The organism is Arthrobacter sp. NPDC093139 (assembly GCF_044754165.1).
Lineage (GTDB): Bacteria > Actinomycetota > Actinomycetes > Actinomycetales > Micrococcaceae > Arthrobacter.
Genome location: NZ_JBIVOO010000003.1, coordinates 342,715 through 399,113 on the forward strand (window position 1 = coordinate 342,715; position 56,399 = coordinate 399,113).

Here is a 56,399-nt window from a genome sequence, read left to right on the forward strand (position 1 = left end):
GTGATTGACGCCTACCTGGGTGCCCACCACGACGTCGACCTTGGTGACACCGAGGGGATCAAGGAACTGGAAGCAGTGCTTGAAGCCGACGAGGAATCCATTGTGGGAACCGAGAACGCAGGCATTATCGCGGTTGAATCAGTGGTCCCGGACGTCCAGAAGGCCGACCTTAAGCAACCAGACCTTAGCCCGGAAGCCCTCCAGAGGCCGGGTGACGATGAGCCCAACTCTCCCCAGTCCGGATTGGCAGAACCTAGCCGCACAGACAAGGATAAAGAATGAGTGCCACGAGCGCAGCCCCATCGGCCCAGGAGGCATCGGCGGATGGCGCCGTCGTTAAGGTCACCAATCTGGTGGCGGGCTACCTCCCCGGCGTGAACATCCTCAATGGCTGCAGCATCGAGGCGCGCAAGGGTGAGCTGATCGGCATCATCGGACCCAACGGTGCCGGCAAGTCCACGCTACTGAAGGCCATGTTCGGCCTGGTTAAAGTCCATTCAGGATCCGTGATTGTGCGCGGGAAGGACATTACAGGGCTTAAGGCGAACAAACTCGTCACCCAGGGCGTGGGCTTCGTGCCGCAGAACAACAACGTGTTCGCCACCCTCACCATCGAAGAGAACATGCAGATGGGCATGTTCCAGCGGCCCAAGGACTTCGCCAAGCGCTTCGACTTTGTCACCAGCCTGTTCCCTGAGCTCGGCAAACGCCGTGCCCAGCGTGCCGGCTCCCTGTCCGGCGGCGAACGCCAGATGGTGGCGATGGGGCGTGCGCTGATGATGGAACCAGCCGTACTGCTGCTGGACGAACCGTCGGCAGGCCTCTCCCCCGTCAAGCAGGATGAAACCTTCCTGCGCGTCCACGAGATCAACCGGGCAGGCGTGTCCGTGATCATGGTGGAACAGAACGCCCGCCGCTGCCTGCAGATCTGTGACCGCGGCTACGTCCTGGACCAGGGCAAGGACGCGTACACGGGAACCGGCCGGGAACTCATGAAGGACCCGAAGGTCATCCAGCTGTACCTGGGAACGCTGGCCGACGAAGTCTAGGCCACACACGCTAGACAAGCAGAAGGGCCGTCACCGATCCGGTGGCGGCCCTTCTGCCTGCCGTTCTGAGTGCGCTGAGTGCGCTGCCGCGCGCTGCCGCGCGCTCTGCTGCGTGCTCTGCGAATCCAGGCTGCGCCCCGATGTGCCGCGGACGCCCGGGGCACTTCCGTGGGCAGCAGAAGGGCCCCCGTCCTGCAGGACGGGGACCCTATCTTTTCCAGCTGGAGAAAGCGGCTTTACAGCTTGCCGAATTCTTCCTTGGACGGCGCATACTTGTTGTCGTCCTGGTACTCGTAGATTCCGATGAAGGCCTCGGTGGGGTCACCCTTGTCCGAGAAGGTCACCGGGCCGGACTGGCCGTCGTAGTCGATGTCCTGGCCGTTGCGGAGAAGCGTGACGCAGGATGCGAAGTTGTTGCACTTCTCGCCGGTTTCCGACACCGCCTTTAGCTGCTTGGCAATCTCCGTGCCCTTGGTGCTCTTGGCAGCCTCTGAAGCCAGCGCGATCAGGTTGACTGCGTCGTAGGACTCACCGGCGTAGCTGTAGTCCTTCAGGGCCGGATCGATGGCGAGGAGCTTCTTCTTGAAGTCTTCCTTCGCGAACGTGCCCGGGATGGTTCCCTGGGCGCCCTTCAGCGTTCCGGGCTTGAAGTCCTTGCTGTAGTCGGACGTGTTGCCGTCCACCATGAACAGCTGCGTGGGCTTGATGCCCTTGCCGGTCAGCAGCGGCACAATGCTCTTGGCCTGGTCAAAGGTAATGAGGGCAATGGCATCCGGCTTGGCGGCAATGACCTTGTCCACCTGGCTGCTGAACTGCGAGTCGCCCTCGTTGAAGAGTTCCTCGGCCACAACCTGGCCACCCGCCGCTTCAAAGGCTTCCTTGACGTTCTTCTGCAGGCCGGTGCCGTACGCATCGTTCAGGACGATCATGCCGACGGTCTGTGCGCCACACGTTGCCATGTAGTTGCCCAGAACCTTGCCCTGCAGCACGTCGGACGGAGCCGTGCGCCAGTAGAGGTTCTTGTCCTCCCATGTGGTGAAGTCCGGCGAGGTGTTGGCGGGCGAGAACTGCACCACGCCGGCACCGGTGATCTGGTTGATCACCGTCTTGGACACACCTGAGGATGCCGCGCCGATAATGGCGCTGACGCCCTGGCCCAGCAGAGCCGTGGTGGACTGCGTTGCAATATCGGTCTTCGTGTCGCCGGAGTCGCGGTGGATCACTTGGACCGGCTTGCCCAGGACGCCGCCGGCGGCGTTGACTTCCTTGATGCCGAGATTCACACCGGCGATCTCGGGCGGGCCCAGGAACGCCAGCGACCCCGTTGTCGGCAGGAGCGATCCAATCTTCAGCGGCGTCGGGGTGGTGGTTGTGGACGGCGGCACGGAACCAATCTCTGTTGCGGTGCTCGTGGCTCCGGCAGTGGCACTCGGTGCGGGGCAGGCGATGCCGCCTGCACCGGCTGTGGTTTCCGTCGAGCCCGGGGTGGGGCTGCCGCCACAGGCCGTAGCCAGAAGGGCGACGCCGATGCTAAGCGCGGTTAGCTTAGCGACTCGGGGCGCCGCCTGGGGGAGTGAAATCATTTGAGAGTCTCCTCGATCGAAAGGTGCGAACGGCCTTTGATGCGATTGGTCAGGTATTCCTGAGTTAGTTTTCAAGCTAGTGCAATTTGAGCGTGAACATAAGTGAGTAAGGTCACATCCTTATAACACTCGTTGCATATGGGACACCCGCGCCAAAACGAGGAGAGGAAAGGGAAAAACAGACAATTCCTGCCAGTCGGCTCGCGGCCGGCTGGTCCGGCCAGTCAACTGTGTACCCCAGGTGGGACTCGAACCCACAACACGCGGATTTTAAGTCCGCTGCCTCTGCCAATTGGGCTACTGGGGCGCCCGGTCAATGCTATCGCTTTCCGCTATCGCTTCCCGCCTTCGGCGTTACTTTCAATTGCGGAGAAGGGCTTGGCGTACCGGAAAGTCCCATGAACGCCGCCCGGCCACAGCGCGAGCGGCAGGAACTGGAAGGCGTCGCCCCAGAGCTTGTCGGGCGCCTCGATGCCCATCGAAGACGCCGGAACAAAGCCGAAGCGGGAATAGTATTCCGTGCTGCCCAGCAGCGCGATGCCCCTCTCCCCCGCCGCGTTGGCCCGGATCACCGTTTCCCGTACCAGTGCCGAGCCAATGCCGTGGCGCTGCAGCCTGGGAGTGACTCCTATGGGGCCAAGGCCGAGCAGCTCAAGTCCGTCCGCCCAAGCGCGTGTGCTGATCGCGTGGCCTACGATTTCACCGTCGATTTCGGCGACGACACTTAGTTCCGGCAGGTATTCGTCGGAGTCAAAGAGGCGGCGCAGGAGGTCCACCTCCACGGGTTCACCCTCCACGGGCAACCCAGTAACCGGTGACACGGAAAACGCCTCCGCCGTCAATCCGAGGATCGCCTCCCGGTCCTCCGCCTTCTCGCTCCGCAGCTTCACCTCACGCGCTGGTTCCTCACCGGCTGTGTGCGCAGCAGAGAGCTCGGTCAACACCTCAAGGGCACGGGCGGAATCACCCACCGGCACCAGCAGGTGGTCATGGTGGAAGCCCGCCAGCACATTGCAGCTGATCCTGGCGTCCGTGAGTGCCCTGCTCACGGCTGCCGTCAGGCCCACGGCCTCCAGCTCCGAGTGAACCTCAAGCGTGATCCAGGAGGCCACAAAGTCGTACTTCAGCCCCAGCGCATCCGCCTCGGCCCTGGGCAGCACGGCCGTCAGCCCTTCGGCCTCGCGCACTGCGGCCTCAATTCCCGGGGCAAGGGGCTTTCCATGCGGCCAGAGCACGTACACATACTCGCCGCTGCGAAGCACCGGGTGCATGGTGGCCAGGAGCGTCTGGAGATTCGTTTCACCGGTCATGCAGCCAGTCTAGACATCCCGGCAGCAGGCAGCCGGGACACCCGGGGCGCAACCGGCGCGGACCAGGGCGGACAGCAGCAGCCCAAACAACGAAGCGGCCGTTCCCGGAAGGGAACGGCCGCCGTCGTCAGTACTGGCTCTTACTTGGCTTTCGCCGCAACAGGATCTTTGGAACTCTTTTCGGCGTCAGCGGGCTTCGCTTCCGCGTCGGCGGGCTTCGCTTCCGGCGGTGCAACCGGAGCGGCAGCCGGCTTGGGCGCCGGGGTGGCAGCCGCAATGAAGGCTCCACGGGGGTTGTCGAGATCTTCCAGCTGCGTGGTGTCGCGGCCCATGAAGAAGCTCAGGATCCAGCCGAAGATCACGCGGATCTTGCGCTCAACGGTAGGGATGGCCATGCCGTGGTAGCCACGGTGTGCCAGCCACGCGAGGCCGCCCTTGAGTCCGATGCGGCCCAGGAGGTTGATGTTGGCAACACCCTTCCACTCGCCGAAGCCAGCCACTGCACCAAGGTTCTTGTGCTTGTAGTCGGTCAGCGGCTTTTCCCACCGGGAAGCCCACAGGTTCTTGGCAAGGCGCTTGGCCTGGCGCAGCGCGTGCTGGGCGTTGGGGACGCAGGTGCCGTCCGGAAGGCCGCCACCGGTGAGGTCGGGAACGGCGGCGATGTCGCCGGCTGCCCAGGCGTTCTCGATGATGCCTTCGTCGCCGGCGATGCGCAGGTCGGGAAGGACGCGGACACGACCGCGCGGCTCGAGCGGGAAGTCGGTGGAGCGGATCATCGGGTTTGCCTGCACGCCGGCAGTCCACACCAGCGTGTCCGACTCGAATTCCTGGGCCAGGGACTTGTCCGGCAGATTGATGAGCTTGAGCGAGCCCTCGGCGCTTTCAAGGGAGGTGTTCAGCAGCACCTCAATGCCGCGGCTGCGGAGGTGCTCCACAACCCAGACCGCCTGCTTCTCGGTGACCTCGGGCATGATGCGGCCCATGGCCTCGACGAGGACGAAGCGGACTTCCTCCTGCTTGACGCGCGGGTTGTTCTTGACGGCGGCGCGGGCGAGGTCTTCCATTTCAGTTATGCACTCGATGCCGGCGAAGCCGCCGCCGACAACCACGAAGGTCAGGGCGCGGGCGCGGGCAACGGGGTCCGTCATGGTGGAGCCGACCTCGATGCGCTCGAGGACCTTGTTGCGCAGCGCAACGGCCTCCTCGATGGTCTTCAGGCCGATGCCCTTGTCCGCCAGGCCCTTGATGGGGAATGTGCGGGTGATGGCACCTGCGGCCACCACGACGTCGAAGTAGGGCACCTCGAAGTTTTCGCCGCCGTCGGCCGGGGCAACCACGGCCGTGCGGTTGGCGTGGTCGATCGACGTGACGCGGCCCTGGATGAGTTCGGTCTGCTTGAGGTGCTGGCGGTGGGAGACCACGGCGTGGCGCGCCTCGATGTTGCCGCCGGCAACTTCGGGCAGGAAGGGCTGGTAGGTCATGTAAGGCAGCGGATCGACGACGGTGACGATGCCACCGGCGTTCGCGATCTTCTTCTGCAGTTTGAGTGCTACGTACAGGCCGACGTACCCGCCGCCGACGACGAGTACCCGGGGACGGTCCTGGAGCTGAGGGGTGGTTGCCATGCATCCAGAATACAGTAGTTTGTGAAAATCTTCACTAACTACCGGGACCCCCGGAATCCACCTTGTTGAGCACCCCGGTTTCGGGGTCCTCGGCGCTGTCGCCGGAGGCCCGGTACGCGCGGCCCAGCTGTACGGCGCCGGCCGCGATGATGGCAATGAAGAGGGCGCCAAAACCAATGACGACGGCGGCAGGAAGCGCGCTGTCCAGCCGCGACGGCGGCTCCGCAACCGGTACCGTGGCCCGGGGCAGGGTGGGCTGCGCCGCCGCGGACTCGGCAGGCGCAGCTGGCGGGGGCGTGGGGGTGGCGAAGTTGCCGCGGCGGTGGACACGGATCCAGTCCGAGATCGACCCGAGCGGGTTGATCTTGGTCTCCGCGACATCGTCCTTCAGCGCGGCCTCGGCGTCCAGCACGCCAAAACCGTACAGCGGATCCTTACCGGGTGCCCCGGCGTCCTTGGCCGTGGAAACGATCCTGTTGATGACCTGCTCTGCGCTCATCTCCGGCCATCTGGACCGAATGAGGGCTGCCACGCCGGAGACGATCGGTGTGGCTCCCGACGTGCCGGCCCATTCCGCGTAGCTTCCGCCGGGTAGCCCGCCAGCGAGCTTTTCAGCCGGTGCTGCCACGCCGATGCTGATGCCCTGCGATGAGGAGTCAACGCTGGCCTGCCCTTTGAGGTCCAGTCCGGCAACGGTGAGCACACCGGGGATGGTGGCGGGTGCGCCCACCTGGACGTTGCCGCCGAGCCGGTTGCCGGCCGCGGCCACGATCACCACGTCTTTTTGCTCTGCGTACAGGAATGCCGCGTCCCAGGTCTGCGGCCACTCCGGGGACGTGCTGCCCAACGAAATGTTGATCACTTTGGCCCCGTTGTCCACCGCCCAGCGGACAGCCTCGGGAATCTGGTCCTGGTCGGTCTTGCCGCCGGGGTTCTCGGAGCCGAGCCAGGTGGAGACCGCGAGGATCTGGGCTTCGGGGGCAACGCCGATGATGCCGTCGGACCGGGTCTTCGAAGCTGACGGTATCGGCGACGGCTTGGCGCTGGCCGTGGACTTCTTGGGCGGCGCATCGTGGCCCCGTCCCGCCAGCATTGTGGCCACCAGCGTTCCGTGCTCCGGCTTGGCGCCGATGCTTTTCTGCCCGTCCGGTGTTCCCGCCCCCGAGACGTCATGGCCGCCGGCAATGGCGCCCTTGAGGTCCGGGTGGTTGCCGTCCACGCCGCTGTCGATGACAGCAACCTTCACGTCGGCGCCCTTTGAGATCTCCCAGGCTTTGGTGATGCCGGCTTCCTTGAGCCAGTATTCCTTGTCTCGCCAGGTGTCGGCCTGCGCTGCGGGGGCTGTAGCGATTGCTGCTGCAGCGACGCCGCCGGCCAGCACCGCCGACAGCAGAGCCGAGACCGTCCGGCGGAACCGGGCTGTTGCTCTGGTCATTCACGATCCAATACTCGGTGGGCTGGTGCCTCGTTAGCTGACACTCAGGGCAATTCCGTCAAGAATATCGTGTTCGCTGGCGGTGGCCGTAATGACCTCTCCTGCTGTAAGCTCGCGCATCCTGGTGAGGATGCGCCGCCAGACCAGGGCCCCGGCGCCGATTACATCGACGCGGCCGGGGTGCATGTAGGGCAGCGCTGTCCGCTGGGCCCGGGTCATGGCGAGCAGGCTGCTGGCTGCCTCCTCGATGGCTCCAATGGACAGCTCGGCCCCGTGGATGGCGGCCGGCAGGTACTCCGGCAGCTTCAGCGCATGCGCCGTAATGGTGGTAACAGAGCCGGCAACGCCGACGACGGCGGTGCTGCGTTCCAAGGGAACGTCCAGTCCCGCTTCGGCGATCGCCGCGTCGACGTCGGCCTCCGCGGCGGCAATCTGCTCAGCGGTGGGGGGATCGCTTGTGAGGTGGCGTTCGGTCAGCCTGACGCAGCCGATGTCCACTGACTTCGCGGCGATCACGCCGTTCTGGTCTCCCAGGACGAATTCCGTGCTCCCGCCGCCCAGGTCCACCACGAGTACGCGGTCAGCACCGGACATCGGCAGCACGCTGCTGGCCCCGGCGAATGAGAGTGCCGCTTCCTCGTCGCCTGAAATCACTTCCGGCTCCACGCCGAGGAGGCCGCGGATGCCGTCCACGAAGACCTGGCGGTTGCGGGCATCACGGGTGGCGGACGTTGCCACGAAGCGGACTTTCTCAGCCCGGTACTCGCGGATCGTCTCGGCGTAGTCGGCGGCGGCCGCAAAGGTACGCTCCAGGGCTTCGGGGGCCAGCTCGCCCGTGGCGTCCACACCTTGGCCCAGCCGCACCACGCGCATTTCCCGCACGATGTCGGTGAGTTTTGTCGGGCCGTTGCCGCGGTCGATGTCGGCAATCAGCAGGCGGATGGAATTGGTCCCGCAGTCAATGGCTGCAACCCTGGTCATTCGCTGGTCTCCTTCCTGGACTTCCGGACCGGAGCCGGCCGGCCCACGATGGCCGGCAGGCCTTGGGGCCCGTGCCGGCTAAGATCCCTGGACGGGGGTTCGCCCTCGGTGTCCCATGCGCCGTCGCAGTAGCAGCGGTCGTCGGTCCACCACTCGCCGATGGCCGCGATGGCTTCGTCGCCGAGAGGATTCACTCCGTGGCCGGCAGCGAGCGAGTGCCCCACGAGCACATGAAGGCACTTGACCCGGGTGGGCATCCCACCGGCTGAGACGCCGTCGATTTCGGGGACTTCGCCGATGCCGGACCGGCTCCCTATCTCGGCGCGGGCCAGCAGGTATGCCTCATGGGCGGAACGGTACGCCGCAGCCAGCGATTCGTCCGCGGCGAGGCGGTCGTTCATCTCATTCATGAGACCGGCTGCCTCAAGCCGCGACACGGCGGAGGTGATTACCGGATGCGTCAGGTAGAACGTGGTGGGGAACGGCGTCCCGTTGCTCAGCCGCGGAGCTGTGGCCGCCACGAGGGGGTTGCCGCACACGCAGCGCGCCGGGATCTCCACGACGTCACGGACCGGCCTGCCCAGCTGGCGGCTCAGCACCTCCAGGTCGCGTGCCGAGGGTCGTCGGGATTCCTCCGGCGCAGGTGCCGTGTTGTCGTCCACTGGCGCGGCCGTCCTTCCTGCCCGGATGTGGCTGTTCCAAAGATGTCTGGGACAGTCCTGCGGCGGGCGCCGCTTAGTCTGTTGCCGAACGCCGGATGGACTCCCACAGGGAATCCACCCACGGCAGGTTGGTGGGGTCTTGTGCTGCTGCACCGGGCGGGCCGGCTGACGCGCCGGCCGGCAGGTCACTGCCGAACACCCAGTAGCCGGTCTCACCCGGCATAACCATGTTAATGCGGTCGCGGGCCTGCTGCTTGACGTAGTTCGGATCCTGCCAGCGTGAGACCTGCCTCTTGAGGTCGTCCTGGTCTGCCTTGCTGGCGGCGATGTCTGCTTCGAGGGCAGCGATTTCGGCGCGCTTGTCAATGAAGATCTTCACGGTGGGAGCCAGCATGATGGTGATGGCAATCATGACGACGGCCAGCGCCAGCATGCGTCCCGAAAATGCTTTGGCGGGGATGGGGTCGAGGTTTTCATCGGCTCCCGCATCAGCCGACGCCGCGGATTTGCTGCCGTTCTTCCCTGTTTCCTTCGGGGAGCCGCTGCCGGGCGCCGCTGCCTTCCCCACGGTAGCTGCGCTGGCCGCCGTTGCTGCTTTACCCGCTGTTGCCGTGCTGGCCGCACCCTTTTCCCCGGCCGCGGTGTTCCTGGTGCCCGCATCCCTGAGCGCCCCGGCCGGCCGGTGGCCGCCGAAGTCCGCCTGGATGACATCTCCCCCGGCGGCATCTGTCTCGGGCTGCCGGGTCGCTGGGGTCACCCGGGGAACTTTGGGACGGCGGGTAGCCATGGCACTCCTGGATTTTGGGCTGTGCCACCGTGCGGCCTTAAACAAAACCGGTGGCTACGGTCTTTCCACCATAGCCACCGGTCAGTTGTTATTCCGGCTATTAGGCCTTGAAACGCGGGAAGGCGCTGCGGCCGGCGTAGCGTGCGGCGTCGTCGAGTTCCTCTTCGATGCGCAGCAGCTGGTTGTACTTGGCAACGCGCTCAGACCGGGCCGGGGCACCGGTCTTGATCTGGCCGGCGTTGGTGGCGACGGAAATGTCGGCGATGGTGGTGTCCTCGGTCTCGCCGGAGCGGTGCGAGGTGATGGTGGTGTAGCCGGAGCGCTGTGCCAAGGACACGGCGTCCAGGGTTTCGGTCAGCGAGCCGATCTGGTTGACCTTGACCAGCAGGGAGTTGGCCGTGGCGGCGTCGATGCCCTGCTGCAGGCGCTCGGGGTTGGTGACGAACAGGTCGTCGCCCACGAGCTGGACCTTGTCACCGATGGTGTCGGTGAGGATCTTCCAGCCCTCCCAGTCGTTCTCGTCCAGCGGGTCCTCGATGGACACCAGCGGGTAGTCGGCAACAAGCTCGGCGTAGTAAGCGCTCATCTCGGCGGAGCTAAGGGCCTTGCCTTCGAACTGGTAGGCGCCTTCCTTGTAGAACTCGGAGGAGGCGACGTCCAGGGCCAGGGCGATGTCCTTGCCCGGGGTGTAGCCGGCGTTGGTGATGGCTTCCTGGATGAGGTCCAGCGCAGCGCGGTTGGACGGCAGGTTAGGAGCGAAGCCACCCTCATCGCCAAGACCCGTGGAGAGGCCCTTGGCCTGCAGTACGGACTTGAGGTTGTGGTAGACCTCAACGCCCCAGCGCAGGCCTTCGGAGAAGGTCTCGGCGCCGATCGGGGCGATCATGAATTCCTGGATATCGACGTCGGAGTCGGCGTGCGAGCCGCCGTTGAGGATGTTCATGAGCGGTACCGGCAGGACGTGGGCGTTCGGGCCGCCCAGGTACTTGTACAGCGGCAGGTCAGCGGAGGCCGCGGCTGCGTTGGCGACGGCCAGGGAAACACCCAGGATGGCGTTCGCGCCGAGCTTGCCCTTGTTGGGGGTGCCGTCCAGGTCGATCATGGCCTGGTCGATGCTGCGCTGGTCAGTGGCGTCGAAGCCGGTCAGGGCCGGAGCGATCTGGTCGATGACGGCGTCAACGGCCTTCTGGACACCCTTGCCGAGGTAGCGTCCCTTGTCTCCGTCGCGGAGTTCGACGGCTTCGTGTTCGCCGGTGGAAGCACCGGAGGGAACTGCCGCGCGGCCGATCTGGCCGTCGGACAGCAGAACTTCAACTTCTACGGTCGGGTTGCCACGGGAATCGAGGATCTCGCGGGCGTGGATGGCATCGATAAGCGCCATGAATATGCTCCTTATGGTGAAGCGATTTACTGGGAAACTAGCGGAAAGACTCGACGTCCTCGTCAGGGACTAGCGTAGTCGAGAGTGGTGAACGTTACGGAAACCTATCCAGCACACGGACGTCATGATCCCGGCGGAACCTGGTCCTGGTACTGGCGGACGGCACCTCGGAGGGCCCGTTCGGCGTCGAAACCCTTACGGTGCGCAACCCCCGCGAGGGCGAGGAGGAGCTCGCCGAGCTCCGCTTCGGTGGTGAAGGTTCCGGCAAGCTCAACCGGCAGACGGGCCGGCCCAACCGGCGCCTTGCCGTGCGCCGCGTGGGCTAGCCCTGCCCGCTCAGCCCGGTCCAGGGTCTTCTGCGCCCGGGCAAGGGCAGGCAGGGCTTCAGGGATGCCCTCAAAGTGGTTGGCCCGATCGGGTTTTTCGGCCTTCTTGACGGCGTCCCACTTGAGCACAATCTCCTCGACGGTGGCCGGGAACATGTCCTGCAGGGAGCCGTCCGGCCGAAACACGTGCGGATTGCGGCGGATCATCTTGGCGGTGATGCCCCTGACGACGTCTGTGAACGCGAAGGTGCCGCGCTCTTCGGCCAGCCGGGAGTGCAGCACGACCTGGAGCAGCACGTCCCCCAGCTCGCCTTTCAGTTCCGCTTCATCCGCACCCGTCTCGATCGTCTCGGCGACCTCATAGGCCTCCTCGAGGAGGTACTCCACGAGCGAGGCGTGGGTGAGGGCGCCCATCCAGGGACAGTGCTCACGGAGAGCGGCGATCACCCGCAGCAGCTCCCCCACCCCGTCGGGCGTGTCCTTAGCCAAGGTTCGCGTAGGCGTCGTTGATGTACTCCACCAGGGCTTCCCTTTCCTCGAGCGGGAGGAAGGAGGCCTCTGCGGCGTTAAGTGTGAGTTCCAGCAAGTCATCGAGGTCGTAGTCGAACGTCTCCACCAGCAGCTCGAACTCGTCCGTGAGGGTCACTCCGCTCATGAGGCGGTTGTCCGTGTTGATGGTCACGTTGAAGCCCAGCTGGTAGAGCATGTCCAGCGGGTGGCTCTCGATGCCTTCGCCGAACCCGGCCACAGCACCGGTCTGCAGGTTGGAGGAGGGGCAGATTTCGAGCGGGATGCCGCGGTCGCGGACCCAGCTGGAGAGATTGCCGAGGGTCACCAGGCCGATGTTGTCATCGTCTTCACCGGTGTCGTCGCTCTCGTCGAACTCCACCATGATGTCCTCGGCGATGCGGACGCCGTGGCCCAGGCGCAGGGCGCGGCCGTCCACCAGGGCGGACTGGATGCTGTCCAGGCCGGCTGCCTCTCCCGCATGGACGGTGGCGGGGAAGTTGTTTTCAGCCAGGTAGGTGAAGGCGTCGCGGAAGCGCGAGGGCAGGAAGCCATCTTCGGCTCCTGCAATGTCAAAGCCGACGGCGCCCTTGTCGCGGTGGCGGACGGCGAGTTCCGCAATCTCGCGGCCACGGTCGGCGTGCCGCATGGCGGTGATGAGCTGGCCCACCTGAATTTCGCGGCCGCTCTCGGACACTGCGTCCACGCCCGCTTCGAGGCCTTCCTGGACGGCCTCCACCGCTTCATCCAGGGTCAGGCCCTTCTGGAGGTGCTGTTCCGGTGCCCAGCGGACCTCTCCGTAGACCACGCCGTCATCGGCGAGGTCTTCGACGAACTCCTTGGCCACACGGAACAGGCCTTCCTTCGTCTGCATCACAGCGACCGTGTGGTCGAAGGTCTCGAGGTAGCGCACGAGGGAGCCGGAGTTCGCGGACTCCCGGAACCACTCCCCCAGCGCGGCAGGGTCCGTTGAGGGAAGGGTGTGGCCAGCGGCCTCCGCCAATTCAATGATGGTGGCGGGGCGCAGGCCCCCGTCCAGATGGTCGTGAAGGGATACCTTGGGAAGGCTCTTCAGGTCGAAGTCAAGGGCAGGGGCGGCGTCAACGATTGGCTCAGTCACATGCCAACTCTAGGGTTGGAGGGCCTGCAACGCCAACGGCCCGGCCGGGCCCTAAGTGGGGCTGTCTCAGCGGCCCGGTTCCGCATCGGCGGTAAGGGCAACAGGCAGCGCGGCGGTGAGGCGATCGGCGTCGGCAGCTTCGGAGACATTCCGGAGCGCCTCGTCGGCTTCGGCGCCGGCGCCCTGCGGCTCCGGGACAACGTCGTTGCGTCCGAGCCGCTTGTGCCACCAGCGCAGCAGGTGGTCAATGACTATTCCCAGGATGACGGCGAAGACCACGGCGATGCCGGCTCCGAGCAGCGGATTGTGGTGCAGCAGTGGAAATGAGCTGGCCACAATGCCGATGCCGACGGAATATCCCACCCAGGTCACACACGCGAAGGCGTCCAGCAGGAAGAACCGGCGGTGCGGGAAGCCCGTGGTTCCGGCGACGTAATTGACCGCCACGCGACCCCATGGGATGTAGCGTGCCGTGAAAATCAGCACAGCCCCGCGTTTCTCCAGTTCATAGCGGGCCCAGGCAAAGGCCTTCTGGACCTTCGGGCGGCGCATCCATTTCCAGCGGTTCAGGCCGATCTTCCGGCCCAGAAGGTACGCCATATTGTCGCCGGCGATCGCACCCGTAAGTGCAGTCAGCCCCAGGATCCAGAGATTGGGCTCGCCGCTGTGCCGGGAGAAGGCCGCCAAAGCGACGATGAGCGTCTCGCTGGGCACGACCATGGCGAAGCCGTCAACGAAGAAAAACAAAAGCAAAACGGGATAAATCCACCATTGACCCGCTGCATGGAGCACGGCCTCATTTATAAACTCCACGCGGGTGTTGCTCCTCGACAATGACAAGAACTGAGAGTGACGTAAATCGCTCTTCAGTGTCGCATGGCGTGAGCATATCCGCTATGCCCCTTTCAGGAAAATCACTCTTCCGCTAATGGCTCGGGAATTCTTCCGCGCAGCTTGGTGATAACGATGTCCACAATGATGCCGAGCACGATCGCGCAGACAATCGCGATTGCGGCCCCGAGCAGGTGGTTTTCCTCGAACCACTGGCCGAAAAACAACCCAATGGCCACCGAGTAGCTGGCCCACAATGAGGCGGACAGGACCGTCAGTCCGATGAAGCGGGTGCGGGAGTAGTGCGTGGCCCCGGCTGTCAGGTTGACCGCCACGCGGCCGATCGGTACGAACCGCGCCACGAGGATCAGCGATGCAGGGCGCTTCCGGAGTTCGCGCCCGGCCCACCGGAATGCCCGCTGCATGCGCGGTCCCCGCATCCAGTGCCAGCGCTGGATTCCCACGCCCCGGCCGATGAGGTAGGCGGTATTGTCCCCAGTGAAGGCGCCCAGCGCCGCGATCGCCATGAGGAGCCATGGATTGGGGACGTCGGCCGTCGCCGCGACGGCGGCCAGCCCCACCACCACGGATTCGCTCGGGATGGGCGGGAAGAACCCGTCAATGAAACAGCAAGCCAGGACAATGAACAGGACCCAAGGCTGCCCCGCGGCCGCGAGGATGAAGTCGTTGATGGCCTGCACGGCGCTATGCGATGCGGTCGATGATGAGCTGCTGTGCCGGGCGCGACCCCTCCGGAGCAATCGTGAATGCTTCCTCGAGTGATTCTTTGGCGCGGGCAAACTTCTCCGGGGTGTCCGTCAGCAGGGTCACGAGCGGCTCCCCCGCCCGCACAACCGCCCCCGGCTTTGCATGCAGACGGACGCCGGCCCCTGCCTGCACCGTGTCTTCCTTCCGTGCGCGGCCTGCCCCGAGGCGCCAGGCCGCCACGCCCACAGCCAAAGCGTCCAGCTCCACGAGGACACCGTCCGCCGGGGCGTAGATGGTCTCCGACTCCTTCGCCACGGGAAGCTTCGCCCGCGGATCCCCGCCCTGGGCTGCAATCATCCGGTTCCACACGTCCATCGCGCGGCCATCCTTGAGCGCGGCGGCAGGGTCGGCGCCGTTGACCCCGGCACACGCCAGCATCTCCTCCGCAAGCCTGACGGTCAGTTCGACGACGTCTTCCGGCCCGCCGCCGGCCAGCACCTCCACAGACTCCTCCACCTCGATGGCGTTGCCCGCGGTCAGGCCAAGGGGCGTGTTCATGTTGGTCAGGAGGGCAACCGTGTTCACACCCGCGTCCTTGCCCAGGGCCACCATGGTCTCTGCCAGTTCGCGGGCGCGGGCTTCGTCCTTCATGAAGGCACCACTGCCCACTTTGACGTCGAGCACCAGGGAGCCCGTGCCTTCGGCGATCTTCTTGCTCATGATGGACGAAGCGATCAGCGGGATGGCTTCAACGGTTCCGGTGACGTCCCGGAGTGCATACAGCTTCTTGTCGGCGGGGGCCAGGCCCGCTCCGGCGGCGCAAATGACTGCGCCGACGTCCTGGAGCTGGGCCAGCATTTCCTCGTTGCTCAATGCGGCTCGCCAGCCAGGTATCGACTCCAGCTTGTCCAGCGTTCCGCCCGTGTGCCCGAGCCCGCGGCCGGAGAGCTGGGGCACGGCCACTCCGAACACCGCCACAAGGGGCGCCAACGGAAGGGTGATCTTGTCCCCCACACCGCCGGTGGAGTGTTTGTCGCTCGTGGCCTTCACCCCGCCGTCGGGGCGCCGGAGGCTGGAGAAGTCCATCCGCTCACCCGAGGCAATCATGGCGGCGGTCCAGCGGGAAATCTCGGACCGGTCCATGCCGTTGAGCAGGATGGCCATGTTCAGCGCGGCCATCTGCTCGTCCGCGATGACACCCCGTGTGTAGGCGTCGATGGTCCAGTCGATCTGTTCGGGGCTCAGGACACCCTTGTCACGTTTAGTTCGAATGACGTCGACGGCGTCGAACGGCTCGCTCTTCTGGGTCACCGGGTTTCCTCCAGGTGTTGGGGGCCAAATGCGTCAGGCAGCACCTGGTCCATGGTTTTGATTCCGTGCGTGGTCATGAGTTCCATGCCGGGTGCCCGGAATTCGTACAGCAGTTGGCGGCAGCGCCCGCACGGCATGAGTACGTTGCCGCCCCCGTCGACGCAGTAGAACGCCCGCAGGAGTCCGCCGCCTGTCATCCGGAGGTTGCCCACCAGCACGCACTCCGCGCACAGCGTCAGGCCATAGCTGGCGTTCTCCACGTTACAGCCGCTCACGATCCGTCCGTCCGCGGTGAGCGCAGCCGCCCCCACCGGGAACTTCGAGTAGGGGGCGTAGGCGTTCTTCATGGCACTGACGGCAGACGCCTTCAGTGCCGGCCAGTCGACGTCGGACTGGCCGGCCGTCGCTCGCGGGGGCGCAGGAATTTCCTCCATGGCCGTCAGCCCTTGACGTAAGGAATGCCGCTGGCGGCCGGCGGCCGCGACCTGCCCACGAGGCCTGCCACCGCCAGGACCGTCACAAGATACGGCAGCATGGCCATGAACTGGCTGGGCACCGGGGTTCCGATGATGGTCACGATGCTTTGCAGGTTGTCCGCGAAACCGAACAGCAGCGCGGCGAAGAACGCACCGATGGGGTTCCAGCGTCCGAAGATCAGGGCAGCCAGTGCGATGAAGCCGCGCCCGCCGGAGATCTCCTTTGTGAAACTGTCGATCGCCACCAGCGTAAAGAAGGAGCCGCCGATCCCGGCAACGGCGCCGCCAAGCGTGACATTCCAGAAGCGTGTGGCGTTCACCTTGATGCCCATCGTGTCCGCGGCCTGCGGGTGCTCACCGACTGCGCGGACCCGCAGGCCCCATCTGGTCTTGTACAGCCCGATCCACACCACGATCACCGCGATGTACATGAGGTAGCCGACCGCGGACTGTTTGAACAGGATGGGCCCGAGCACCGGGATGCTGGACAGCACGGGGATGTCGATGATGGGCAACCTGCCGGGGGAATTGAACGCTGCCTTGTCGGCCTGCATCACCGTGCTGAACAGGAAGCCCGTCAGGCCCGAGACCAGCACGTTCAGGACCACGCCCACAATGATCTGGTTGACAAGGTATTTGATGCTGAACAGTGCCAGGACCATGGAGACCACGGCGCCCGCCACCGCAGCCGCCAGCAGCCCGACGAAAGGATTCCTGGTCATCGTGGCCACCATGGCCGCCGTAAAGGCGCCTCCCAGCAGCTGGCCCTCAATGGCGATGTTGATAACACCCACCCGTTCGCACAGCACGCCCGAGAGCGAGCCGAACACGAGCGGCACCGCCAGTGTCACCGAACCGGCGATCAGACCGGCCAGGGAGATGCTCGGCGTTCGGGCACCGCCAACCACCCAGATGAGGAAGGCTGCCACGAAGAGCACGATGAACGTGACGGGCAACCAGCGGGGCGCGGCCTGGTCCTTGGTCTTGAGGTAGACGGCGTACGCTGCCAGGCCCAGCATCAGGACCGAGAGGACGATGCCGCCCAGGAACCCCGGGACTTCCAGTGCCGGCAGCTGGAAGAAGTCCCCGCTGGAGGAGAGACCGAAACGCGCGGTCTGGTTGGGCCCCATGATGCCGAAGAAGATCAGGGACAGGACTCCGAAAACGGTGAGCAGGACGGGGGTCTTCCAGGTGACCGGCTTGGCCGATCTTGCCGTTTGGCGCCGCCCGTCAGCGGGCTGCGGAGTTCCCGGCTCCCTTTTTCCCGGTCGGGGCGACGTTGCTGTTGTGCTCATGCTGCACCTCCGGTGGTTGCCGCCGCCTTGGACTTCGCTGCGGTTGGCTGCTTCTTGCGCCGCGGGTTCAGCCCGAAGACCGCCCGCACCAGCGGCGGAGCCGCTATGAACAGCACAATCAGCGACTGGACCACAAGCACGATGTCGATCGGGGTTCCGGTCTGGATCTGCATCTGCACGGCTCCGGCGCGGAAGGCGCCGAACAGCAGGCCGGCGGCAAAGGTTCCCCACGGCGTCGAACGTCCCAGCAGTGCCACGGTGATGGCGTCAAAACCGTAGGTGGCCGCGACGCCGTCCGTAAGGACCTTCTCCGTACCGGCAACCTGCGCCACGCCGGACAGGCCGGCGAGGCCGCCGGCGATGGCCATGGCCAGGACAGTGGAGCGGGACACGTTGATGCCTGCGGTCTGTGCCGCCTTCGGGTTGGCCCCGACAGCCCGGAACTCAAAGCCCACAGTGGATCGGTTGAGGAGCCACCATACGAAAACCGTGCTGGCGATGGCCAGCAGGAAGCCGAGGTGGAGCCGGTACTGGCTTCCGAGGATCTGCGGGTACACGGCGCTGGGGTCCAGGATCGGGGAAATCGGGTTGGACTCCCCCGGCCGCTGGAACGCCGGCGTGTTGAGCAGATACCTCAGCAGGTACAGGGCGATGTAGTTGAACATGATGGTGAGGATGACCTCGTGGGCTCCCGTCCGGGCCTTAAGGTAACCCGCCAGGCCGCCCCAGAAGGCCCCGCCGATGATTCCGGCCACGAGGACCAGCAGCAGGTGCAGGCCCACGGGGAGGTGCAGGGCGAACCCCGCCCACGCCGCAAGAATGCCGGCCATGATGATCTGGCCCTGTGCACCGATGTTGAACAGTCCGGCCCGGAAGGCCAGGGCAACACCAAGGCCGGCGGTGATCAGCGGCGTTGCGATGGTGAGCGTTTCCAGCAGCGGGGCGAACTGCCCGCCGATTCCCGCACCCCGGGGGTTGAACACCGAACCCTGGAACAGCGCCACGTAGGACCGGGTGGCCGCATTCCAGACCGCGGACAGGAAGTCGGTGGGGCGGGCCAGCAGGTATGTGGCCGTGGTGCCCACCTGCTTGTCCGTGAACGCGATCAATAGTCCGCCGAGAATCAACGCAAGCAACACGGCAAGGACGGACACCATGCCGCTTCCGGTGAAGATCCTGCGCGCCAGGGTCTCCGGGCCGCCCGGGATCTTGCCGCTCTGGGCCGTTGCCGGCACCGCCGAGGGTTCCATGGTTCCGCCGGCCGTGTCCAGCGACACCACTGCTGCGGTTTCCTCGTCAGCGGGTTTCGGCACGTGGTGCTGGTCGGGGTGCTTGCCGTGGTGCTTTCCGCCACCGGGGCCTGCGGGGTTGCTGCCGGGGTCTTGTGGCTGGTTCTGGTCAGTCAAGGTCGCCTCCTTCGGCGTGGGAGGGGGACACCGGTTCCTGCCTGCTGTGCGGTTCCTGCCTGCTCGGCGGGGCGGCGGGGTGATGGGCGGCATCAGCGTGAGCCTCGTCGGGTGAAAGCCCTGCCATCATGAGGCCCAGGACGTCGCGGCCCGTTCCGGCCGGCACGATGCCCACGAGTTTGCCCTTGTAGAGCACGGCGATGCGGTCGGCGAGTTCCATTACTTCGTCCAGTTCCGTGGAGACGATCATCACCGGGGTACCCGCGTCCCGTTCCGCCACGATGCGGCGGTGCAGGAACTCGATGGAGCCGACGTCGACACCGCGGGTGGGCTGCGAGGCAATGAACAGCCGCAGCGGCCGCGAGAGCTCCCGGGCCATCACCACTTTCTGCTGGTTGCCGCCCGAAAGCGTTCCGGCCGCCGCGGCCGCCGAGGGCGCGCGGACGTCGAATTCGCCGATTCTCGAGTTGGCGTTCTCCAGGACCTTGGCCGGGCTCATGCTGATGCCCTTGGCGAACGGAGCCTTGTCGTAGAGGTCGAGCACCAGGTTTTCGGCTACCGAGAAGGTTCCCACCAGGCCGTCTACCTTGCGGTCTTCCGGGACGAAGCCGACGCCGGCGTGCAGCACTTCCTTGACGCTGCGGCCGAGGAGTTCCTTTCCGTCGAGCAGGATGGAGCCATGGACCCGCTCCTGCAGGCCCAGGATCGCCTCCGTGAGTTCGGTCTGGCCGTTGCCCTGGACGCCGGCGACGGCGAGGATCTCGCCCCGGGCGATGCTGAAGCTGATGCCGTCAACAGTGTGGTGGCCGTTCGGCGCGATGACGGTCAGGTCTTTGACCTCGAACGTGGTTTCCTGCGGCTTGGCCGGCGCCTTGTCCAGGGTGAGGCTTACCGCGCGACCCACCATCATCGAAGCCAGCTCCGTGGTGGCGGTGCCGGGCTCGGCGGTGCCCACCACCTTGCCGCGGCGGATCACCGTAATGGTGTCCGAAATGGCTTTGACCTCGCGGAGCTTGTGGGAAATGAAGACGATGGACGTGCCGCTCTCCTTGAGCTGGCGCATGATGTCCAGCAGTTCGTCGGTTTCCTGGGGCGTCAGCACCGCCGTCGGCTCATCCAGGATCAGTACTCTGGCGTCGCGCACGAGCGCCTTGATGATTTCCACGCGCTGCTGGACGCCCACCGGGAGGTCCTCCACGAGGGCGTCGGGGTCGACGTCGAATCCGTAACGGTCCGAGATCTCCCGGATCTTGCGGCGGGTGTCGTCAAGGTTCAGGAGCCCGCCGGCTTTGGTGGACTCGGCGCCGAGCGCTACGTTTTCAGCCACCGTGAACACTGGCACCAGCATGAAATGCTGGTGCACCATGCCGATGCCGGCCGCCATGGCATCTCCGGGGCCGCGGAAGCTCACTGGTTTGTCGTCGATGAGGATTTCACCGTCGCTGGGCTCGTACAGCCCGTACAGGACATTCATCAGGGTGGATTTGCCGGCCCCGTTTTCGCCCAGCAGACTGTGGATCTGTCCGGGTTCAACAACCACGTCTATGTGATCATTGGCGAGCAGGGAGCCGAAACGTTTGGTGATCCCCTTGAGTTCAAGTTTCAAAACTCTGACCAATCTCGTTGCGTCCGGAAGTGCAGGCCGGACGGGATATGTGGCTGCAGGACCAGCCTAGTGCCTGCAGTCATGGGTGGGCCGGACATCGCGCCATCAAAAACGGCCCAACGAAAAGCGCCACCTCCCGTGCAGTCAGTGACCATCCGGGCGGTGGCGCTTAGCGGAGGAAGTTACGCCTTGGGGCTGGCGGCGGACTCAACCTTCAGCTTGCCGTCGACGATGTCCTTTTTGATCTGGTCCAGCTCGGTCTTGATGTCGGCGGGAACAGCCGAATCAAGGTCGTGGAAGGGGGCCAGCTGGACACCCTCATTCGCGAGCGTGCCGACGTAGGGCTCATTGCTGAATTTGCCCTCCTTGTCTTCCTTGACGACAGTCTCCACGGCAGAGCCCATCTGCTTCATGACAGACGTAAGCATGATGTCCTTGTACTCCGGGGCGGTAAGGAAGCCGTCCGAGTCGACCCAGATGAGCTTGACGTCCTTGCCTGCGGCCTTGGCTTCCTTCAGCGCCGCACCGGCGCCCTTGCCCACCGGCCCGGCAACGGGCATGACGATGTCCGCCCCCTGGTCCAGGAAGTTCTGGGTGAGCTGCTTACCCTTGTCCTGCTTTTCGAAGTCGCCGGTGAAGCTGCCGTCCTGCTTGGCCTTGTCCCAGCCGAGGAGCTTGACGTCCTTGCCCTTCTTCTCGTTGTAGTACTTCACGCCGTCCGCGTAGCCATCCATGAAGATGGTGACGGTGGGGATCTTGACGCCGCCGAACGTGGCAACAGTTCCGGTTTTCGAGGTGGCCGCGGCCAGGTAGCCGGCCATGAACGCAGCCTGCGCCGTGTCGTAGATGATGGGCTTGACGTTGGCAATCGGCTTTGGGTAGCCGAAGTCGATGATGGCGAAGTGGCTGTCCGGGTTGGCTTCGGCCTGCTTCTTGGTGGCGTCGCCGAGGAGGAAGCCCACAGTCACCGTGAGGTCGCAGCCCGCGGACACCATGGCGCGCAGATTCGGATCGTAGTCGTTGTTGGTCTTGGACTCGACCTGGCGGACCTGGATGCCAAGATCCTTCTCAGCCTTCTTGAGTCCCTCGTAGGACGACTGGTTGAACGACTGGTCGTCGAATCCGCCGGAGTCGGACACGATGCAGCCGCTGTAGTCACTGGCCGTGGCCGTGGGGCTGCCTGCTTCTGGTGCAGGGCCACATCCGGTCAGCAGCAGGGCCGCCGCTCCAACGGATGCGACGCCCGCCACTGAACCGCGCTTAAGTGAACCGCGCTTGATGTTTGCAAGCATTGAGTTCTTCAAATTTCCTCCAGGAAGAAAGAGAGGGGCGCCACGACGGAGAGTCAATGAGTGTCCGTTTCTAATGCTCCACACTGAAATTCTGTTTTCACTGATGGTTTCGCAGCACTGCGCTAAAGCGCCTTATGCAAGCCACTGTAGTGGCCTGCACCACGCCCGGATAACACTTCCATGGCGGAAACTGAAGATTGTTGAGAACTTGTTACCTACGAGTAGGCTAGATGCGGACCAGCATCTTTCCGGTGTTCGCACCGTCCAGCAGATCCATGAAAGCCTGCGGCGCGTTTCCGAGACCGTCCACCACGGTTTCGTCGTAGGAGACGGTGCCGTCGGCCAGCCAGCCGGCCATGAGCTCTGCAAACTCGCCGGCGTACTGCCGGTAGCTGCTGACGAGGAATCCCCTCAGCGTAAGCTGCTTGCCGATCGCCAGGGCAAGGTTCCGCGGAGCGGCCGGCGGCTCCGTCGAATTGTACTGCGCGATGGCGCCGCACATGGCCACGCGCCCGCCGACATTCAGCACGGATAACGCCGCCTCCAGATGCTCCCCGCCCACGTTGTCGAAGTAGACATCGATCCCGCGGTCACCCGCGGCAGCCTTGAGCTGGTCCCGGACAGGAGCGTCGCGGTAGTTGAAGGCAGCGTCAAAGCCGAGCTCCAGGAGGCGTGCCACCTTCTCCGGTGATCCGGCGCTGCCGATCACCCGGGATGCGCCCATGGCCTTGGCGATCTGCCCCACCAGGGACCCGACGGCCCCGGCAGCGCCGGAGACAAACACCGCGTCGCCGCCTTTGAATCCTGCCACCTTCAACAGGCCGGCGTAGGCGGTGAGCCCGGTCATGCCCAGCGCGCCGAGGAAGGCGGACGCAGGTGCAAGGTCAGTTCGCGCGGGGGTGGATGCGCTGGCGTCTACCACCGCATACTCCCGCCAGCCGAGATGATGAACGACGACGTCCCCCACGTTGCGGTCGGCGGCCCGCGACGCGATCACCTCACCCACCGCCCCGCCGTCGAGCGCTTTATCCAGCGCAAACGGCGCTGAATAGGATTTGACGTCGTTCATCCGGCCGCGCATGTACGGATCGACCGAGATGAAGAGGTTTCGGACCAGCACCTGCCCGTCCCGAAGTTCCGGAAGCGGGCTTTCGGCGAGCCGGAAGTTCTCCGGGACCGGGCGGCCCACAGGACGCGATGCCAGCTGGATTTCGCGGGTTGCTGCGGGCAACGCCAGGGACTGGTTGCCGCTCACGCTGCGAACTCCACGAGGGTCAGCGCCACATCCATGTTGCCGCGGGTCACGTTTGAGTAGGGGCAGATCTTGTGCGCCTTGGCCATGAGCGCCTCAGCGTCAGTCCGGTCCAGTGCCGGCAGGGCGATCTCAAGTTCGGCCGCCAGACCGTAGCCTTCACCGCCGTCAAGGGCGCCGAAATGGATCTTCGCCGCCACGGCCGAGTCGGTGAGGTCGGCGCGCTCCTTGCGGCCCACCACGCGGAGGGCGGAATGGAAGCAGGCGGCGTAGCCGGCGGCGAACAGCTGTTCCGGGTTGGTGCCCTGGCCGCTTCCGCCGAATTCCACAGGGCTGGCCAGGGTCACGTCCAGCTTCCCGTCCTTCGTGCGTGCGGAGCCGTCGCGGCCTTCGCCGGAAGCGAGGGCTTCGGCAGTGTAGAGGGTCTTCAAGATTGGTTCCGTTCTGATGGGTTCGGCAGTCCACAGTCTGGTGCGGTGTCGATGTCGATGGGGTCTGGATTAAGGCCCGACTGGGGCGTCAATGCGAATCGTGCAGGGCGGCAGTCAGCTTGCTCAGGGTTTCACGGAGCTGGTCAAGCTCCCGGGGGCTCAGCCCGGCGGCGTCGGCGAGGCGCTGGGGAATGCCGGAAGACTTGCTGCTGAGGGCTTTTCCCTCCGCTGTCAGATGCACGGCAACCCGGCGCTCATCCTCTGCAGAGCGGCGGCGTTCCACCAGGCCCATGGCTTCGAGCCGCTTGAGCAGGGGCGACAGGGTGCCGGAGTCGAGCCCCAGCTCCTCCCCCAGTTCCCGCACGCCGCGCGGTTCGTTTTCCCACAGCACCAGCATCACGAGGTACTGGGGGTAGGTCAGGCCCAGGTCATCCAGCAGCGGCCGATACACGGCGGTTGCCGCCCGGGACGCCGCATAGAGCGCAAAGCACACCTGGCGGTCAAGGCGGGGAGCATCGGTCATGACTGCAACGGTAGCCCACAATTCAATTGTGCACAACTTACCGAAGGCAAAAAATAAGCGCGAACTGGCAGCTGATGCCCTCAAACCGGGGATTTGAGGGCATCAGCTGCCAGTTGGCGCCGGGTGGGCCCGGACCTAGGTGTCCGTTTGCGCGGCCGGGTCGAGGTCGCGGATCGTGCGGAGGGCGGCGGCGGTGAGCACCTGGATGCCGTAGCCGAGGGCGCGTTCGTCGACGATGTAGTCGCCGCGGTGGAGGTCGTACTCTTCTCCGCCCGGTGTCTTCGTGCCCAGGCGCATCATGGCGCCAGGCAGCTCGGCGAGGAACCAGGCGAAGTCCTCTCCGCCCATCGACTGCGGGGTCAGGACCACGGCGCCTTCGCCGATCTCGGCCCGGGCCGCAGCCTCGATGAGGGCAGTCTCGTGCTCCGAGTTCACTACCGGGGGGACGCCGCGGGTGTGTTCCAGGTGCACGTCCACGCCGTAGTGCTCGGCCACCTGATGGACCACTTCGTCCAGGAGTTCGCCGGCACTGTGCCAGGCGTCGCGGTCCAGGCAGCGCATGGTCCCGGACATGTAGCCGGTTCCCGGAATCGCATTGGGCGCCGAACCGGCGTTGATCTGGCCCCAGACAACGGATACGCCGCTGCGGACGTCCACGCGGCGGGAAAGCACTGCGGGCACATTCACCGCGATCTGGGCAAGGGCGAAGACGAGGTCCTCGGTGAGGTGCGGGCGCGAGGTGTGGCCGCCGCGTCCACTGAGTTCGATCTTGATGGTGTCCGAGGCGGACGTGATGGCGCCGATGCGGGTACCGATCTTTCCGACGTTGATCCGCGGGTCGCAGTGCAGCGCCAGGATGCGCGGCACGCCCTCCAGGACGCCCTGCTCGATGCACGAGTGCGCGCCGCCGGGCATCGTCTCCTCAGCGGGCTGGAAGATAATCCGGACCGTGGCACCCAGCGGCGATTCCAGGTGCATGCGGTGCAGCACCAAGGCGATGCCCAGCATGGTGGTGGTGTGGACGTCGTGCCCGCAGGCGTGTGTCACACCGTGGTTCTTTGATGCGAAGGGCAGGCCCGTTTCTTCAATGATCGGCAGGGCGTCGATGTCGCCGCGCAGCGCAGTGGCGATGGGGCCCTCTCCGACGTCCACGGTGAGGCCCGTGCCGTCGAGGCGACGTGGTTCCAGTCCGGCCTCGAGCAGGCGCTCCACGAGTTTGTCCGTGGTCCGGAACTCCTTGAAGGACAGTTCGGGGTGCGCATGCAGGTCCCGGCGGAAATCGATCAGTTCCGGCAGGAGCGGCTCGAGCCACGGCCCCACCAGCGCGGTGGGCTCAGCTTCAGTAGTGTAATTGCGCACAGCACAACTCTAGCGAGGCGCGAAAGAATAACGGCATCGCCTTCGCCGCGTTACGGATTACTAGAGAACGTCGGTGTCGCCTTTTGCCTTGAGGGCGTCCACGGCCTGCTTCACCCGCTGGGAGTGCTGCTTCGTTGTGACTAGCAGCGCGTCCGGGGTGTCCACGATGACCACGTCCTTGATCCCGATCAGCGCGATAACACGCTTGGTGTCAGAAACCACCACGCCGCTGGCGTTCTCGGTAAAGACGCGTGCGCCCTCCCCGAGGACGGTGACCTCGTCCACCTCTTTGGCGCTGTTGAGCCGCCCGACGGAGGCAAAGTCACCGACGTCGTCCCAGCGGAAGGTTCCAGGCACGACGGCGACGTCCCCGGCTGCCGCTGCAGGCTCTGCGACCGCATAGTCGATGGCGATCTTGGGCAGCGTGGGCCAAATCCTGGCCGTGACTTCGTCCCGGTGAGGCGTGTCCCACGCCTCGGCGATTTCCTGCAGGCCGGAGTACAACTCCGGCTGGTTGGCCTCAAGGTGCTTGAGCATGAGGGAAACGGGCGCCACGAACATGCCGGCATTCCAGACATATTCGCCGCTGTCCACGTACTGCTGGGCGACTTCCTCGTCAGGCTTTTCCACGAACTCCACCACAGCCTGAGCGCTGGGCGCGCCGGGGATGTGCAGGGAAGCCCCAGAGCGGATGTAGCCGAACCCCGTGGAGGGGTGCGTGGGCTTGATGCCGATGGTGACGATCTTGCCGGCTGCGGCAGTGTGGATGGCTTCCCGGACCGCCGCCTGGAAGAGATCGTCCGGGCTGATGACGTGGTCGGCTGCGAAGGATCCCATGATGGTGTCCGGATCCCGCTGGTGCAGGATGGCCGCCGCCAGGCCGATGGCGGCGCCGGAATCCTTCGGCTCGCTTTCGAGCACGAGGTCGCCATCCTGCACTTCGGGCAGCTGGCGGCAGACAGCCGCACGGTGCGCATTTCCGGTGACAACGAGGACCCGGTTGCCCGCCAGGGGCTCAAGCCGGTCATAGGTGGCGCGCAGAAGCGTGCTCCCCGAGCCGGTGAGGTCGTGAAGGAATTTGGGAGCTGCTGCACGTGACAGAGGCCAGAGGCGGGTCCCCACCCCGCCGGCAGGAATCACAGCGATAAAACGGCTGAGAGGTGAATCCTGGCGTGTCACTTTGTCTTTACTCATCACGGGCTACTTTAGCTGACGACCCTCAAGGTGCGACCACGAAGGGCCCGCAGGACACAAATACAGGACTCTAAATGTGGCCTTCGTCTCAAAAAAAGGGCTGGAAAGCCTAAATTGAATAAGCTGTGAGCGAAGCCTAGATTTAGGCCTGAGCTACAAGTGCTCTCACAGCAGGCGTTCCCCCCGCATGGATCCCGTGCCAGCGCCGCTGTGTTGCAGGGAGGTTTATTCAGTGCCGACGAAACCAGCTGGCACCTTGTACCGCGGCCGTGAAGGCATGTGGTCCTGGGTAGGACACCGCATCACCGGTGTTGTGATCTTTTTCTTCTTGTTGGTCCACGTGCTGGACACCTCCCTCGTGCGGGTGTCGCCGGAGGCCTACACCGCGGTGATCGGTGCCTACAAGAACCCGCTGATGGCCCTGGGTGAAACGGGCCTTGTCGCAGCGATCGTCTTCCACGCCTTCAACGGCCTGCGGATCATCGCCGTCGATTTCTGGAAGAAGGGTGCCAAGTACCATCGTCAGATGCTCTGGGTTGTGCTCGGCCTCTGGATCGTCACGATGGTGGCCTTCTCCATCCGCCACCTGTCCCTCGCACTCGGAGGTCACTAAGCCATGACTGCAACACAGATTCAGTCCCCGCGCAGCGGCAAGATTTCCCCGCAGTACCGCCGGACCGGCAGTTCCCGTGGCAACTTCGAAATGCTGGCCTGGCTGTTCATGCGCCTCTCCGGCGTGGTGCTGGTTGTCCTGATCTTCGGCCACCTCTTCGTTAACCTCCTCGTGGGCGAAGGCATTCACGCCATCGACTTCGGATTCGTTGCCGGCAAGTGGGCTGACCCGTTCTGGCAGTTCTGGGACCTCGCCATGCTCTGGCTGGCCATGCTGCACGGCACCAACGGCGTCCGCACCATCATCAACGACTACGCCGAGAAGGACTCCACGCGCTTCTGGCTCAAGATGGTCCTCTACGCCGCCACGGCCGTCATCATCATCCTGGGCACCCTGGTGATCTTCACCTTCAACCCGTGCCCGGTCGTCGACGGCGTCCAGCTCCCCGGCGGCTTCTGCCCCGCGTAGCGGACCGCGGCCGCCCGCCCCCAACAGGCGGTCTTCTGTTTGCGGAGCAGGCCACAGCCCGCCCGTTGTTTATTGCGAATTTTGAGAGAAAGAGCGTCTGGTATGCAGGTCCATAAGTACGACGTCGTCATCGTCGGTGCCGGTGGCGCCGGGATGCGCGCCGCGATCGAATCCGGTCAGCGTGCGCGAACAGCAGTACTGACCAAGCTCTACCCCACCCGCTCCCACACGGGTGCGGCCCAGGGCGGGATGTGTGCAGCCCTGGCCAACGTCGAAGAGGACAACTGGGAATGGCACACCTTCGACACCATCAAGGGCGGCGACTACCTGGTTGACCAGGACGCCGCCGAAGTCATGGCCAAAGAAGCCATCGACGCCGTGCTGGACCTCGAGAAGATGGGTCTGCCGTTCAACCGCACGCCCGAGGGCCGGATCGACCAGCGCCGCTTCGGCGGCCACACCCGCGACCACGGTAAGGCTCCGGTCCGCCGGGCCTGCTACGCGGCCGACCGCACGGGCCACATGATCCTGCAGACGCTGTACCAAAACTGCGTCAAACACAATGTCGAGTTCTACAACGAGTACTACGTCCTGGACCTGCTCACCGTCGAAGAGGACGCAGTGCGCGAGGACGGCACGCCGTACAAGCAGAAGCGCGTGGCCGGCGTCGTCTCCTACGACCTCGCCTCCGGCGAGCTGCATGTTTTCCAGGCCAAGTCCGTGGTGTTCGCCTCCGGCGGCGCCGGCAAGGTCTTCAAGACCACGTCCAACGCCCACACCCTCACGGGCGACGGCATGGGTATCGCCTTCCGCCGCGGCATTCCGCTGGAGGACATGGAGTTCTTCCAGTTCCACCCGACCGGCCTTGCCGGGCTGGGCATCCTGCTTTCCGAGGCCGCACGAGGCGAGGGCGCCATCCTGCGAAACTCCGAAGGCGAGCGCTTCATGGAGCGCTATGCCCCGACCATCAAGGACCTTGCCCCCCGCGACATCGTGGCCCGCTCCATGGCCAACGAAGTCCGCGAAGGCCGCGGCTGCGGGCCGAACAAGGACTACGTCCTCCTCGACCTGACGCACCTTGAGCCTGCCCACATCGACGCCAAGCTGCCGGACATCACCGAGTTCGCCCGCACCTACCTCGGCGTGGAGCCCTACACGGAGCCGGTTCCGGTCTTCCCGACAGCCCACTACGCCATGGGCGGCATCCCCACGAACATCAACACCGAGGTGCTCCAGGACAACGACACCGTGGTTCCGGGCCTCTACGCCGCCGGTGAGGTGGCCTGCGTTTCGGTCCACGGCTCCAACCGCCTTGGCACCAACTCGCTGCTGGACATCAACGTCTTCGGCAAGCGTGCCGGCATCGCCGCGGCAGAGTACGCCAAGACGGCCGACTTCGTGGAACTCCCGGAGGATCCGGAGGCCTACACAATTGAGCTCCTCAACATCGCCCGCAACGGCACAGGTGACGAAAAGGTGGCCCAGATCCGCAAGGAACTGCAGGACACCATGGACGCCAACATGCAGGTGTTCCGCACGGCTGACACGCTCAACCAGGTCCTCAAGGACATCGAGTCCTTCGAGGAGCGGTACAAGCGCATCAATGTTCAGGACAAGGGCAAGCGCTTCAACCTTGACCTGCTGGAGGCCGTCGAGCTCGGGTTCCTGCTGGAACTGGCACGGGTCATGACGGTCGCGGCCCTGCACCGCGAGGAATCCCGCGGCGGCCACTTCCGCGAGGACTTCCCGGACCGCGACGACGAAAAATTCATGAAGCATTCCATGGCGTACAAAGAAGACCACGCACCGGCCGACGGTTCCGCGGAGGAGGCAATCGCCGGTGTTCGGCTTGCCACCAAGCCGGTTGTCTTTACGCGCTACGAGCCGATGGTGAGGAAGTACTAAAATGTCCGCTGAACTTGCTGAGCCAGCCTCCAAGATCGAACTGCCCGCGGGCGTCGGCGGCGGCGGGGAAATCCCCACGTTCGACATCACGCTCCGTGTGCGCCGCTACGACCCCGAGGTTTCCGCAGAAGCCCGCTGGGACGACTTCAAGCTGACCATGTACGGCACGGACCGCGTGCTGGATGCCCTGCACAAGATCAAGTGGGAAGTGGACGGCAGCGTCTCCTTCCGCCGGTCCTGCGCGCACGGTGTCTGCGGCTCCGACGCCATGCGCATCAACGGCCGGAACCGCCTTGCCTGCAAGACGCTGCTGAAGGACCTCGACACGTCCAAGCCCATCACTGTTGAACCCATCAAGGGCCTGCCGGTGGAGAAGGACCTGATCGTGGACATGGAGCCGTTCTTCCAGTCCTTCCGCGAAGTCATGCCGTTCCTGATCAACAAGGGCCACGAGCCCACCAAGGAACGTCTGCAGTCCGCGGAAGACCGTGAGCGTTTCGATGACACCACCAAGTGCATCCTGTGCGCTGCGTGCACTTCGTCCTGCCCGGTGTTCTGGACCGACGGCCAGTACTTCGGCCCGGCCGCCATCGTGAATGCCCACCGCTTCATCTTCGACTCCCGTGATGATGCCGGCGACATGCGACTGGAAATCCTGAACGACAAGGAGGGCGTGTGGCGCTGCCGCACCACCTTCAACTGCTCCGAAGCCTGCCCGCGCGGCATCCAGGTCACGCAGGCGATTGCCGAAGTCAAACAGGCAATTCTCTCCCGCAAGATCTAATGCCCGCTTACCAGCGGATGTAACAGGCAACGAATGTAACAGCCGACGGCGTCACTCACCGCGTACGGGAACGTACAGTGAGCGGCGCCGTCGTCGTATTTCCAGCAAGCCACCGGCCCTAACGAAAGGGGACGCCGTGTCCCGCTCCGAAAAAGTCAGTTTCGAAGGTTCCACCGGCGAATTGCTCTCCGGCATCATCGACATGCCGGAAGGCCCGGTGAAGGGCTGGGGTGTGTTCTCGCACGGGTTCACCCTGGGCAAGGACAGCCCGTCCGCGTCCCGGATGTGCAAAGCGCTGGCGGATAACGGCGTGGGCATGCTGCGTTTCGACAACCTGGGGCTCGGCGATTCCGCCGGGTTTTGGTCCGAGGGCTCGTTCAGCCACAAGGTGGCGGACACGGTCAAGGCGGCCGAGTTCATGCGCGCCGAGGGGAAGCCGATTTCCCTGCTGGTGGGGCACTCCTTCGGCGGCGCCGCCGTGCTCGCTGCAGCCTCAGAGATTCCGGAGCTCGACGCCGTTGCCACCGTCGCCGCCCCATTTTCACCCAAGCACGTGGCGCATGTCTTCGACGCCGCCCTGGATAAGATCCTGAGCGAAGGCAGCGCGGAGGTTGACCTCGGCGGCAAGCGCGTGGAGATTCGACGGCACTTCGTCGAAGATCTCGAGAACGCCGACCTCACCGACTGCATCAAGCGGCTGCACAAGCCCCTGATGGTGCTGCACTCCCCCACCGATAACACCGTCGGCATCGAGAATGCCAGCAGCATCTTCCAGACCGCCCGCCACCCGCGGAACTTCGTGTCCCTCGAAGGCAGCGACCACCTGCTGACCGGCAAGGGCCAAGCGGCCAGGGCCGCGAAGATTATCGCGGCGTGGGCCGATCAGTACCTCGACGCCGGGCGATGACCCCAGCCGGGCGGGGACGTTCGACAGTGTGGTGATTCTCGACCGGCGTTTTCCCGGGCTGCACCTGCCGTGGTCCCCAGCCGGTGGTTTTCGCTGCCGGAGCCGCAGTCTTCAGGTCCTCCTCGCGGATGGCAGACCAGGCCGCGGCTACGAGATATACCTGGCTCACCAGGTAAAACCAGATGAGCAGCCCGATGATGATGGCGAACGGGGCCAGGATGGGGTTGCGTCCCGCGCCGGCCAACAGTTCGGTGCTGAACACCTGCAGGACTGTCGTGCCCATGCCAGCCAGGATGGTTCCCTCGAGCAACGCCCGGCGGGACAGTTTCAGTTCCGCTGCCAGGCGGAACATAATCAGCGCTGTGACCCAGTTGAGGAGCAGCGGCACGGCAATCTTGACCACGCCTGCCACGGGACTGGCAACAGCCGGGTCGAGCCTGAGGAGCCCGATGAGCCAATTGGCGGCCGTTCCGAATACAAGGGACGCTCCGGAACTGATCACCAGGGCAACGCCAAGCAGCAGCAAAGTACCGGCGTCGTGCAGTTTCAGAACCACGGGGTTGAGCTGCAGCGGAGCCAGCATCATGACGCCGCGCAGGCCGTCGCGAATACCGTTGATCCAGCGCAATGAGGTGATGACGGTGATGATGGCGGCGATTACCGCCGTCCACCCCAGCCCCTCGGGGTTCAGGAGGTCCCTGGGGTCAACCAGGCCCCGGCCGCCGTTAACCTTGAGCAGACCGGGCGCGCTTTCTGCCACGGTCGCGATGATGCGGTCGAGGAGTGCGGGCTGGCCGCGGAGCACGAGGCCTGCGATGGAGAACCCTGTTGCCAGCAGGCCAGTAATGGAAAAGAACATGTTGAAGCCGATGCCGGCGCTCATCAGCGGGCCGTGTTGGAGGTTGTAGTGCTGCCATGCGCGCATGGGCCGCAAGGCGTTCAGCCGGGCGAGCAACCACTGGAACATGGCCATGAGTTGGGGCACCGGGCCCTTGCCGGATCTGCGGGCCTTGCCCCACTCCACTTTCTTGCGGATGACCTCCAGCTTCAGGCGGGCATGCTCAGTGGGAAGTGGTGGCCCCGCCAGCTTCGGCTGCTCGGAGCTGCTCCCGTTCGTCGTCAGGTTCGGTACCAAAGTCAAGCTCTTCCCGTAGCTGCCAAATGCCGTCAGCATCGTGCTCGTAAAGTCCCATGCTAACCACGGGGAAGGTTGCTCTGTAGTCTTTCAGGACCGTTTCGGCCTCATCCAGGCTTTCCGGGGCAACGTCGTGCGCTACGGTCACGTGGGGGTGGTAGGCGAACGGCAGCTCGCGTTCCAAGGGGCCGGTCTGCAGTTTTTCGTGCAGCTCGACGCACTCCTCGAACCCTTCCTCCACGTTGATGAAGACCACCGGGGAAACCGGCCGGAACGAGCCGGTCCCGGCGATGGTGACCATGAAGGGTGATTGCGTGCGCGCCACTTCACGCACGTGGTTCCGTGCGGCCTCCCAGTCCTGGGTGGGTGTGGTGGTGACGAGGGTAATGTGCGCGGGAATGACCGTGGCCATGGGGTCCCCAAAGGACGCCCTCCACCGCTGCAGTTCCTCTGCGATTCCAGGCGGGAAGCCCAGAATGACCCCAAGGCTCATCCCGTCGCTGGCGTCGCTGTTGGCAGGCTTCGGAACGGGCATCGGCTTAGCGGGCCCCAGCGTATGGAAGGAAGCCGGTCTTGGCGTAGACGTCCTTGAGGGTGGCCGAGGCAATTTCGCGGGCCTTGTCCGCCCCGTGTGCCAGGAGTCGGTCCAGCTCTGCCGGGTCTGCGAGCAGTTCGTTGGCGCGGTTGCGGATAGGCGTCAGGCGCTCTGTCACGACTTCGGCCAAGTCCACTTTAAGGTGGCCGTACATTTTCCCTTCATAGGCCGCCACGAGCTGCTCCACGCTCTGGCCGGTGATGACCGAGTAGATGGTCAGCAGGTTGGAAACGCCCGGCTTGGTTTCGCGGTCGAAACGGATCTCGGTTTCGGCATCGGTCACGGCGGACTTGATCCGCTTCGCCGTGACCTTGGGCTCGTCGAGCAGGTTGATCAGGCCGGCCGGCGATTCAGCGGACTTGGACATCTTGGAGGTGGGCTGCTGTAGATCGTAGATCTTGGCAGACTCCTTCTGGATGAAGGGCTTGGGTACCGTGAAGGTCTGGCCGAAGCGGGTGTTGAAGCGGGTTGCGAGATCGCGGCTGAGTTCCACGTGCTGGCGCTGGTCCTCGCCGACGGGGACACCGTGCGGCTGGTACAGCAGGATGTCCGCGGCCTGCAGGATGGGGTAGGTAAACAGACCGACGCTGGCGTGGTCCGAGCCCTGCCTCAGTGCCTTGTCCTTGAACTGCGTCATGCGGGAGGCCTCGCCGAAGCCCGTGATGCAGTTCAGGATCCATGCCAGCTGCGCGTGCTCGGGCACCTGGGACTGGACGAACAGGGTGCACTTGTCCACGTCCACTCCGCCGGCGATGTACTGGGCGGCCGTGACGCGGGTGCGGTGCGCCAGTTCGGCCGGGTCCTGCGGAACGGTGATGGCGTGCAGATCCGGGATGAAGAAGATGGCGTCGTACTCTTCCTGCATCCTCACCCAGTTGACGAGGGCGCCCAGATAGTTGCCGAGGTGCAGCGAGTCCGCGGAAGGCTGCATCCCCGACAGGATGCGGTGGCGGATTCCGCTGTCCTGCCCGGTCCCGGTCTCCTGTTGGAGACTGGCAGCGGTATCAGGCTCTTCGGAGGCTGCGGAATCGGTCACGATGGGGGTGGAGGTCATTCTGTCGGAGGCCTTAAGACTAGAGCCGGTAGTCCACTACCAGCGGTGCATGGTCAGAGAAACGGGTGTCCCACGAGGGCGCCCGGTCCACGACCGCCGAAACAGCTGCGGCGGCGAGGGCGGGGGTGGCCAGGTGGTAATCGATGCGCCAGCCAGAGTCGTTGTCAAAGGCCTGGCCGCGCTGGGACCACCAGGTGTAGGGGCCGTTGACGTTGCCCGCCAGGCCCCTGTGGACATCCTTCCAGCCGATTTCCTCGCCGAAGAAGCGGTCGAAGTAGGCGCGCTCCTCGGGCAGGAAGCCGGCACGTTTGACGTTGCCCTTCCAGTTCTTGATGTCCAGCTCGGTGTGGCCGACATTCAGGTCACCGGTGACCAGGGCATGGTCACTGTGCTTGGACAGTTCGGGCAGGCGCGTGGTCATGACGTCCAGGAAACGGTACTTGTCCACCTGCTTGGGTGTCCCGACGTCACCGGAGTGCACGTAGGCGCTCACCACGGTGAGCTGTGAGGCATTGCCCGCAGCGTCCCGGAGCCGGAAGTCCGCCTCAACCCAACGGCCCGCGGTGGCGAAGTAGTCGTCACCGATGTGGGCGCGGGTCACGAGGGGCTCCTCGCGGGATGCGATGGCGACGCCGGCGCGGCCCTTGGCCTCCGCCTCGGCGTGCAGGATGTGCCACCCGTCGCCCAGCAGCTTCCGGACAATCGCGTCCGGGGCACGGACTTCCTGCAGGGTGAGGATGTCCACCTCACGGTCCGCCAGCCACTCCGCCATGCCCTTCTTGTAGGCAGCCCGAAGGCCGTTGACGTTGACTGTTGCGATGCGAAGGTGGTCCTTCTTCAATGCCGAGCTCACCCGCTCCACTCTAGTCGATGATGGTTCCGGTCACCGGCTCACCCGAGCCGCCGGAGGACTTGATCATGTCCCTGGCGTTGGTAGCCGTAATTTCGATGGTCTCCAGGGCACGGCGGATCGTGTCCTGGTCCGCGGCGGCACCCTTGGCCCGCTCCTGCTCCACGACCCGGACCTGCACCTGAACGATCTTGAAGGAATGGTCGAGCTTCATGTCGCGGATTTCCTCGGCTTCGCCGCGTTCCCGCACGAGGCGCGTTCCGCCCTGGTCGGCTGAACCGCGGGAAGGCGCACGGCCGGCTGCCGCGTTGAAGGCATTCTGCGCTTCGTTCAGCTTCGCTCCGGCCTTCTTGGCTGCCTTCTGAATGCTGAACACCACGAACGATGCCAGCAGGAGCCAGAACAGTGCGATGACGGCCACGACCCAGCCCACGACGTCGTTCTGGTTGGCCGCGAAGATGACGGCCACCAGGAAGGCCGTGATCAGGACGAGGAGGCCGGGACCGCTGATGCGGAACATGGAGAATCCGCCCCTGCCCGGCTGTGAGGAAGATTTGGAGCTGCCCAGAGATTGCATGGTGCCATTGTCTCAAACCTGCGGGCGTGGTCAGGAATGCGTCCCCCAGAGGCGAACAGCTATTTCAGGAACAGGCTCCGGAGCCGGCCGGTGGTGAGCATTAGCCCCAGCACGATCATCACCAGGTAATAGCCGATGTGGATGGCTGTCGCCGGGGTGAAGGCTCCCGCGCTGATCTGGCGCAGCAGCTCCACGCCGTGCCACAGCGGCATCGCCTGGATCAGCCACTGGATGTACTCCGGGTAGACGCTCAGCGGATAGAACGTGGCGCTGAACAGGAACATGGGCAGCATGATGAAGTTGATCCAGTCCATCTGCTGGAAGGTCTTCATGAAGCTGGTGATGCCCATGCCGAAGCTAGCGAAGCCGAAGGCGATGAGGACCGAGGCCGGGATCGTGAGCAACGCCCACGGCGTCGTTATGAGTCCCAGGAGGCCCATTACGGCCGTGAAGCCGGTGGCATACAGGAGTCCGCGCAGGAGGGCGAGGAAGATCTCCCCCGCCGCCACGTCCAGCGGGCCCAGTGACGTGTAGAGCATCCCCTGGTAGAGCTTGGCGAAGTTCATCTTGAAGAAGACGTTCCAGGTGGAGTCGTATACGGCGCCGTTCATGGCCGACACCGCCAGCAGTGCCGGCGCGATGTAGGCGGCATAGGTGATTTCCTGGCCGCCCGGCCCCTGGACTGTGCCCACCACCGCGCCCATTCCGATGCCCATAGACAGCAGGAACAACACGGGCTCGAAGAACCCGGAAAGCATGACCAGCCAGTTGCTGCTCTTGGTGGCCATCAGCCCCCGGCCGATCACAGCCCTGGCGTTGCGCGAGTACAGCGGTCCGAAGCGCCTGTTGCGTGCCTCCTCGGTGACACTGTGGCCCTGGGTCAGGACTGTCATTGCCCCATCCTGCTCACGAATTGGCGCTTGGTGAGCACCCAGCCAAACCAGGCGAGCCCCAGCAGGAAAGCGACGTGGATGATGGTCAGCACGGGGGATTCGTCGTAGCCGTAGCTCAGGACCCGGCCGAGTTCCGTCCCGTGCCAGATGGGCGAAATCCAGCCAACCCAGCGAACCACCAACGGCAGCGTGTCCAGCGGGAAGAACGTCCCGGAAAAGAGGAACAGCGGCATCACGATGAACCGCATGACCATGGCGAACTGGCCTTTGTCGTCCTTGATGGTGGCGGCGTATGCCATCAGCGGGAGCCCGAAGGACAGTCCCGCCAAGGTGGCCACCAGGATGGAGATCCACCCCCAGCCGCTGGGCGAGGCACCGAACAGCGCCACGATCGCAAAGTAGATAACGGACTGCGCGAAGAAGCGCACCGTTACGGCAATGATCTGGCCGGCAGCGATCTGCTCGGGCGTCAGCGGTGAGGCATGGGGCCCGTAGTAGACCCGGCGCCATTTGAAGCCGTCCATCACCGGGAAGGTAAATTCGGTGGCCGCCGTCATGACGGCGGCCGAGATGAGCAGCGCCGGAGCGATGTACACGAGGTAGCTGACCCCGCCAAAGGCTCCCGCCGCGTTGGCTTCCACGAGGGTGGCCAGGCCAACGCCCATCGCGAACAGGTAGGCAGCCGGCTGGCCCACGCTGTATAGGAAGATGGACCAGCCGTAGCCCTTCATCACGCGCAGGACCTGCTCGGCGAAATAGAAGGCGCCCCACCGCCGCGCCCTGGCGGCAGAGACCTCCGGGGAGTGGGCACGCAAAGTTGGCCTCGCCGTCGGACGCCCCGTGGCGACTTCCATGGCGGGGTCCTTTCGTGAAAGCGGCTCAGTCAACGAGGCTCCTGCCCGTGAGCCGGAGGAAGACATCCTCGAGAGAGGACCGGCGCACCAGCGAGGTAAGCGGGCGCAGGCCGCGGGCGGAGACTTCCTCCAGGGCCGCCTCGCCGTCCTGCGTGTAGATGAGGACACGGTCCGGAAGGGTCTCCAGCCGCTCGCCGATTCCTTCGAGCTCCGCGCCGATGCTGGCATTCCGCTCCGAGCCGAAGCGCAGTTCCAGGACCTCCCGGGTGGAATGGCTGCGGATCAGGCTGGCCGGCGAGCCCTCTGCCATGATCCGGCCCTTGTCCACCACGATGAGGCGGTCGCAGAGCTGCTCGGCCTCGTCCATGTAGTGCGTGGTGAGGATCAGCGTGACGCCCTGTTCCTTGAGCCGGAACAGGCGGTCCCAGAGGATGTGCCGTGCCTGCGGGTCAAGGCCCGTGGTGGGCTCATCGAGGAGCAGGATACGGGGCTCGTTGATAAGAGACCGCGCGATGGTGAGGCGCCGCTTCATGCCGCCAGACAACGCGTCGACCTTGGATTTGGCCTTGTCCGTGAGCTGTGCGAATTCGAGCAGCTCGTCCGCCTTGGGCCGCAGGTAGCTCATCGGCAGCCCAAAGTAGCGCCCGTACACCAGCAGGTTGTCACGGACCCTGAGTTCTTCGTCCAGGTTGTCCTGCTGCGGTACGACGCCCAGGTGCGCACGGACTTCCGGACCGTGCTGTTCCGGGTCAAGGCCCATGATGGTCAGGCTGCCGGAGGTACGCTGGGCCACGCCGCCGATCATCTTCATTGTCGTGGACTTGCCGGCGCCGTTGGGGCCCAGCAGCCCGAAGGACTCCCCCGCAGGAACGCTGAAGGAAATGCCGTCGACGGCGGTGACGTCGCCATAGGTTTTGGTCAGGTTCTCAGCCGCGATGACGAATGGGCGCGGGACAGACCCGGATTCCTCGCTGGACACAGGATTTTCGGACGTTTCTTCAGAAGAGTGGAGTTCGGGCACCCCATCACGCTAATACCCGCCCGGGGCCAAAGGAATAGCTCGGTCTCAAAAAATCCATTCGTTTTCCGAGTTCGCGGCTGAAGTCCGTGAGCAGGCGCTATTGACCCTCGCCGCGCAGGACCTGTAGCCGCTCGCGGTACTCTGACTCGTCAATCTCGCCCCGGGCGTAGCGCTCCCGCAGGACGCTTTCTCCGCCCCGGGCGGTTGCCCACTCGTGGTTCCGGCGCCAGGTGCAGGCGCCAACCACGGTCCAGGTCTGCCAGCGTTTGCCGGCAGCAGCCGAGAACACGATGGCGAGCGCCAGGGACAGGAACACCGTGCCCCACGATCGTCGTCTGCTTAACGGCGTAGGGCACCTACTCCAGCAGGAGTAGGCACCCTACGGTGGTGCTGTTAGGCGAGGCCCGAAAGGCTAGGCCAGGCCTGCCTGGCGTTCGGCGCTTTCCACCACATTGGCCAGCAGCATGGCCCTGGTCATCGGGCCCACGCCGCCGGGGTTCGGGGACAGCCAGGCCGCGACGTCGGCAGCGTCGGGGTGCACGTCTCCGGTGACCACCGCCTTGCCGGTACCGTCGTCCACGCGGCTGACGCCGACGTCGAGCACTATGGCGCCAGGCTTCAGGTCCTCCGCCTTGATCATGTGCGGCGAGCCCGCCGCGGCGATCACGACGTCGGCCCGCCGGAGTTCGGCGGGCAGGTCAACGGTTCCGGTGTGGGCCAGGACCACGGTGGCGTTGACGTCCTTGCGGGTGAGCAGGAGGCCCACCGGACGGCCGATGGTGACTCCGCGGCCCACCACGAGGACGCGCTTGCCCTTGAGGTCGATGCCGTGGCGTGTCAGCAGCTCCACGCAGCCCTTCGGTGTGCAGGGCAGCGGGGATTTCATGGGTCCGCTGATGTTGGCCACGAGCCGGCCCAGGTTCATCGGGTGCAGGCCGTCGGCGTCCTTGTCGGGATCCATGGCCTCCAGGATGACGTCCTGGTCAATGTGCTTGGGCAGCGGCAGCTGGACGATGTAGCCGGTGCACTCCGGGTTCCCGTTCAGCTCGCGGACCACGGCCAGGAGCTCGTCCTGGGTGGTTTCCTCGGGCAGGTCTCGGCGGATGGAGTTGATGCCCACCTCGGCGCAGTCCTTGTGCTTGCCGCCCACGTACCAGACACTGCCTGGATCGGAGCCGACGAGGATGGTGCCCAGTCCCGGTGTGACGCCCTTGGCCTTGAGTGCGGCCACGCGTTCGGTCAGCTCGGCCTTGATGGCAGCGGCGGTGGCCCTGCCGTCAAGGACCTGTGCGGTTTTCGTGGTGTCAGCGGTCATGGGTTACCACTGCTCGTGCTGCGGGTACAGCGGGAAGTCGGCGGCGAGCTTGTCCACGCGTGCCTGCAGGGCCTCCACATCGGTGCCGGAGCCGGCCTTCAGCGCGGTGGCGATGATCTCGGCAACTTCGGTGAATTCCTGGGCACCAAAGCCGCGGGTTGCCAGCGCCGGGGTGCCGATGCGCAAGCCCGACGTGACCATCGGCGGGCGGGGGTCGAACGGCACGGCGTTGCGGTTGACGGTAATGCCCACGGAGTGCAGGAGGTCTTCGGCCTGCTGGCCGTCCAGCTGGGAGTTGCGCAGATCCACCAGGACCAGGTGCACGTCGGTGCCGCCGGTCAGGACCGAGACGCCGGCCTCGGCGACGTCGGACTGGTTAAGGCGGTCGGCGATGATCTTGGCGCCCTCGAGGACGCGCTCCTGGCGCTCCTTGAACTCGGCGCTGCCGGCGATCTTGAAGGCCACGGCCTTTGCTGCAATGACGTGCATGAGCGGCCCGCCCTGCTGGCCGGGGAAGACGTTGGAGTTGAGCTTCTTGGCCCACTCCTGCTTGGCCAGGATCACACCGGAGCGCGGGCCGGCGAGGGTCTTGTGCACGGTGGAGGTGACGACGTCGGAGTGCGGCACCGGGCTCGGGTGCAGTCCTGCGGCCACGAGGCCGGCGAAGTGCGCCATGTCCGTCCACAGCAGCGCACCGACTTCGTCGGCAATGGAGCGGAAGGCGGCGAAGTCCAGGTGGCGCGGGTACGCGGACCAGCCGGCGATGATGACCTGCGGCTTTTCGGCGATGGCCTGCTCGCGCAGCTTGTCCATGTCGATGCGGAAGTTGTTCTCTTCAACCTGGTAGGCAGCCACGTTGTAGAGCTTGCCGGAGAAGTTCAGCTTCATGCCGTGCGTCAGGTGGCCGCCGTGCGCCAAGGACAGGCCCAGGATCTTGTCGCCCGGGGTGATCATGGCGGAGAGTGCTGCAGCGTTGGCCTGCGCGCCGGAGTGCGGCTGGACGTTGGCGTATTCGGCGCCGAACAGGTTCTTCACGCGGTCGATCGCCAGCTGCTCGGCAACATCGACGTATTCGCAGCCGCCGTAGTAGCGGCGTCCCGGGTAGCCCTCGGCGTACTTGTTGGTCAGGACGGAGCCCTGGGCTTCCATCACGGCGCGCGGCGCGAAGTTTTCGGAGGCGATCATTTCCAGGGTGCCGCGCTGGCGGCCCAGCTCCTGGTCCAGAACTGCGGCGATCTCGGGGTCGAGTTCAGCCAGCGGCTGGTTGCTAACGGTGGCGGAAGTGCTGACGGAAGTCGGTGAAGTAGTCACGAAGAACTCCTGGCTAGGGATGGGCACTGCTAAGGTCAGGCTACCGGCTGGGGCGCAGCTCCGCCCCTGGATGACAGTTCCGGGCAGTCCCAGAACTCCTCCGTGCGGGGCGCACAGTGCACCCGGGAGACGGCGCATCTCAGGAAGTGCAGTGCTCAACCGGCAAAACATGACCCTCGGCCCAGGCGTACGATCCGTGGTCTTCGTGATTGCCGCTCCCTGGTGGTTAGCCACCCAACGCCAGTTGCGACCCCACCAGACTACCAAAAGCCGGCCCTCGGCGCGGGTAGGCTGTTCTTCGTGATTGAAGACCAGCCCGTCAAAGCGTACGTAATTACCCTGTCCTGCCCGGACCGCCCCGGAATTGTCCATGCCGTGGCCGGCGCCCTGCTCGTAGCGGGCTGCAATATTACGGATTCCCAGCAGTACGGCAGCCAGTCCACCGGAACCTTTTTCATGCGTGTTGAGGCGACCACGTCCGCCGCCCGGGCCGAGGTCCAGGCTGCCCTGGAGCCCGTCGCTGAGGCCTTCGGCATGCAGTGGAGCCTGCATCCGGTGGGCCAGAAGGTCCGCACCCTGCTCATGGCCAGCAAATCCGCGCACTGCCTGAACGACCTGCTGTTCCTGCAGCGCTCCGGCACCCTGCCCATCGAGGTTCCGGCCATCGTCTCCAACCACAATGACCTGGCCGGGCTAGCAGAGTTCTACGGGATCCCGTTCCACTACATTCCCGTGACGCCCGAGACCAAGGCCCAGGCCGAGGACCAACTGCGGAAGATCATCGCGGAGGAAGGCATTGAGCTGACCGTCCTGGCCCGATACATGCAGATCATTTCGGACGATCTGTGCAGGGAGCTGACCGGCAAGGCCATCAACATCCACCACTCCTTCCTGCCGTCCTTCAAGGGCGCCAAGCCCTACCACCAGGCCCATGCCCGCGGTGTGAAGCTGATCGGCGCCACGGCGCACTACGTCACCGCAGCGCTGGATGAGGGGCCCATCATTGAGCAGGAAGTGATCCGCGTGGACCACGCCCGCACCCCGGAGCAGTTCGTGCAGATGGGCCGCGACGTTGAAGGCAGGACGCTCGCCCAGGCGGTGCAGTGGCACGCCGAGCACAGGGTGCTCCTGGACGGCAACCGGACCGTGGTTTTCAACTAGAGTCCGCATAACCAGGATCCGGGGAACAGGACGTGGCGCCGGCCGGGGACGACCCCGCTCCGCAGGACAGCGGCGAGGACAGGCTGGCCGCGTTCTACAACCAGCGCGCGGTCCTGCACCCCGAGCATCCGCTAACGCCACAACGTGCTGAGCATCGGGAGCGATTCATCGCCCGGCTGAAGGCTGAGGGCCGGCACGCCCTGCTGGAAATCGGCACGGGTTCAGGGCTCGACGGGCTGAGGTTCGTCCAGGCGGGTATCCGGTACACCGGCGTTGACCTGTCCGAAGAGCACGTGCGGATCGCCACAGCCAGGGGCCTGGACGTCTCGGTTGCCAGCGCCCGGAACCTTCCCTTCGCCGACGGCGTGTTCCCTGCACTGTGGAGCATGAGCACGCTGCTGCACATCCCCAACCGGGACATCGACGACGTCGTCCGTGAACTCCTGCGGGTGGCCGCGCCCGGTGCGCCGATCGCCGTCGGCGTTTGGTCCGGGGAGGACGAAGAGGTGTTGAACCCTGAAGACCAGATCCGGCCGCCGCGCTTTTTCAGCCGCCGAAGCGACGCCGCGCTGCGGCAGATCTTCGGCCGGCACGGCGAGATTGAGGAATTTGTGACGTGGCCGGAAGGCGCCGGCGCCGAGTCCGGCCCTGGCGCCGGCCACTGGACGCAGCATTACCAGTTCCTGATCCTCCGGGCTCCGCGGCCCAGCTAGGTTGTTGCGGGCGCGGACTGACAGCAGCGGCCTGCGGTTCCCAGCGGCAGAGTTTTAACTGAGACTGGTTAACACGATGCCTCTGCTCACCGATACTGCGCTGGAGCCCTTCATCGCCCTGCTCAAGTCCCAGGGGCGGCACGCCGTCCTGGATGTGTGCTGCGGCCCTGGCGACGACGGCCTCAGGTTTGTCCAGGCCGGGATCCACTACACGGGCGTTGACCCCTACGACGGGAACGTCCGCTATGCCGTCGCCCGCCGCCTCAGCGTTTCGGTGGCGGAGCCCGCACGCCTGCCCTTCGCGGACAACACCTTCCCGGCTGTCTGGGCCGTCGAGTCACTGGCTGGCCTCACGGCGGAGCAGGCGGACGACGTCGTGCGGGAGCTTGAGCGGGTGGCGGAACCGGGCGCGCCGATCGCCGTCGCGCTCCCCTGAGATCGGCCGTCACCGCTGTGTCTTAGGCTGGGGGCATGGCTCCCATCTTCCCTTTCGCCGGCGACACGCCGGACATCCACCCCTCCGTCTTCGTTGCGCCGACGGCGTCCATCATCGGCCGCGCCACGCTCGCCGAGGACGCCAGCGCATTCTACGGCGTCTCCGTGCGGGCGGATACGGCCGCTATCAGTGTCGGCACTGGCAGCAACCTGCAGGACAACGTGGTGCTGCACGCCGACCCGGGATTTCCCTGCAGCGTCGGGGCGCGGGTCAGCGTCGGGCACAGTGCGGTGGTTCACGGCTGCACCGTTGAGGACGACTGCCTCATCGGAATGAGCGCCACGATCCTCAACGGTGCGGTGATCGGCGCCGGCTCGCTCGTGGCGGCCGGCGCCGTGGTGCTGGAAGGCACCGTGGTTCCGCCGCGCTCCCTCGTGGCCGGGGTCCCCGCCAAGGTGCGCCGGGAACTCACTGATGAGGAGTTCGACGGCGTGAAGCGCAACGCGGCACACTACCGTGACCTCGCGCAGGCGCACCGCGAGGTCCACGCGGGCTGACCGCTGACGGCTAGTCGAGGCTGATCGGCCCGAGTGTGTCCAGGACGTCACCCGGGCCCGGGTTCGCGGCGGACGATGAACCGCCGAGGTGGTTCACGACGCCCCAGACGGCGTTGAGTCCGGTGGTCACGGCACCCTCGGCCCAGCCCGCGGTGAACGAGATGTCGTCGCCGGCCAGGAAGATTCCGCGCTGCGCTTCCGGCAGTTTGTCCTGCTTGAAGTGGGTGAAAAGCCGCTGCTGGTAGCGGTAGTGCCCGGGCAGGTTCGCCTTGAACGCGCCCATGAAGTTGGGATCCGCTTCCCACGAAACGGTGATGGGCTGTCCCACGATGTGGCTGGCAATGTCGACGGTGGGATAAATCTGTTCCAGCGAGTGCAGCATCAGTTCAACCCGCTGGTCCGCGTCGAGGGCCAGCCACTTCAGCGCGTCGTCGTTCCAGGTGTAGGACAGCAGGATCACGGCGGGCTTGTCCGGGCCGTTGTCCAGCAGGTAGGTGGCGCGGTTCAGCCGGTCCGTCAGTGTCATGGACATGGTTTCGCGGCCGGTGGCGGGATCGATGTCCTTCCAGAACGGCCGGTCCACCATCACGAACGTCTTGGACGACTGCATGTAGTGCGAGCGCTCGATCGCCGTCCACAGTTCGGCGGGGAACAGCGCCTCTTCGGTGTGGATGCGCGTGGACAGCAGCCACGACTGGCACGTGGTCACTACGGCCGGGTAAGCCGATTCGCGCCCCCACCGCTCGCGGATGCGCAGATCGCCGTTCGCGTCGCGGCTGATCCGCTCCACGGCTCCACGCGGGGAGCCGGCGTGCAGTGACGCCAGGGACGTCCCTTCCGGCCAGTGGGCCATGCCCGACGGCGCATGGTGCCAGAGTGCCTCGGGAAGCCTTTGCGCTCCCCCGGCAATGAGGCGGTGCTGGTCGTCGGCGTCGGTATAGACGACGCGCAGGATTTCCAGGATGGAGTTGGGGAAGTCCGTGTCCCAGCCGCCTGTGCCGAAGCCCACCTGGCCGAAGGCCTCGCGGTGGGCGAAGCCCGCTTTCCGGAACGACTCGCTCGCGGCGATGAAGCCGTAGAAGGTCTGCTCGTCCAGCAGCGGCAGGAGCTCGTTCCAGAGTTCCTTGATCCGGGCCGTGTCGCGCGCCCGGATGGCGTCCTGCATCTCCCTGAACGCGGCGCCGTCGTTGACGGCCGCTTTCCAGGCCTCGGCCACCTCCCGGAAGAACGGCGGCAGGTCCGCCGCGGTGCTTGCGTAGTGCTTCTGCCCGGCAAGTTCGATCACGGTGCTGGAAGTGACAGGTGCCAATGGGTTGGGGAAGTCTTGGGTTTCGAGGCCCAGCAGGTCCACGTAGTGGTAAAACGCCTTGCCGGAGACAGGGAAGCGCATGCCGCCAAGGTCCGCCACGACGCCGGGAGCGGAGGGGAAGCCGGCAGTGCGCAGGCGGCCACCGATCTGGTCGGCCTCGTAGACCACGGGGCGCAGCCCCAGCTTCATGAGTTCGTAGGCGGTGACCAGTCCGGAGAGCCCGGCGCCGACAACAGCCACTTCAGTGCCGTAGAGCTCAGGCGGTACAGACCCCAGGCCGTCCGGGTGGGCCAGGTAATGGTCGTAGCTGAACGGGAAGTCCGGGTTCAGCATGGTGATGGGTGCCGCGTCCAGCCTCTCGGCGGTGGCCGTCGCGGCGCCGGACGGGGCGAAGGTTGCCGTGCTCGAGGGATCGGAAGCCGGCAGCTCGGTGGCGGTTGTCATGGAAGCTCTGCCTTCATGGATTCAGGGTTTGACGGGGTGCTCGAAAGTTCGCGGCTGGACAATTCACGGTATTCCTCGTGAGTCAGGGAAGCCACCCTTGAATTGCGGCGGCCATAGCCGAAGTATGCCGCGAGCCCAACCAACATCCAGATGCCGAAGGTCACCCAGGTGTCCGCCCCGAGGTTCGCCATCAGGTAGGCACACATGAGCGCCCCGAGGATGGGGGTGAGCGGAAATAGCGGGACTGTGAAGGTCCGCTTGAGTTCGGGATGCACGCGGCGGAGGTAGATGACGGCAACGTTCACCAGCGCGAAGGCGAAAAGGGTGCCGATGCTCGTGGCGTCAGCCAGGGCGCCGAGCGGCACCATGCCGGCGGTGACTGCCACGAGGATGCCCACGATCAGGGTGCCGGCAACCGGGGTGCCGGTCCTCGCGGATACCCGGCCGAAGATCCTGGGAATGAGCCCGTCGCGGGCCATGGAGAGAAGGATGCGGGTCTGCCCGTAAAGGACAGTCAGCACGATGCTGGCGATGGCAAGGACTGCGCCGACGGCGAAGACCAGGGCGATCCACGGCTGCCCGGTGGTTTCCTCGAGGATCTTGACCAGTGCTGCTTCATTGCCGTCGAACCAGCCCCAGGGGCGGGCGCCGACCGCGGCCACGGCAACCAGGACGTAGATGGTGGTGACGATCAGCATGGAGAGCATGATGGCCCGAGGCAGGTCCCGCTTGGGGTTGCGTGCTTCCTCACCGGCTGTAGATGCCGCATCGAAGCCGATGTAGGAAAAGAAGACGCTGGAAGCGGCGGCTGAGACACCGGCTGCGCCCATGGGCAGGAGCGGCTCAAAGTTGCCGGCGCTGAAGGCGGTGAAGGCCACTGCGCAGAAGAAGACCAGGATTCCCACCTTGACCACGACGATGGCGGTATTAATCCAGGCGCTTTCCTTGGCGCCGCGCACCAGCAGGATCATGGCGAAGAGCACGATGATCATGGCCGGGATGTTCACGACGCCGCCGTCTCCCGGCGGCTGGGTGATGGCATCGGGCAGGATCTGGCCGAAGACCGCCAGGGACTCGTTCACGTACTGGCCGGCGCCAACTGCCACGGCAGCGACTGACACGGCGTATTCGAGCACGAGGCACCAGCCACAGATCCAGGCCATGCCCTCGCCCAAAGTGGCGTAGCTGTAGGAATAGCTGGAGCCGGCAACGGGAACCAGGCCGGCCATTTCGGCGTACGACACTGCGGACAGCAGTGCGGCGAGTCCAGCGATGGCGAAGGAGATCCAGATGGCCGGCCCGGCCACCGGAACCGATTCCCCGAGGATCACCAGGATGCCGGTTCCCAGTGTCGCACCGACGCTGATCATAGTTAGCTGGAAAACGCCGAAGCTACGGATCAGGCGGGTTCCGCCATGGCCTGTCTCGGCTTCATTGACCATCTGTCCGATCGGCTTGCGGCGCAGCAGCTGCGCGGCCAGGCCGGGCCTTTCGGGCGGCGCGGCTGGCCGCTGTTCTGTGTAGGTTGGCGCAGTCATCGTTGACGTCCGTTCGTGAGTAGTTGTCCATTGCCCTCACCCCACCCTAAGGGTGTGAGCGGCCTCTCACCGTTGTGCAAAATGCCCTATAGTGTGCTGGCATGAGACGCAATGCACAACAGGGAACGGCGTCGGGAGCCGACCGGCTGAGCGCCGTCACTTTGGAGGAGTTCCTGGACAAGTTGCCGCCGGAGTTGACCGTTCTTCACGACGGCGGCAACGGTTCCGGCCTGCTGCGCTGGGTGGAGCCCAGCGAGTTGGAGGACCCCACGCCGTACCTGCTCGACGGCGAGTTCCTCCTCACGGCGGGGCTGCCGTTCGTGGGTGAGGCAGGCAATGAGGCCCGGGTTGACGCCTACGTACGGCGCCTGGTGGGAGCCCGCGTGGGAGCCCTGGGCTTCGGGGTGGAACCCTACTTCGATGCGGTGCCGGAAGCACTGGTCAAGGCCTGCGTCCGGCATAACCTGACACTGGTTGAGGTGCCAGGCACTGTGCCGTTCGCTGCCATCGGGCTGGAGTTTTCGCAACTGCTCGAATCGGATAACGCCAAAGTCTTCCGGCAGCTGGCGGACACCAACCGGCAGCTGATGCGCGCGGTCCTTTCGGCGCGGCCCGAGCATGAGCTCCTGGCCGCCCTGGTCCAGCGTGTCCCGGTGTGGGCGGTGCTGGTCGGCGCGGACGGCAGGGTCCGCGCCCGGGCGGGCACCGGCGTCGAGCTTTCCGCCCTGCAGCAGATCCTCGAGCGACTGCTCGGCGGCAGCGGCCCCCGCGTGGAAATGGATTCCTTCGACGTTCCCGGCTCTGCCCTGGTGTTCGGGCACCCGCTGCGCAGCACACGCGACGCCAACCTCGGCGCCCTGATTCTCGGAACGGACCAGCCGCTGACCCCGTCGCAAAACAGCGTGGTCTCATCCGCCGTCGGGCTGCTGGAGCTGCTGGTCCGGCAGCGGACCAGCGGATCCCTTGCGCCAAGCCAGCTGGCCACAGCACTGCTGCTGCATCCGGACAGCTTGGTCAGCGGCGGAGCCCGGCACGTCAATGGGCTCAGGGACCTGCTGGCCCAGAGCACCTCCTCCACCCGGTCAGCCCCGCTGCGGGTGGTGCAGGGAATCAAGGCGGAGCAGGGCACGTGGCCCGCGGGCGACAGCCCCGTCCGGGAGTTGCTGCAGTGGCGGCGGCTGTTCGACACCAAACTCGTAGAGATCACGGACTACGGCTTCGCGGCAGTGACCCGGCTGAAGGTCGATGATGCACTCGTCAGCGAAGTCGAGAAGCTCGGCTGGCGCCTCGTAATCGGGGAGGCCACCGAACTGGCGGGCCTGGCCGCAGCGTATCAGCGGGTGACGTCCGTGCGGTCGCGGGTCCGGAACACCGGCAAGAGCGCGAGGGTTGATGACGTGTCATGGAGCGTGGCCGGTCTCCTCGGACGCGAGGCCGGCACCATGCTGGCGGGCAGGCTGCTGGAGCCGCTGCTGAACCAGGAACCGGAGCGCCGGGACGCGCAGCTGGCTGTCCTGCGCTCGTGGCTGGGCGAAAACGGGAGCTGGGACGCCACGGCCAAGGTACTGGGGCTGCACCGCAACAGCGTCCGGCGCCAGATCAAAGCCGTGGCGGAGCTGCTGGACGCCGATCTCAACCAGGCGCAGGTGCGGGCGGAGCTGTGGATCGCCCTGCAGTACGTGGACGAGCTGTTGTCGGCCGGCGGCACTGCGGGCTGATGCCCGTCCTCCTGGAGCGGCTAATCCCGGCGCAGGCTGTCTTCCCAGGAACGGTAGACAGCGGGACGGCGCTCGGCAAGGTACGGCACGGCGTTCCTCGCGTCCCGGGCCGCCTCCGCGCTGACTTCGGCGAACAGCAGTTCCGCGCCCGGCCCGGCGGCGGCGAGCAGGGAGCCATCCGGCGCGGCTATCACGCTCCCGCCGAGGAATTCGCAGCCGTCCTCCGCCCCGGAGTGGTTGGCGTAGGCCACGGTCAGCTGGCTTTCCAGCGCCCTTGCCCGCAGCAGGATCTGGGGCACCTCTTCGAAGCCGTGGGCCAGCGCCGTGGGAACCAGGAGCAGCTCGGCGCCGCGGGCCGCGGCAGCCCTGGCGGTCTCGGGGAATTCCACGTCATAGCAGATAGCCAGTGATGTCCTGATCCCGTCCAGCATGACGACGGCGGGAGCTGCTTCCGCGGGGCTGAAGGCCTTCCGCTCCTCGGCACCAAACAAATGCACTTTGGCGTAGCTGAGCAGTTCCTCCCCCGTACTGCTGGTGAGTGTGGCCGAGATGTGCCACCGCCCGTCGGCCGCTATGGCAGGGAGGCTGTATACGACGGCAATGTTGTGGCGCCCGGCGATGTCCGCCAGGGTTCGCCGGATTGCGGGAAGGTCGGCGGGGTCCAGTTCGGTGCGCACGCGCAGCGGGGCATAGCCCACCGGAAACAGCTCCGGAGTCAGCAGAACGCGTGCACCGGCCGCCGCAGCCTGACCCGCCGCCTCCTCGACCGCGCCGCAGTTGCGTTCCACGTCCAAAACACTGGAATTCGCCTGCATCAGCGCCAGCAACACCATGATCACCTCGAGAGTTTGTGTCAACGTCCGCGGCCTCCGGGCCGCCTTCCTCCTCAGCGTAGACCCGGCTTGCACGGTCCGGGACGGGCCATTTGCACCTTCCGCGGCAGGCATCGGGACGTATTGTCCGCCCTCCACAACACGGCGACAACCATGCGGATGCGTTAACTTCTTGACTACAACGCGCCGGTGGTGCACTCTTCTAAGCATGCCCTCAACATCGCGCTCAACGAGGAGCCGAACCAAAAACCCTGGGTCACAGTCTGCCCTCCGGCACCTGAACCAGCAGCGGATCATCGAATGCCTGCTTAACGGCCCCTCCACCCAGGCGGAGCTCGCCCGGCAAACGGGCCTGTCCACCGCCACGGTTTCCAACATCGTCAAGATCATGCAGGACTCCGGCCTGGCGTCGACCGAACCGACCACCAGTTCGGGGCGGCGGGCCCTGAATGTCCGGCTGAACAGCAACGGCGCCGTGGCCGTGGGCATCGATTTTGGCCGCCGGCATCTGCGCGTCGTGCTGGCCTCCCTGAGCTACCACATCATCGCCGAGGAATCCGTGCTCCTGCCACTGGGCCACCACGCGGACGAGGGCATCGAGGCCGCCGTCGCGCTGTTGACCAAGCTGCTGGCCGCGAGCAGCGTGGAGCGCAGCGCCATCGTGGGCGCCGGCGTCGGGATTCCCGGCCCTATCGACCGGCGGACGGGCACGGTGGCGCAGGGCGCCATCCTGCCCGAATGGGTGGGAATCAACATCCTCGAGCACCTTGAAAACACGCTGCAGTTCCCCGTGTTTATCGACAACGACGCCAATCTAGGCGCCCTCTCGGAAGTCACCTGGGGGCCGCACAGCGGCATCAGCAACCTCATGTTCATGAAGATCGGATCGGGCATCGGCGCCGGGCTCATCCTGAATGGCGCGCCGTACTACGGGAACGTGGGCATCACCGGTGAAATCGGCCATGCCACTATCCACGAACACGGCCTGATCTGCCGCTGCGGGAACAGGGGCTGCCTCGAGACCATCGCGTCCACCACCACCATGATCGAGTTCCTGAGCCGGGGCAGGGACAAACCGATGACCCCGGAAGACATCGTCCATAAGGCCCTGGCCAGGGACTCGGCCACCTTGCGCGTGGTGGACGACGTCGGCCTGGCAGTGGGCCGCGCCCTGGGCAATGTCGCCAACCTGATCAACCCGGAGGTGATCGTCGTGGGCGGCCCCCTGGCCGGGCTCGGCGACATTCTGCTTGACCCTATCCGCAGGGGTCTGGTGCGGCACGCCGTTCCCGTCATCGGGGAAACCACGACCCTGACCATGTCCTCCTTGGGTGACCGTGCCGAGGCCTTGGGAGCCGCCGCCCTGGTCTTCCAGCATGCCGGAATCCGGCGCTCGTAGCTTTTCGTTATCGGGCTGTTGCGTTAAAGACTTGACGACAATGGCTGTGATCCAGTTTACTTTTTCATCAGACGGCCCCTGCGGTTTGCGGGGCGGACAACGTAGTCACGCATTGGAGGCGTAAGGGCATATGACGTCCGACAGCACGCACAGAGAACCCGTAATCCTCGAGATGCGCTCCATCACCAAGGAATTCCCCGGCGTTAAAGCATTGGCCGATGTGAATCTGCGGGTGAAGGCGGGAGAGATCCACGCAATCTGCGGAGAGAACGGCGCCGGCAAGTCCACCCTGATGAAGGTCCTTTCGGGCGTGTACCCGTACGGAACCTACACCGGCGACATCGTGTACCAGTCCCAGGTCCAGCAGTTCAAGGACATCCGGGCCAGCGAGCACGCCGGCATCGTGATCATCCACCAGGAACTGGCGCTCATCCCGGAACTGTCCATCACGGAGAACATCTTCCTTGGCAACGAACCGGTCAAACGCGGCGTGATCGACTGGGCCGAGGCCCGAACCAGGACCCGCGAGCTGCTCGCCCGGGTGGGGCTGCGCGAAGACCCGGATACCCCCATCAAGGAAATCGGCGTCGGCAAGCAGCAGCTCGTGGAGATCGCCAAGGCGCTGAGCAAGTCCGTGAAGCTCCTCATCCTCGACGAGCCCACCGCGGCGCTGAACGAGTCGGACTCCCAGCACCTGCTGGACCTGATGCTGGGCCTGAAGGGCCGCGGCATCACCTCCATCATCATTTCGCACAAGCTCAACGAGATCGAGCAGATCGCAGATTCCATCACGATCATCCGTGACGGCAAGTCCATCGAGACCCTCGACGTCAAGGCCGACGGCGTTGACGAGGACCGTATCATCAAGGGCATGGTGGGCCGGACGCTGGAGTCGCGCTTCCCGCACCATGAGCCCAAGATCGGCGAGGTCCTTTTCGAGGTCAAGAACTGGACCGTCGGCCACCCGCAGATCCAGGACCGGCTGGTCTGCAAGGGCTCCAACTTCTTCGTTCGCCGCGGCGAGATCGTGGGCTTCGCCGGGCTCATGGGCGCGGGCCGCACCGAACTGGCCCGCTCCGTGTTCGGCCGTTCCTACGGCCGGTACATCACCGGCAGCATCTACAAGGACGGCAAGGAACTCCAGCTCAAGAACGTCAAACAGGCCATTGACGCAGGCCTCGGCTACGTCACGGAGGACCGGAAGTCCCTTGGCCTGAACCTGCTGGATGACATTAAGACCACCACTGTCTCCGCTGCGCTGAACAAGATCAGCAGGCACTTCGTTGTGGACTCCAACAAGGAGTTCACAGTGGCTGAGCAGTACCGCAAGTCCCTGCGCACCAAGACGCCGTCCGTGGAGGAAGGCGTGGCCAAGCTCTCTGGCGGCAATCAGCAGAAGGTGGTCCTGGCCAAGTGGATGTTCACGGACCCTGACCTGCTGATCCTGGACGAGCCCACGCGCGGCATCGACGTCGGCGCCAAGTACGAGATCTACGGCATCATCCAGCAGCTGGCCAACCAAGGGAAGGGAGTCATCGTCATCTCGTCCGAACTGCCTGAACTGCTGGGCCTCTCGGACCGCATCTACACCATCTTCGAAGGCGCCATCACAGGTGTCCTGAACAAAGACGAGGCCAGCCAGGAAAGCCTGATGAAGCTGATGACCTCCGCCCGCAAAGCCGCCGCCTGACCCTCTGGAATCCTCCAGAACCTTCCAGAACAAGGACTGACACAATGAACGCGCTCAAGAAGCTCTTTGGCGGCAACACCCGCCAATTCGGCATGATCTTCGCCCTGGTTGCACTGATCATCTTCTTCCAATTCGCTACCGACGGCCGCACGCTCACTCCAGGCAACGTCATCAACCTCTTCAACGGCAACTCCTACATCCTCATCCTGGCCATCGGCATGGTGCTGGTCATCATCGCCGGCCACATTGACCTGTCAGTCGGCTCCGTGGCGGCGTTCGTGGGCGTCACCGTTGCGCTGGCCATCCGTGACTGGGGAATCCCGTGGTATGCGGGCATTCTGCTCGGCCTTGGCCTGGGAATCCTGATCGGCGCCTGGCAAGGGTTCTGGACGGCGTATGTGGGGATACCCGCATTCATCGTGACGCTTGCGGGCATGCTCCTGTTCCGGGGTTTCAACCAGTTCGTCGGCAAGTCCAACACCATTCCGGTGCCCGCCGACTTCCAGTACATCGGCTCCGGCTATCTTCCGGAGGTCGGTCCGAACACCGGCTTCAACAACCTGACCCTGCTGCTTGGCCTGCTGGGCGTCGCATTCGTGGTCTTCAGCGAACTCCGGGCCCGGCGCACTGCCAAGGCCCTCGGCGCAGAGGTTCCGGAGGCGTGGGTGGCCGTTACCAAGCTCGTACTGATCTGCGGTGCCATCCTGTACGCGACGTACCTGTTCGCCACCGGCCGCCCGGGAACGTCCTTCCCGATCCCCGGCCTCATCCTTGCCGTCCTGGTCCTGATCTACGGCTTCATCTCCTCCAAGACCGTCGTCGGCCGCCACGTCTACGCGGTGGGCGGCAACCGCCACGCAGCCGAGCTCTCCGGTGTCCAGTCCAAGAAGGTCAACTTCCTGGTCATGATGAACATGTCCATCCTGGCCGGCCTCGCCGGCATGATCTTCGTCGGCCGTTCCACCGCCTCCGGCCCGTTCGACGGCGTTGGCTGGGAACTCGACGCCATCGCAGCTGTGTTCATCGGCGGCGCGGCGGTGACCGGCGGCGTGGGCACGGTTATCGGCTCGATCGTCGGTGGCCTCGTGATGGCTGTGCTGAACAACGGTCTGCAGCTCCTCGGCGTCGGCGCAGACCTCACCCAGATCATCAAGGGCCTGGTCCTGCTGATCGCCGTGGCCTTCGACGTTTACAACAAGAGCCAGGGTAAGCGGTCCATCATCGGCATGCTGACCCAGAACTTCAACCGCCCCCGCGGCGGAACGCCGCTTCAGCCCGACGAAGTGACTTCGACCAAAGAAACCATCGCCCGGGAAGCCTGATCACTGACCGCTCCCCGGACGCATTTCCCACCCCTATAGAAAGTGAACCAAGCAATGCGAATGATTGGTAAAGCAGGAAAGGCGGCAGCAGTCGCTGCCATTGCGGCACTGGCGCTGACAGCCTGCGGCCGTTCCGACACCGGCACAACGGGCGGTGGCACCGCAGGCGGCGAGGCTTTCCCCAAGGACTCCTCGATCGGCGTCGCGCTCCCGCAGAAGACCAGTGAAAACTGGGTCCTGGCGGAAAAGCTGTTCAACGACGGGCTCAAGGAAGCCGGCTTCAAGCCGGACGTCCAGTTCGCCAATGGCGGCGTCTCCGAGCAGCAGAACCAGATCAGTGCCATGATCACCAAGGGAGCCAAGGTCATCATCGTCGGCGCCATCGACGGTGCCCAGCTGGGCACCCAGCTGAAGCAGGCCGCGGACGCCGGGGCGAAAATCATCGCCTACGACCGCCTGCTGCTGAACACCCAGAACGTGGACTACTACGTGGCATACGACAACTTCAAGGTGGGCGAGCTGCAGGGCCAGGCACTCCTCGAAGGCATGCAGAAGAAGAAGCCGCAGGGCCCGTACAACATCGAGCTCTTCGCTGGCTCCCCTGACGACGCCAACGCGAAGGTCTTCTTCGACGGCGCCATGAGCGTGCTCCAGCCGAAGATCGACGACGGCACCCTCAAGGTGCTGTCCGGCCAGACATCGTTCGGGCAGGCCGTCACGCAGGGCTGGAAGGCAGAAAACGCCCAGCGCCGCGCCGACACCCTGCTGACCGGCAGCTACGGCAGCGCTTCGCTGGACGGCGTGCTGTCCCCGAACGACACCCTGGCCCGCGCTGTCCTGACCGCCGTGAAGGGTGCCGGCAAGCCGCTGCCCGTCATCACCGGCCAGGACTCCGAGGTTGAGTCGGTCAAGTCCATCATGGCCGGGGAGCAGTACTCCACCATCAACAAGGACACCCGCAAGCTCGTTGAGCATGCGATCGTCATGGTCAAGGACATCCAGGCCGGCAAGACGCCTGAGATCAACGACGACAAGTCCTACAACAACAAGGTCAAGACCGTTCCGGCCTACCTGCTGGAGCCGGTCATTGTGACCCAGGAGAACGTCAAGACGGCCTACGTGGACGATCCGGTACTCGGACCGATCACCAAGTAGCCGCACTGACGGCGTAACGCCAAACGCTCCACCCAAGAGCCCCGGCTCCCCCGCAAAAGGAGGGCCGGGGCTCTTGGCGTCCCACCCCACCCCTCTCCGGCACTTCCTGCCGGTCCTGACCCGACCCTCCCTCAGTTCCCGCCGCCCAAACCCCAACCTTCCCGCAGCTCCTGCGCGTAATGCCACAACGCTCCTGCGCGCGGTGAGAGGATGGCGTCATGACTTCGCCTATCGCCACGCCGTGGCTTTTCAGCCAGTCCAACCAGGATCCTCGCGCCGCTACCGGTGCCGCGTTGCGCTGGGGAGTGATCGCCACCGGCAGGATCGCGTCACTCGTCTCCCGGGACCTGGCTCTCCTCGCTGACGCCGAGCTGTACGCGGTCAGTTCACGCCGGCAGGAGGCAGCGGACGCCTTTGCTGCGGAATTCGGCTTCTCCGCGGCGTATGGGGACGACGGCGGCCAGCAGGGCTACCAGCGGCTCCTCGCCGACGACGCGGTGGACATCGTGTACGTGGCCACGCCTCACGCCCAGCATCACCAGATGGTGCTCGCTGCCCTCAATGCGGGAAAGCACGTCCTGTGCGAAAAGGCTTTCACCATCAATGCCCGCGAGGCTGCCGAGCTCATAGCCGTCGCCCGTGAAAAGAAGCTGTTCCTGATGGAAGCCGTCTGGAGCCGTTTCCTTCCGAGCATGCAGCGGGCGTTTGAAATCGCACGCTCCGGCGAACTCGGTACCGTACAGTGGGTCACCGCGGATCTCGGATTCCCGGCACCGTACTCGCCCACCGCGCGCCTATGGGCCGTCAAGGACGGCGGCGGGGCGCTGCTCGACCTGACCGTCTACCCCCTGCTGTGGGCTCTGGGCACACTGGGGTTCCCGCACGCCGTCAGTGCCACGGGCACACTTAATGACGACGGCGTGGACGCACAGAACGCCCTGACGCTGGAGTATCACCACGGGGCACAGGCACAGCTGACCTCGTCTCTTCTCGCTTACGGCCCGCGCGCCGCCACCGTCGCCGGAAGCCTGGGCTATCTTCAAACGCTTGGCTCCATCAACAACCCCAAGCAGCTTGTTATCGGAATCGGCCGCGAACCGCTGCGCACAGAGCACTTCGACATAGCCGGCCTGGGCTACACCTACGAGCTTCGCGAGGTGACGCGGTGCGTTCAGCAGGGTTTAACGGAAAGCCCGGTCATGCCGCTGGAAGATTCGTTGAACACCATGCGGCTTTTCGACGGCGTTCGGGCGCAGCTGGGCGTCAGCTACCCAAACGATGCCCACTGACAGCGGTCTGCTTAGGCGAGGGGCTGTCGATTCGATGGATTTTTATACGTTTGGCTCTGGACTGTGCCTTTCAATGAGGCATACGCTGTAAAAGATCGTCAGA

General features: G+C 65.2%; 54 protein-coding genes and 1 tRNA gene (1 of these 55 running past the window's edge). 17 read left to right on the forward strand and 38 right to left on the reverse strand.

All coding sequences use genetic code 11. The features are described from left to right. Together ACIP90_RS07420 and ACIP90_RS07425 are read left to right on the forward strand one after the other, a co-directional pair. Nucleotides 1-282: the end of an ABC transporter ATP-binding protein gene (locus ACIP90_RS07420; RefSeq protein WP_400578328.1), read on the forward strand. Its footprint begins 783 nt before the window's first position; 282 of the gene's 1,065 nt are visible here — the last part of the coding sequence; the start codon falls outside the window, past its left edge; the stop codon is at nt 280-282. Continuing rightward, the gene (locus ACIP90_RS07425; RefSeq protein WP_400578151.1) at nt 279-1,049 is read left to right on the forward strand and encodes an ABC transporter ATP-binding protein; all 771 of its coding nucleotides are present in this window, start codon (nt 279-281) and stop codon (nt 1,047-1,049) included. Before ACIP90_RS07420 ends, ACIP90_RS07425 begins: the two co-directional genes overlap by 4 nt. A 236-nt stretch (nt 1,050-1,285) precedes the next feature. Here ACIP90_RS07425 and ACIP90_RS07430 read toward each other — a convergent pair whose 3' ends face one another. The 24 genes from ACIP90_RS07430 to ACIP90_RS07545 form a co-directional block, all read right to left on the reverse strand. After that, nucleotides 1,286-2,632 (reverse strand): ABC transporter substrate-binding protein, encoded by a 1,347-nt coding sequence (locus ACIP90_RS07430; RefSeq protein WP_400578152.1) that lies wholly within the window; start codon nt 2,630-2,632, stop codon nt 1,286-1,288. 233 nt (nt 2,633-2,865) lie between these two features. After that, a tRNA-Leu gene (locus tag ACIP90_RS07435) sits at nt 2,866-2,939 on the reverse strand. Nucleotides 2,940-2,964: 25 nt separating this feature from the next. After that, entirely contained in the window at nt 2,965-3,942 is a 978-nt protein-coding gene (locus ACIP90_RS07440; RefSeq protein WP_400578153.1) for an N-acetyltransferase, read from the reverse strand. A 140-nt stretch (nt 3,943-4,082) separates the two neighbouring features. Further along, nucleotides 4,083-5,567 carry an NAD(P)/FAD-dependent oxidoreductase gene (locus ACIP90_RS07445; RefSeq protein WP_400578154.1) on the reverse strand — a complete coding sequence of 495 codons (1,485 nt, stop codon included), beginning with the start codon at nt 5,565-5,567 and terminating at the stop codon, nt 4,083-4,085. Nucleotides 5,568-5,601: 34 nt separating this feature from the next. Beyond that, nucleotides 5,602-7,002 (reverse strand): S8 family serine peptidase, encoded by a 1,401-nt coding sequence (locus tag ACIP90_RS07450; RefSeq protein WP_400578156.1) that lies wholly within the window; start codon nt 7,000-7,002, stop codon nt 5,602-5,604. A 33-nt stretch (nt 7,003-7,035) separates the two neighbouring features. Next, a complete protein-coding gene (locus tag ACIP90_RS07455) occupies nt 7,036-7,983 on the reverse strand; it encodes an exopolyphosphatase (RefSeq protein WP_400578158.1) in 948 nt (315 codons plus the stop codon). Then, a complete protein-coding gene (locus tag ACIP90_RS07460; protein WP_400578159.1) occupies nt 7,980-8,645 on the reverse strand; it encodes a DUF501 domain-containing protein in 666 nt (221 codons plus the stop codon). Before ACIP90_RS07460 ends, ACIP90_RS07455 begins: the two co-directional genes overlap by 4 nt. 73 nt (nt 8,646-8,718) lie before the next feature. Beyond that, a complete protein-coding gene (locus ACIP90_RS07465; RefSeq protein WP_400578160.1) occupies nt 8,719-9,432 on the reverse strand; it encodes a septum formation initiator family protein in 714 nt (237 codons plus the stop codon). A 100-nt stretch (nt 9,433-9,532) separates the two neighbouring features. Next, nucleotides 9,533-10,813 (reverse strand): phosphopyruvate hydratase, encoded by a 1,281-nt coding sequence (gene eno / locus ACIP90_RS07470; RefSeq protein WP_400578162.1) that lies wholly within the window; start codon nt 10,811-10,813, stop codon nt 9,533-9,535. Nucleotides 10,814-10,935: 122 nt separating this feature from the next. Further along, the gene (locus tag ACIP90_RS07475; RefSeq protein ID WP_400578330.1) at nt 10,936-11,553 is read right to left on the reverse strand and encodes a MazG nucleotide pyrophosphohydrolase domain-containing protein; all 618 of its coding nucleotides are present in this window, start codon (nt 11,551-11,553) and stop codon (nt 10,936-10,938) included. Nucleotides 11,554-11,620: 67 nt separating this feature from the next. Then, the gene (locus tag ACIP90_RS07480) at nt 11,621-12,766 is read right to left on the reverse strand and encodes an adenosine deaminase (protein ID WP_400578163.1); all 1,146 of its coding nucleotides are present in this window, start codon (nt 12,764-12,766) and stop codon (nt 11,621-11,623) included. 66 nt (nt 12,767-12,832) lie between these two features. Then, the gene (locus tag ACIP90_RS07485) at nt 12,833-13,579 is read right to left on the reverse strand and encodes a DedA family protein (RefSeq protein ID WP_400578164.1); all 747 of its coding nucleotides are present in this window, start codon (nt 13,577-13,579) and stop codon (nt 12,833-12,835) included. Nucleotides 13,580-13,680: 101 nt separating this feature from the next. Then, the gene (locus tag ACIP90_RS07490) at nt 13,681-14,298 is read right to left on the reverse strand and encodes a DedA family protein (protein WP_400578166.1); all 618 of its coding nucleotides are present in this window, start codon (nt 14,296-14,298) and stop codon (nt 13,681-13,683) included. Between the two features lie 4 nt (nt 14,299-14,302). Then, nucleotides 14,303-15,616, reverse strand: a complete 1,314-nt coding sequence (locus ACIP90_RS07495; protein ID WP_400578167.1) for a thymidine phosphorylase — start codon at nt 15,614-15,616, stop codon at nt 14,303-14,305. After that, nucleotides 15,613-16,050, reverse strand: a complete 438-nt coding sequence (locus ACIP90_RS07500; RefSeq protein ID WP_400578169.1) for a cytidine deaminase — start codon at nt 16,048-16,050, stop codon at nt 15,613-15,615. The genes ACIP90_RS07495 and ACIP90_RS07500 overlap by 4 nt, the downstream gene beginning before the upstream one ends. A gap of 5 nt (nt 16,051-16,055) precedes the next feature. Beyond that, complete coding sequence (locus ACIP90_RS07505; protein ID WP_400578170.1) at nt 16,056-17,387, reverse strand: ABC transporter permease; 1,332 nt, start codon at nt 17,385-17,387, stop codon at nt 16,056-16,058. After that, entirely contained in the window at nt 17,384-18,793 is a 1,410-nt protein-coding gene (locus tag ACIP90_RS07510; protein WP_400578172.1) for an ABC transporter permease, read from the reverse strand. Before ACIP90_RS07510 ends, ACIP90_RS07505 begins: the two co-directional genes overlap by 4 nt. Continuing rightward, a complete protein-coding gene (locus tag ACIP90_RS07515) occupies nt 18,786-20,399 on the reverse strand; it encodes an ABC transporter ATP-binding protein (RefSeq protein ID WP_400578175.1) in 1,614 nt (537 codons plus the stop codon). Before ACIP90_RS07515 ends, ACIP90_RS07510 begins: the two co-directional genes overlap by 8 nt. Before the next feature lie 182 nt (nt 20,400-20,581). Beyond that, entirely contained in the window at nt 20,582-21,691 is a 1,110-nt protein-coding gene (locus tag ACIP90_RS07520) for a BMP family protein (protein WP_400578176.1), read from the reverse strand. Between the two features lie 226 nt (nt 21,692-21,917). Further along, nucleotides 21,918-22,946: an NADP-dependent oxidoreductase gene (locus tag ACIP90_RS07525; protein ID WP_400578177.1), complete on the reverse strand. Its 1,029-nt coding sequence runs from the start codon at nt 22,944-22,946 to the stop codon at nt 21,918-21,920. After that, entirely contained in the window at nt 22,943-23,374 is a 432-nt protein-coding gene (locus tag ACIP90_RS07530; protein WP_400578178.1) for an organic hydroperoxide resistance protein, read from the reverse strand. The genes ACIP90_RS07525 and ACIP90_RS07530 overlap by 4 nt, the downstream gene beginning before the upstream one ends. A gap of 88 nt (nt 23,375-23,462) precedes the next feature. Further along, complete coding sequence (locus ACIP90_RS07535) at nt 23,463-23,897, reverse strand: MarR family winged helix-turn-helix transcriptional regulator (RefSeq protein WP_400578179.1); 435 nt, start codon at nt 23,895-23,897, stop codon at nt 23,463-23,465. 135 nt (nt 23,898-24,032) lie between these two features. Then, complete coding sequence (locus tag ACIP90_RS07540) at nt 24,033-25,256, reverse strand: amidohydrolase (RefSeq protein ID WP_400578180.1); 1,224 nt, start codon at nt 25,254-25,256, stop codon at nt 24,033-24,035. A gap of 60 nt (nt 25,257-25,316) precedes the next feature. After that, nucleotides 25,317-26,450 (reverse strand): mannose-1-phosphate guanylyltransferase, encoded by a 1,134-nt coding sequence (locus ACIP90_RS07545; protein ID WP_400578181.1) that lies wholly within the window; start codon nt 26,448-26,450, stop codon nt 25,317-25,319. Nucleotides 26,451-26,682: 232 nt separating this feature from the next. Here ACIP90_RS07545 and sdhC point away from each other — a divergent pair, with 232 nt between their 5' ends. From sdhC to ACIP90_RS07570, 5 genes are all read left to right on the forward strand, one after another. Next, entirely contained in the window at nt 26,683-27,063 is a 381-nt protein-coding gene (gene sdhC / locus ACIP90_RS07550; RefSeq protein WP_400578183.1) for a succinate dehydrogenase, cytochrome b556 subunit, read from the forward strand. Nucleotides 27,064-27,066: 3 nt separating this feature from the next. Further along, nucleotides 27,067-27,531, forward strand: coding sequence for a succinate dehydrogenase hydrophobic membrane anchor subunit (locus tag ACIP90_RS07555; RefSeq protein WP_400578184.1), 465 nt, complete (start codon nt 27,067-27,069; stop codon nt 27,529-27,531). Nucleotides 27,532-27,633: 102 nt separating this feature from the next. After that, nucleotides 27,634-29,436: a succinate dehydrogenase flavoprotein subunit gene (sdhA, locus tag ACIP90_RS07560; protein ID WP_400578186.1), complete on the forward strand. Its 1,803-nt coding sequence runs from the start codon at nt 27,634-27,636 to the stop codon at nt 29,434-29,436. 1 nt (nt 29,437) lies between these two features. Further along, nucleotides 29,438-30,220 (forward strand): succinate dehydrogenase iron-sulfur subunit, encoded by a 783-nt coding sequence (locus ACIP90_RS07565; RefSeq protein WP_400578187.1) that lies wholly within the window; start codon nt 29,438-29,440, stop codon nt 30,218-30,220. 136 nt (nt 30,221-30,356) lie between these two features. Next, a complete protein-coding gene (locus ACIP90_RS07570) occupies nt 30,357-31,127 on the forward strand; it encodes an alpha/beta hydrolase family protein (protein WP_400578188.1) in 771 nt (256 codons plus the stop codon). Here ACIP90_RS07570 and ACIP90_RS07575 read toward each other — a convergent pair. The 11 genes from ACIP90_RS07575 to glyA all read right to left on the reverse strand — a co-directional run bounded on the left by ACIP90_RS07575 (nt 31,084) and on the right by glyA (nt 40,732). Then, the gene (locus tag ACIP90_RS07575; protein ID WP_400578331.1) at nt 31,084-32,151 is read right to left on the reverse strand and encodes a YihY/virulence factor BrkB family protein; all 1,068 of its coding nucleotides are present in this window, start codon (nt 32,149-32,151) and stop codon (nt 31,084-31,086) included. The two genes, ACIP90_RS07570 and ACIP90_RS07575, sit on opposite strands and share 44 nt — an antisense overlap. Before the next feature lie 37 nt (nt 32,152-32,188). Next, entirely contained in the window at nt 32,189-32,797 is a 609-nt protein-coding gene (locus tag ACIP90_RS07580) for a 2'-5' RNA ligase family protein (protein ID WP_400578190.1), read from the reverse strand. 4 nt (nt 32,798-32,801) lie between these two features. Next, the gene (trpS, locus tag ACIP90_RS07585) at nt 32,802-33,911 is read right to left on the reverse strand and encodes a tryptophan--tRNA ligase (protein ID WP_400578191.1); all 1,110 of its coding nucleotides are present in this window, start codon (nt 33,909-33,911) and stop codon (nt 32,802-32,804) included. Between the two features lie 19 nt (nt 33,912-33,930). Next, the gene (locus ACIP90_RS07590) at nt 33,931-34,764 is read right to left on the reverse strand and encodes an exodeoxyribonuclease III (RefSeq protein ID WP_400578193.1); all 834 of its coding nucleotides are present in this window, start codon (nt 34,762-34,764) and stop codon (nt 33,931-33,933) included. A gap of 10 nt (nt 34,765-34,774) precedes the next feature. Then, nucleotides 34,775-35,338: a hypothetical protein gene (locus tag ACIP90_RS07595; protein WP_400578195.1), complete on the reverse strand. Its 564-nt coding sequence runs from the start codon at nt 35,336-35,338 to the stop codon at nt 34,775-34,777. Nucleotides 35,339-35,397: 59 nt separating this feature from the next. Beyond that, nucleotides 35,398-36,231 (reverse strand): ABC transporter permease, encoded by an 834-nt coding sequence (locus tag ACIP90_RS07600; RefSeq protein ID WP_400578197.1) that lies wholly within the window; start codon nt 36,229-36,231, stop codon nt 35,398-35,400. Continuing rightward, nucleotides 36,228-37,085 carry an ABC transporter permease gene (locus ACIP90_RS07605; protein ID WP_400578199.1) on the reverse strand — a complete coding sequence of 286 codons (858 nt, stop codon included), beginning with the start codon at nt 37,083-37,085 and terminating at the stop codon, nt 36,228-36,230. Before ACIP90_RS07605 ends, ACIP90_RS07600 begins: the two co-directional genes overlap by 4 nt. Nucleotides 37,086-37,110: 25 nt before the next feature. Next, nucleotides 37,111-38,064, reverse strand: a complete 954-nt coding sequence (locus ACIP90_RS07610; protein ID WP_400578333.1) for an ABC transporter ATP-binding protein — start codon at nt 38,062-38,064, stop codon at nt 37,111-37,113. Nucleotides 38,065-38,203: 139 nt separating this feature from the next. Further along, nucleotides 38,204-38,422 (reverse strand): SHOCT domain-containing protein, encoded by a 219-nt coding sequence (locus ACIP90_RS07615; RefSeq protein ID WP_400578201.1) that lies wholly within the window; start codon nt 38,420-38,422, stop codon nt 38,204-38,206. A 96-nt stretch (nt 38,423-38,518) separates the two neighbouring features. Next, entirely contained in the window at nt 38,519-39,421 is a 903-nt protein-coding gene (locus ACIP90_RS07620; protein WP_400578203.1) for a bifunctional methylenetetrahydrofolate dehydrogenase/methenyltetrahydrofolate cyclohydrolase, read from the reverse strand. Between the two features lie 3 nt (nt 39,422-39,424). Beyond that, nucleotides 39,425-40,732, reverse strand: coding sequence for a serine hydroxymethyltransferase (gene glyA / locus ACIP90_RS07625; RefSeq protein ID WP_400578206.1), 1,308 nt, complete (start codon nt 40,730-40,732; stop codon nt 39,425-39,427). A gap of 300 nt (nt 40,733-41,032) precedes the next feature. On the opposite strand from glyA, the gene purU reads away from it, so the two are divergent. From purU to ACIP90_RS07645, 4 genes are all read left to right on the forward strand, one after another. Next, nucleotides 41,033-41,893: a formyltetrahydrofolate deformylase gene (gene purU, locus ACIP90_RS07630; protein ID WP_400578209.1), complete on the forward strand. Its 861-nt coding sequence runs from the start codon at nt 41,033-41,035 to the stop codon at nt 41,891-41,893. 32 nt (nt 41,894-41,925) lie between these two features. After that, entirely contained in the window at nt 41,926-42,606 is a 681-nt protein-coding gene (locus ACIP90_RS07635) for a class I SAM-dependent methyltransferase (protein WP_400578212.1), read from the forward strand. 76 nt (nt 42,607-42,682) lie between these two features. Continuing rightward, nucleotides 42,683-43,042, forward strand: coding sequence for a class I SAM-dependent methyltransferase (locus tag ACIP90_RS07640; RefSeq protein WP_400578214.1), 360 nt, complete (start codon nt 42,683-42,685; stop codon nt 43,040-43,042). A gap of 35 nt (nt 43,043-43,077) precedes the next feature. Beyond that, nucleotides 43,078-43,599, forward strand: a complete 522-nt coding sequence (locus ACIP90_RS07645) for a gamma carbonic anhydrase family protein (protein WP_400578217.1) — start codon at nt 43,078-43,080, stop codon at nt 43,597-43,599. Nucleotides 43,600-43,609: 10 nt separating this feature from the next. Here ACIP90_RS07645 and ACIP90_RS07650 read toward each other — a convergent pair whose 3' ends face one another. Next, the gene (locus tag ACIP90_RS07650) at nt 43,610-45,352 is read right to left on the reverse strand and encodes an FAD-dependent oxidoreductase (RefSeq protein WP_400578220.1); all 1,743 of its coding nucleotides are present in this window, start codon (nt 45,350-45,352) and stop codon (nt 43,610-43,612) included. Continuing rightward, complete coding sequence (locus ACIP90_RS07655) at nt 45,349-46,890, reverse strand: amino acid permease (protein WP_400578223.1); 1,542 nt, start codon at nt 46,888-46,890, stop codon at nt 45,349-45,351. Before ACIP90_RS07655 ends, ACIP90_RS07650 begins: the two co-directional genes overlap by 4 nt. Nucleotides 46,891-46,991: 101 nt before the next feature. Here ACIP90_RS07655 and ACIP90_RS07660 point away from each other — a divergent pair, with 101 nt between their 5' ends. After that, nucleotides 46,992-48,608 carry a PucR family transcriptional regulator gene (locus tag ACIP90_RS07660; protein ID WP_400578226.1) on the forward strand — a complete coding sequence of 539 codons (1,617 nt, stop codon included), beginning with the start codon at nt 46,992-46,994 and terminating at the stop codon, nt 48,606-48,608. 20 nt (nt 48,609-48,628) lie between these two features. Here the strand turns inward: ACIP90_RS07660 and ACIP90_RS07665 are convergent, their stop codons facing one another. After that, entirely contained in the window at nt 48,629-49,441 is an 813-nt protein-coding gene (locus ACIP90_RS07665) for a nitrilase-related carbon-nitrogen hydrolase (RefSeq protein WP_400578334.1), read from the reverse strand. A 208-nt stretch (nt 49,442-49,649) separates the two neighbouring features. Here ACIP90_RS07665 and ACIP90_RS07670 point away from each other — a divergent pair, with 208 nt between their 5' ends. From ACIP90_RS07670 to ACIP90_RS07690, 5 genes are all read left to right on the forward strand, one after another. Next, complete coding sequence (locus tag ACIP90_RS07670) at nt 49,650-50,840, forward strand: ROK family transcriptional regulator (protein ID WP_400578228.1); 1,191 nt, start codon at nt 49,650-49,652, stop codon at nt 50,838-50,840. 130 nt (nt 50,841-50,970) lie between these two features. Continuing rightward, nucleotides 50,971-52,530 (forward strand): multiple monosaccharide ABC transporter ATP-binding protein, encoded by a 1,560-nt coding sequence (gene mmsA, locus ACIP90_RS07675; RefSeq protein WP_400578230.1) that lies wholly within the window; start codon nt 50,971-50,973, stop codon nt 52,528-52,530. Nucleotides 52,531-52,574: 44 nt separating this feature from the next. Next, nucleotides 52,575-53,852 carry a multiple monosaccharide ABC transporter permease gene (gene mmsB, locus ACIP90_RS07680; protein ID WP_400578233.1) on the forward strand — a complete coding sequence of 426 codons (1,278 nt, stop codon included), beginning with the start codon at nt 52,575-52,577 and terminating at the stop codon, nt 53,850-53,852. Between the two features lie 54 nt (nt 53,853-53,906). Continuing rightward, the gene (locus tag ACIP90_RS07685; protein ID WP_400578236.1) at nt 53,907-55,007 is read left to right on the forward strand and encodes a substrate-binding domain-containing protein; all 1,101 of its coding nucleotides are present in this window, start codon (nt 53,907-53,909) and stop codon (nt 55,005-55,007) included. Nucleotides 55,008-55,225: 218 nt separating this feature from the next. Further along, a complete protein-coding gene (locus ACIP90_RS07690) occupies nt 55,226-56,296 on the forward strand; it encodes a Gfo/Idh/MocA family protein (RefSeq protein WP_400578238.1) in 1,071 nt (356 codons plus the stop codon). Nucleotides 56,297-56,399: the final 103 nt, after the last annotated feature.

What these genes read in the sequence shown, in the direction of transcription:
- trpS (WP_400578191.1), bottom strand. Translation starts at nt 33,911, where the DNA reads ATGACCTCCACCCCCATCGTGACCGATTCCGCAGCCTCCGAAGAGCCT.
- ACIP90_RS07545 (WP_400578181.1), bottom strand. Translation starts at nt 26,450, where the DNA reads ATGAGTAAAGACAAAGTGACACGCCAGGATTCACCTCTCAGCCGTTTT.
- ACIP90_RS07500 (WP_400578169.1), bottom strand. Translation starts at nt 16,050, where the DNA reads ATGGAGGAAATTCCTGCGCCCCCGCGAGCGACGGCCGGCCAGTCCGAC.
- ACIP90_RS07685 (WP_400578236.1), top strand. Translation starts at nt 53,907, where the DNA reads ATGCGAATGATTGGTAAAGCAGGAAAGGCGGCAGCAGTCGCTGCCATT.
- ACIP90_RS07600 (WP_400578197.1), bottom strand. Translation starts at nt 36,231, where the DNA reads ATGACAGTCCTGACCCAGGGCCACAGTGTCACCGAGGAGGCACGCAAC.
- mmsB (WP_400578233.1), top strand. Translation starts at nt 52,575, where the DNA reads ATGAACGCGCTCAAGAAGCTCTTTGGCGGCAACACCCGCCAATTCGGC.
- ACIP90_RS07555 (WP_400578184.1), top strand. Translation starts at nt 27,067, where the DNA reads ATGACTGCAACACAGATTCAGTCCCCGCGCAGCGGCAAGATTTCCCCG.
- ACIP90_RS07645 (WP_400578217.1), top strand. Translation starts at nt 43,078, where the DNA reads ATGGCTCCCATCTTCCCTTTCGCCGGCGACACGCCGGACATCCACCCC.
- ACIP90_RS07425 (WP_400578151.1), top strand. Translation starts at nt 279, where the DNA reads ATGAGTGCCACGAGCGCAGCCCCATCGGCCCAGGAGGCATCGGCGGAT.
- ACIP90_RS07670 (WP_400578228.1), top strand. Translation starts at nt 49,650, where the DNA reads ATGCCCTCAACATCGCGCTCAACGAGGAGCCGAACCAAAAACCCTGGG.
- ACIP90_RS07430 (WP_400578152.1), bottom strand. Translation starts at nt 2,632, where the DNA reads ATGATTTCACTCCCCCAGGCGGCGCCCCGAGTCGCTAAGCTAACCGCG.
- ACIP90_RS07450 (WP_400578156.1), bottom strand. Translation starts at nt 7,002, where the DNA reads ATGACCAGAGCAACAGCCCGGTTCCGCCGGACGGTCTCGGCTCTGCTG.
- ACIP90_RS07475 (WP_400578330.1), bottom strand. Translation starts at nt 11,553, where the DNA reads ATGGGCGCCCTCACCCACGCCTCGCTCGTGGAGTACCTCCTCGAGGAG.
- ACIP90_RS07620 (WP_400578203.1), bottom strand. Translation starts at nt 39,421, where the DNA reads ATGACCGCTGACACCACGAAAACCGCACAGGTCCTTGACGGCAGGGCC.
- sdhA (WP_400578186.1), top strand. Translation starts at nt 27,634, where the DNA reads ATGCAGGTCCATAAGTACGACGTCGTCATCGTCGGTGCCGGTGGCGCC.
- eno (WP_400578162.1), bottom strand. Translation starts at nt 10,813, where the DNA reads ATGGCGCTTATCGATGCCATCCACGCCCGCGAGATCCTCGATTCCCGT.
- ACIP90_RS07520 (WP_400578176.1), bottom strand. Translation starts at nt 21,691, where the DNA reads ATGCTTGCAAACATCAAGCGCGGTTCACTTAAGCGCGGTTCAGTGGCG.
- ACIP90_RS07650 (WP_400578220.1), bottom strand. Translation starts at nt 45,352, where the DNA reads ATGACAACCGCCACCGAGCTGCCGGCTTCCGATCCCTCGAGCACGGCA.
- ACIP90_RS07535 (WP_400578179.1), bottom strand. Translation starts at nt 23,897, where the DNA reads ATGACCGATGCTCCCCGCCTTGACCGCCAGGTGTGCTTTGCGCTCTAT.
- ACIP90_RS07660 (WP_400578226.1), top strand. Translation starts at nt 46,992, where the DNA reads ATGAGACGCAATGCACAACAGGGAACGGCGTCGGGAGCCGACCGGCTG.
- ACIP90_RS07655 (WP_400578223.1), bottom strand. Translation starts at nt 46,890, where the DNA reads ATGACTGCGCCAACCTACACAGAACAGCGGCCAGCCGCGCCGCCCGAA.
- ACIP90_RS07690 (WP_400578238.1), top strand. Translation starts at nt 55,226, where the DNA reads ATGACTTCGCCTATCGCCACGCCGTGGCTTTTCAGCCAGTCCAACCAG.
- mmsA (WP_400578230.1), top strand. Translation starts at nt 50,971, where the DNA reads ATGACGTCCGACAGCACGCACAGAGAACCCGTAATCCTCGAGATGCGC.
- ACIP90_RS07580 (WP_400578190.1), bottom strand. Translation starts at nt 32,797, where the DNA reads ATGCCCGTTCCGAAGCCTGCCAACAGCGACGCCAGCGACGGGATGAGC.
- ACIP90_RS07455 (WP_400578158.1), bottom strand. Translation starts at nt 7,983, where the DNA reads ATGACCAGGGTTGCAGCCATTGACTGCGGGACCAATTCCATCCGCCTG.
- ACIP90_RS07445 (WP_400578154.1), bottom strand. Translation starts at nt 5,567, where the DNA reads ATGGCAACCACCCCTCAGCTCCAGGACCGTCCCCGGGTACTCGTCGTC.
- ACIP90_RS07565 (WP_400578187.1), top strand. Translation starts at nt 29,438, where the DNA reads ATGTCCGCTGAACTTGCTGAGCCAGCCTCCAAGATCGAACTGCCCGCG.
- ACIP90_RS07505 (WP_400578170.1), bottom strand. Translation starts at nt 17,387, where the DNA reads ATGAGCACAACAGCAACGTCGCCCCGACCGGGAAAAAGGGAGCCGGGA.
- ACIP90_RS07440 (WP_400578153.1), bottom strand. Translation starts at nt 3,942, where the DNA reads ATGACCGGTGAAACGAATCTCCAGACGCTCCTGGCCACCATGCACCCG.
- ACIP90_RS07465 (WP_400578160.1), bottom strand. Translation starts at nt 9,432, where the DNA reads ATGGCTACCCGCCGTCCCAAAGTTCCCCGGGTGACCCCAGCGACCCGG.
- ACIP90_RS07595 (WP_400578195.1), bottom strand. Translation starts at nt 35,338, where the DNA reads ATGCAATCTCTGGGCAGCTCCAAATCTTCCTCACAGCCGGGCAGGGGC.
- ACIP90_RS07605 (WP_400578199.1), bottom strand. Translation starts at nt 37,085, where the DNA reads ATGGAAGTCGCCACGGGGCGTCCGACGGCGAGGCCAACTTTGCGTGCC.
- ACIP90_RS07640 (WP_400578214.1), top strand. Translation starts at nt 42,683, where the DNA reads ATGCCTCTGCTCACCGATACTGCGCTGGAGCCCTTCATCGCCCTGCTC.
- ACIP90_RS07665 (WP_400578334.1), bottom strand. Translation starts at nt 49,441, where the DNA reads ATGGTGTTGCTGGCGCTGATGCAGGCGAATTCCAGTGTTTTGGACGTG.